A 55,391-nucleotide genomic window follows, 5' to 3' on the forward strand; every position below is an offset into this window, starting at 1 on the left:
CACAAATGAACAGGCACCTCCCTACGAGCAGGAGTCAAGTCAGCGTAGATACGATCCACCGCTACGCCGATGCTCTCGCCCAATCCCTCGACGAGGAGATGCGCAAGGCTTACAGGCCAAGCGAACGCAAGACCTTGCGCCGCTTCAGCCCTGGCGAGGTCTGTGAACTCACCGGGCTGACCCCGGGCAATCTTCGCGCGCGGCACAAGGATGCCTCCTTTCCGGATGTCGAAACGGACGCCCGCGGCTTCCGGACCTATTCGGCCGAGGACATCAATGCCATTCGGGACATCATGTACCGGACCGGCCGCGACGGCGACATGTATCGCCCGGGTCGCCGGGAGGACGACGAGATGCAGGTCATCAGTGTCGTGAACTTCAAGGGAGGCTCATCCAAGACGACGACGACGGCACACCTGGCTCAGCGCTTTGCCTTGCGCGGCTACCGGGTGCTCGCGATCGACCTGGATCCGCAGGGCTCCCTCAGCACGTTCTTTGGATTCCGCCCCGAGCTGGACTTCGAGAGCGAGGATGCGCTCACGATCTACGACGCCATTGCGTACGAAGACAAGGAGACCGGATCCCGGCGCGCGGCCTTGCGCGAGGTGATCCGGAAGACCTACTTCACGAACCTCGACATGTGCCCGGCGAGCCTGATGCTTTCCGAGTACGAGACAGAGACAGCAAACGCGCTGAGCCAGAATGCCGCCGGGCGCGCGCGCCACTCGATTTTTGCCGTTCGCCTGAGCGAAGCGCTCGAGACTGTCCGTGACGACTATGACCTGGTTCTCGTCGACTGCCCGCCCCAGCTCGGCTTCACCACGCTAACAGCGCTTGCTGCGTCCACGGGCCTCCTGGTCACCGTGGTGCCCGGCATGCTCGACATCGCCAGCATGAGCCAGTTCCTGAAGCTTGCGGCCGAGACCATGAACGCGATCAGCAAGTCGACGGGCCGCGATCAGGAGTGGGATTTCGTCAAGTTCCTGGTCACCCGGTTCGAACCGTCGGACGGGCCACAGATGCAGATGGCGAGCTACCTGCGTCACATTCTTGGAAAACAGGTCCTGATCAATCCGATGCTGAAATCGACAGCGATCAGTGACGCCGGGATGACGCACCAGACCATCTACGAGGTGGATCCCAAGCAGCTCGTGAAGTCTACGCTCGACCGAGCACTCGGAAGCATGAATGCAGTCGCCGACGAGATCGAAGGCGTTATCCAGGATGCATGGGGGAGAGAATGGCACGCAAACTCTTCGGCATGATTGAAGCCGGCGCCAAGGGCGTCGTCGACGAGGACGAAGTCCTGGATGCAGGGGATGCTGCCGAGGCGACATCCCCTGCCCCGCGCGTTGGCGGCAGAGCAAGACCAAGCCAGGATAGTGGCGCTACAAGCAACAGGATCCTCTCCGCCTCCCGGTTGAGCAAGGGCCTGATGGACCTTCAGTCGCACACCGTTCGCGACCTCGATCCTGACTCCATCATTTCAGGCGGAATGCTGGACCGGCTCAGTGCCGAGGACGACGGCATCGCGCGGCTCTCGGAGTCCATCCGCGAGCATGGGCAGCATGTCCCCGTGCTCGTGCGCCCCATGCCCGGGGAGGTGGACCGTTTCGAGATCATCTATGGCCGGCGGCGTCTCGCTGCCATTCGCCGTCTGGGCGGAGACATGACGGTCAAGGCCATCGTCCGAAACCTGCCGGACGAAGACGCGGTCATTGCCCAGGGCCAGGAGAACAACCAGCGCCTGGACCCATCGCATATCGAGAAGGCGCTCTTCGCGCAGGAGCTGCGGCGCAAGCAGTTCTCGAATGACGTGATCCGAGAGGCGTTGAATGTCGACAAGTTCGCTGTTTCGAAGCTGGTGAAACTGGCTGAAACGGTGCCTCCGGAGTTGATCGAGATGATCGGCCCCGCCCATGACATTGGACGTCGTCCCTGGACACAGCTCGCGGAGCTCATCACCGCCGGAAAGGCTGACGTCATCGCGATTGCCGCTGAAGCCCTCGAGAAATCCGAGGCCTCCGCGAGCTCGGATCGGTTCCGTGCTGTCATGGATGCCATGAAGCGCGCCTCTATTGCTGCATCGCAGCAAAATGTTGCAGCGCAACAGTTGGTCCATGGACCAACTGAGCGGGTCGTTGGCGATCCCGAGCAGGGCCCCCGCCTCCACTTCAAATCGAGTCGCTCGGCTGTAAGCCTGAGGTTCGATACCAAGGAAGATCCCGAATTCAGTCGCTGGTTGGAGGAAAACGTCGACGACGTCGTCTCAGACCTCCAGCAGCGCTGGAAGCGCGCGACCAAGGCTCAGTGAGCCCGGGATCGCCGCCAACTTTGTGAAAAACCGAGCAGCAGAAAGGAGCACGACAAGAAGGCCGAAAAAAGAAAGAGCCCCCCGAAGTATCCCCCGGAGAGCTCCTAGACAAAATAGTCTCGCAAACTCCGTCTAGCAGTTTTCCCAGTAAGCCGTCAAGCAGCCGATTCGGTTGCCCGGTATCCTGTTGCCTCAATGCGGGTCTCCCGCGGCAATGGGGGTAGCTTCTTGTGGCCAACGGTCCTCATCGTGAATGAACAGGATGGAACAATTCGCTTCACCCCGCGCCTCTCGCGCAGGGGTCAGGGCAGGTGTGCCTGCTCGAACCCCTGAAGAGTTCTGGAAGGTCTTCAGGAGCCTCGTTGAGGCCCGAGTACACTTCGGGGTCAGCTCCCAGGCCCTTGCAACTCTCCGCGCCCTGGTAAGCTTCCTGCGCGAGGGAGAGGGTCAGGTGGTCTATGCGTCCAACCGCACGATTTCCAGCCGCGCCGAAGGTCTCTCCGAGCGGACCATCCGCCGGCACGTCGGCAGCCTCGTAGCCGCGGGACTGGTGCAGCGGAACGATAGCGCCAACGGGAAGCGTTTCAGGATCGACTGCCCGGAAGGGCCTGCCGAAGCATTCGGAATCGACCTGTCTCCGCTCGTGAAGCGCGCAGGCGAAATTGCTGAGGCTGCAGCCAGCCTGGCACGTGAAAGGCAGCGGATCACCTTCTACCGAAAGCGGCTGTCTCGCCTCATCTACGACCTCGGTTGTGCCGCGGGCCAACTCGAGGAAGCTGAAGCCTACCGCCCTGCCCTTCGCAGGAAGCTTTCATCCACCCAGCTCGAGCAACTCTGCAATGAGCTCACCGCCAGGCTCGCCGAGCATCAGCAGGTATCGGATGAGCCCGAGATTTCCCCCCTGCCCTCCTCTTTCACATCACCGGTTCTGTCCGCCAATGACAGTCAATCTGTCCGCCACAAGATCAACTCAGAACACGAAATACCTGATTCTGAAGAAACGCGCGAAGACGGTTCTGAATCACACGATGCATCGGGATTGCTGAGAAAGATCCAGAGAGCCTGTCCGAATGCGATGGCGTATGCCTCCGCACCTCCATCAAGCTGGGCGGCTCTGGAGAGTCACGCATGGACGCTGGCAGGCTGGTGCGGGATCGGGCAAGACCTGATCGCCGGAGCCGTGAAGCGAAGAGGACGAGAACAGACTGCCCTCACCGTGCTGCTGGTCGCCGAACGCCTGGAGAAGATCAGGAACCTCCCGGCCTACTTCAACTCCGTAACCGTCGGGAAGAAGGCCGCTGACTTCAACCCCGTGAAGCTGCTCGAAGCCGCGGCGCCGTGAGCATTCTGGTGAAGTTGGTCCATGGACCAACCGGGCTCGATCCAATGCGCCGATGGACATGTGCGCCATTCATTGACTGGGAGGCATTCGTGTTGCCTGGATCACCGCTCCAGACCAGGCCGCCTTGTGGCCTGCGCCGACCTGAAGCCCGAACCGGGACCCCGAGTTGGTCCATGGACCAACCGTGGCACCCGATGCCCCGCACCGGCCGGCGCATGATCAACCGCGATACGAAGGATGCGACACAGTCCAGAAGGAACCAGCGTCGCGCCATGGCCCGACATCAGACGCCCTGCCTGGACGATCGCCCCGCGTCCAGGGTATGTCTGCCTGGTCAACGGCGCCAACGGCCAATGCATCGCCCTACTCGAATCTCCGGCATCGCACGATTTCAGAAAGTTGGTCCATGGACCAACCAGGCGCGACGGCCTCAGCAATTGCGTGCGCGTCGATAGCCGGCGGTGAGCGCCTCCGCTTCCGAGTCGAAAAGAGCGCGGTTCCTTTGGGATGTTCTGCTGTAGCCCGGGCAACCTTCGACATGGTAGATGCCCGAGTTCGAATTTCCGATCACCGCCGGCAAAGAGGGCTCGATCGAAACATCCGCCTGGTCCCTCGGGCCGGAGCCAAGCCATGGCTCGAACCTCACCGTCGCGACAGATTCGTCGAGCACCATGAAGACGGGCGCATGATCGGAAACTTCCGCACGCGCTTGCTCGTGAGTGATGCGCAGGAGTTCTGCGGGAAACTCGTCAATCCCGAACCCCGCGATCGGCAGATCCATTCCGCTCGGCGCCCAGATGTTGTCGTAGAGGTTCGCATAACTTCCGTTGCGCTTGCCAAGCGTCGTCGCTCCATCCCTGATCAGCGGAAAAGATTTGCGCCCAGGCTCACTCCACGCCGTATCTGACGGCTGCAGATTGAAGTCTCCCGCGATGAAGACCGGAAGGCCCGGAAAGGCCTCCTCGAGCCAGTCGCGATAGCCCGCAAGGGCAGCGGCTTCCCGCCGCCGGCGATCGACACTGTCACCGTAGATCAGGTGCGCGGAGGCAAGAACGAAGTCTCCTCCGTCAGCGCTACGAAACACCGCCGAGAAGGGCTCGCGCTCAAAGACGTCCCGATCATCGATGTAGACGACAGCCCCGTCGACCCATTCAATCCGGTCCGGCCGGAAAAGGAATGCATACATCTCCTTGTAGCTGCCGCGGCCGACACGGTGTGATTTCAGGGCCTGCCAGCGCACGCCAGTCGTGCGCTCCAACTCGACCAGCAGGTGCTCGAGACCTTCTTCGGTCATCACTTCCTGGACTGCAAGCAGGTCGTATCGACCCGCGACGGCCGCGACGGCCTCATGGTCCTTCTGATCGCCCCAGCCGAGATTGCGGATATTCCAGCTCCCCACGAACGTCTCCGCGATCGACACGCCCGGGGTCGCTGCTGCGCTCAGTGCAATCGCGGCCGCAAGTACTGTGCGGCCTAGCGCGCGACGGAAGGGCAGGGGGGTCATCAACACCTCATTCAGGAAAAAACAGGTTCGGAGTGCAGCTACATCCGGAGGTATGAAAAACAGGCTGAAAATCCATTTTTCACATACCGCTCTGACTCAGGCGGCGATGGCGCCGGGGGCGGTCGCGGGCTTGGGGACCGGCCTGGTCTTCGCCGGGTTCTTCGCTTCCGTTGCCTCGATCCTGCGCGGGGGTAGGGGAACCGCGAGAGGACGCCAGCCGGCAAACCAGGAGCCGGGGATGCGCGATGCTCCAACAGGAGCTGCCATGTCCCAGGCGTCCGTTTCCGGGATCTCTCCTTGCGCATGCACGATAACGATCTGCTGCCCGGCCCAGGCCGCGTACCGGTCGTCCTTCATCATGGAGCCCACGTCGTCTCTAACTTTCGCCAGGATGGCCCAGCCGTCGCGGTTTGCAGCCCACATCGGAAGCCAGAGCTCCGCATCGGCGCGCTGCGAGAGCTTCAACACTTCGCTGCGCGCGTCGCACTCGACGAACCGCCTGCACTCATCGATCGAGTACATCTTGCGGGAGCGCTCCTGTCCGCGACGCACCCGGTAGTAGCCGGGGAGGGCGCGGTGAATCCGGTAGACGCCGAGGTCAAGGAAGGCCGGCAGCTTGGCGCTCATGCCGTCCGGAGCCCATTGCGGGGCAAAGAGGTCCTGGCGGTCTACAAGCTTCATGGCGTTCTCCGTGGGTGCGACAGACGATCACAACTAACGTTTTTCGCATGGTATCTGAACGGCGGCCATGCAGGCAATTCGCGAGCGGGGCAGGGGGCTCCGTTCCTGTGGATAGTCCGCCGCCGGCAGCGTCGAGGATCAGTCGCCAAGCAGCCCGTGGTCGCGGGCCCTGTCGACGAGCATCTTGACCGAGGAAGGGCTCCAGCGGGTCTTGCCGCGCGGTGTGCGCTCCCGCATCTCGTGCAGGCGATCGGCGATCTGCTGAAGGGTAGGGCGCGGCTCCGTACCGGCGATTGCGGCCACGATGGCCATGAGTCGGTCGGAGGCGGGCTTCACGGGCGCGCGCTCGAGGACCCTGGCGTCCAGCATGCCTTCGCTCACGAAGCGCTTCACGGCGCGTTTCAGGCGCTCTGGGGTCCAGTCGCGGGCATCGCGGGGCAGGGCGGCGTTCACCATGTCCGTGACGGTCTGCCAGTCGCGCTGTGGGCGGTGTCGGCGCACGATGGGCAGCCATTGTTCGGAGTGGGCCATCAGGCCGTCCAGGAAGGCGCTATCGCGCGCCAGGGCGTTCTTGCGGATCGCCGCGGGGTCACGGGCCCTCAAGCCGGGATTGCCGCCTACACGGCCTTGTGCAGCCGCAGAGCGCAGGCCGGCCTGGGTGCGTTCCCGAATGAGCGCGCGCTCGAGCTCCGCGACCGAGCCCAGGATCTGCAGGGTGAAACGTCCTTGGGGCGATGCCGTGTCTACGGGGTCTCCGAGGGAGCGGAAGTGCGCCCCGCGGGCGTCCAGGGCCTCGATGACCGTCAAGAGGTGCGCCAGTGAGCGCGCGAGGCGGTCCAGGCGAACGATGACCAGCGTGTCTCCAGGCTGGATCCTGTTCAGGAGCCGGCCAAGAACCGGGCGCGATCGATCGCCGCCCGAGGCGAACTCCTCGTGGATCTTCGTGCAGCCGGCATCGCGGAGTTCCGCGATCTGCGGCTCGAGTGATTGCTCCCCGGTCGAGACCCGGGCGTATCCGATCAGCGCCATCCTGGTCGGATACTTTCAGCGCCCGGAACTGGTGTCCAGTCGGCTCGCATCATTGATGCCGGCGGCGAGAAGATTGCTTGCGAAGGATCGCAAGGCCGTAGAGCGCGATGCCGAGAGCGACGGTACCGGCAGCCTGCACCCGCCCCATGCCGAGAAGAGCGTACACCGAGACGCATGAAGCGAAGAAGGCCACGCGAAATGCCATCAGCGCGCCTCGCGTCGCCGGCGAGGCGATAGCACGAGCCAGTGCACGAGGTGCAGGGAGAGCCCGCCGGCGGCCACCAGGGCGACAAACAGGAGGCAGCTGGCGAGCGTGAGGAAGGTCCGCTCCGACATCCACTCGAGGGATTGGACGGTCATCCAGAGAAGCGCCGCGAGGGAGAAGGCCACGAAGGCCGCGGACACATGGTGGCTGAAGCGGCGTGTCGGATGTTCGGCAACTGGCATCGACGCCTGCTCCAAATGATGAAAATCAACGTTTTTCGCAAAATAGCCGATCAAGGAAGGGCGGTCAATCGAGCTGCGGCGGGCAAGCCCGCCCAGGATTGCGCCGAAGACGGTGGCTGCGGCGATCACGATGAGACCGGCGCCGTTGCCGGCGCTCAGGTCGTGCTGGAGGTCGGAGGAGGTATCGGGCATTCGGCGCTCCTCAGGTGTAGAAGGCTTCGGAACAGAAGTCGCAGGCGATGATGATCGAACCCGGTCCTTCGGCCTTGTGCCTCAGGCCGTCCTGGTTGCACTTGGGGCAGCGACCCGGACCGTTGACGTGATCGTTCCACGCCTTCTCGACCGCTTCCGGGGTGGGGCGGAGCGGTTGCTGGATCGGCTCACCGCCGACGATGAAGCGCTCGATGACTTGGAACACGCCCATCAGGCGGAGATACCCGGCTCGGGTTGCGTGGCCATGGAATAGACATGGGTACGTCCCAGCTTCTTCCGGGTCACCTCGCCGCTCGTGAGCATCTCTGCCAGCGCCCGGTGAGTGCTCGCATAGTTCGCGCCATCGGTGATGGCGAGGAGTTGCTGCACCGTGGTGCCGGGGAACTCCCCCAGCGCCTTCCGGATCTGTGTCTTGAGATCTTCTTCTCGCATTTTTCGCAAACCTCTGGGCGCGGGAAGTATTTCCGATGTTGCCTGGGGCCTTGCTGCAAACGCATTCCAGCGAAGCCTTGGCTTTATTTTTTCGCATTCTGACGAATTTCGGCGCCGGGCGCAAGAGATTTTCAAATACATAAGACAATATAAAACGGTCGATTGAAAACATCGACATAGGTCCGGAGCCTGCCGTCTCTCTCGTCGCGCTCAGCGTCCCATGGCCCGTTCGGCCTTGCTCAGCAGGGCCTGAGAGCCCTTGGGCGCAAGATCCTCGGCCTGGATCCATTCATTTCGGCGTTTTCCTGGGCTGATCTGGCAGAATGGGCCAATCTGGGTGCAACAATCCACAGAGGCACATTCAGATGAGTCGTGATAGACTATACTTGATACTGGAAATCAGCCTAAATTCAGTATGTAAACCTATCAGCAAACTGGTCCTGGAAAGAGCGATATGGCAGGAAGACACCTGATGTCGGGGCGAGCCTCGAACCCTGGGGTCCCGCGCATCCTGCGGGCGGAGATCGCCGCGGCGCGGATCGAGGGCATACTGCTCGCCGATCCCGCGCTGGCGCGGCACTGGCGCACGGGCCAGGCTTTCGTCGAGGCGGCGGCCTCGGTTGGCCTCGAGGACATTCGCCTGTCGGCGGCCGCGATCATGATGCGGCTCACGTCGAACCGCACCCAGGACATCGACGCGCGCGGCGCCGAGCAGGGCAGGCGGCTGATCGCCGTCATGGCGCGCCCGCCGCTTCTTGCCGCCGATCCCGACGCCGGCCTGCGCCGGATCGAGGCGGCGGCGTCCCCCGTCGGGCATCGCACCCCGTTCGAGGACCGGCTCGAGGGCGCGGAATACGCGGGCCTCGTCGCCCGGGCGCTCGAGGCGGACACCACCCCGATCATCGCAGCGCTGCGCGGGGCGGCGGAATATGCGCTGCGGTCGCGCCGGAGCGCACCGGCGGCGGAACGGCTTCTGTTCATGGCGCTTGAAAGCGAGGCCCGCGCCCGCTCGCGCGGGGATGCCGGCGCGGCCGGACGTTGGGACGGGCCGGACCTGCTGGCGCCGGCAGAGGCGCACTGGATAGCAGCACCCTCGGCGGCGCTTACCCACGGGCGCTACCAGGTCTGGTCGCCGATCAGCGGGATCAGCACGCTGGTCGATGCGCTCGAGGCGCAGGTTGCGCGCGAGCTCGGTCATCTGGGCACGCTGCGCCACGAGCTCGCGAAGCTCGATGCGGCGGCGGCCGCGGCGCGGGGCCGCTCGCGCATGGCGGATTTCGTGGGCTTCGTGAAGCGCCAGCCGATCCTGACTTCAGGCCAGGTGATGGAGGACCTGGGCGTGACGCGGGCGACCGCGCTGTCGCTGATCGGCACGCTGGAAGGGCAGGGGAGCCTGGTGGATTTCACCGCCCGCCGATCGGCCCGGTTCTGGGCAACACCGACCTTGGCCGCCCGCCTGCGACATGGGTCGGTTCGGGCGCGGCCACAGGCGGCAGGGCAGGGGCGGGAGGCTGGGAAGGTCCCGGAGCTCGATCAGCCGCGGACCCGCGAGGATGAAGAGGCCCGCCTCGAGGAACTGCTCGGGGAGCTCGATGACGCTTTGCGGGGCGTCGACGAGGTGATGCGGCGGGGGTGAAGGTAGCCTGTTTCGGTACCGCGCGACAGCGTCAACAGGACTCATCGCTGGCAACCGGCGCTGCCCGCCTGGTTAGATCATTCCAGCCGGTCGGGGGATCTCCCGCCGCAAGGCGCTTCTGGAAGATCCTGTAGGCGTCGGTCTTGCTGCCGTAGGCCCTCTTGGTGCTTTCGTCGTTCACCCAGCCATAGATGATGATCTTGGACTTGGTGTCGTAGCGGAAGAAGAGGCGGAACTGCTGCAGGAACTTCGCCCGTTTCCATGCCCGGTGTTCCGGCCCGACCGTGTTTCCCAGATCGAAGACAGTGGAGGTCGGATTCGCCGGAATGACCTCCTTGGTCAGCTTCTCGATGGCCGCCAGGATCTTCGTGGGGGCCTTCTTCCGGTAGGTCTCGGGATGCTTCTCCCTGAGCCGCTCTACGTTCGCGACAAGGTCTTCATACGATTCAGCGAAGGCTGGATCCTGCAGCAGGGTCCAACCATTGACGACCAGCGCGCCGGGAACCTGGCCTTCGCTCATTCGTCGTCGAGCGGCCCGTCCAGATCGACGTCCATGCCTTCGACCAGTTCAGCGGCGCGGCGGCTTGCTTCACCGCCGAAGGGCTTCAGGCGCTGCGGGTTGTTGACCATCTCGCGCTCGAGGAAGCCGAGATAGGCCTGAACCGCCGGATCGACCTGGTCGTCCTGAGGCTCGGCTTTTTCCAGGATCACCTGACCGCCCCGGATTACGTATGCGATCTTGTCTCGTTTGCCGAGATGCAAGGCCTTTCGGACTGCGGCCGGCACGGTGTTCTGATACTTGTCTGTCAGGGTCGCTTCGAAGCGGGGGGCTTGCACGTCGCTCATGTCGGTGCTCCTCGAGAAGGGTCACGCGGAAAGGTAATGCAGACCCATTACCTTTTCAAGGTTCCTGAAGAAGGCACCTCTTGGGAGGTGGCCGTTGGCAGCTGCCAACCGCAATCGGCTTGGATGCAGGAGTTTCCCGGCGCAGTCCGGCGTCGGGATCGGCGGCGGCGTCACCCGTCGGGCATCGCACGCCGTTCGAAGACCGGCTCGAGAGCGCGGAATACGCGGGCCTCGCCGACCTGGCGGCGCCTTGCCATTCATGTAAAAGGACCATATGTTCGTCAAAAGAGACCACATTCGGTCGAGATGCAAAATTCTCCGGCCGCAGACCCAAGGAGGCTCCATGATGACCAAACAAATGCAGCCTGACCCTGGCATGGACCAACACGCTCCACGGCGTGGGTCGGTCGCATCCCTCGTGGGGCACGGACTGCTCGCGCCCGCCCAGGCAGCCCGCATCGACGCTGCGCTTCAGGCATTGCAGACAGTCGGGGTAGCCGGAAGCGAAGCTTGGAGCATCACCAGGCTCAAGCGCAACCCGGGTGCCTTCATGGCGGAGGTGCTTGGCGAACGACCGCAGGTGATGGCGGACAGCAAGCGCAAGGACGCCGAACCGATCGTCGCCCTCTCGGCTGATGACCTGATGTCGCTCGTTGAGGCCGCAACCAGGGCCGCTGGTCCTGGGTTTGCGACCGGTCGCGAGATGCATGCCCGTCTGGCGCGGCGTGGTCCGCCGCTCGAGATCACGATGCGCGGCATGCCGCGCCGGAACCAGCCCCGGCTCTCCATGGACGACGCACTCGCCGCTCGCCCGATGGTGTCCGGTGGTGGAGCCGAGAACTGATCCGCCATGATCGTGCCAGGGCCTATCGAGACATTCCAGATCGTCGACCGATCGAATGAGCTCCCGGTGATGCGCCACCTCGCATCTCTTGACTCTGTCGTCGCTATTGCGGCGCCGGCCATCGCTGCGGTGGCGGATGCCTACGCTGACGCGCCGGAAGCGCAGCGTTTCGGTTTGATGAATCGTCTTGGAGAGTTTCTGCGCGATTGCGCGGACAGTTCGGCGCCCGGGCTCGGAGAGGCGGCGCCCTATTACCTGATGCTGCCGTTTTCCCTGGGCGCTGTGGAGTCATTCGCCAAAATCCGGCGGGTGCTCGGGGAAAGCGACCTCTTCTCAGCTCAAACCTACGCCGTCGCCCATGGCGAGGACGTGCCTCTGCTCCTGCTTCGAACCGAGGCCGCTCAGGCCGACATGGAAAGCCTGGCGGCCGCTGGGATCGACATCGGCGTGGAGTGGATCGACGCCACGGCGGAGGGTGCCTGAGATCCTGCTGCCTGCGCCCAATCCCGGCGCTGCCACCATCCTGGCGCTCCACGGCGGCGGGTATCTTGGCTATTTTTCCGCCTGCGTGGCTGCCGCGCTCCAGATGCGTCGAGAGACGCTTCGCGCGGCAGGCCCGCTCAGCCGAAGCTTCGATGCAATCTGTGGCACTTCCGTCGGCGCGATCCTCGCGGCCGGTATAGCCACCAACACATCGCCCCGCGATATTCTCGACCTGATGTCGGCGAAGGGCGGGGCGATTTTCCCGAGGCGGCGTTATTTCGCGAACTGGCCCGGGATCTTCACGTCCCGCTTCGACCCGCATCCTCTACATGGTCTGCTCACCGACATTCTCGGCCCCGTCCGGCTTGGAGAAGTCGACAGGGTCCTCGTCATTCCGGCCGTGAATGAAACCCTGGGGCGCCCGGTGATCTTCCGCAGCAGCGATCCGGAACATTGGGATATTCCGCTTGTCGATGTGGTGATGGCATCGGCCGCGGCGCCCCTCTACTTCCCGCTGCACCGTATCGGAGGAGAGCGGTATACTGATGGCGGGCTCGTCGCCAATGGGCCCGCTCTCATCGCGTCTGCTGACCTCTTCCGCAGGTTCGGTATTGGCACACGCCGGCAGCGTGTCGTCAGTATCGGCACGACCCGCACTGCGCCAAGGAGCATCGTGACGAAAGGAAAACATGACCGGTGGGGCGGTGTCCGGTGGATTTGGGGTGGCGGGCGCCTGCAGCAGCTCGTGATGGGTGGGCAGGAGGACCTCCAGTCCGAGCTCCTGGCTGTGTTGGGCCCTGCGGGGAGACTACATCTCGACATGGAGCTTTCGACGGCGGACGCAGAGAAAGTCCACATGGTGAAGGCCGACGCGGAGGCTCGGGAAGTTCTTGGCGCGGCCGCCGCGTCCTGCGTAGCAGAAATTTCTCCGGACGAGCGCGGGTTTCTCGACCGCATCCTGACGCGGCGGTCTCGCGACATGGCCTGGCGGCGCGGGCCAGGCGGGCGCCCCGTCGCAGTTCTGGTGTGACCGACCCGGTATCGCGAGGCGGGGGAGCCTGGTGGATCTCACCGCCCGCTTCCAGGTGATCCGGAGCCAGCGCGAATTCGGAAGCCAGCATCCGCGACGCTCTCGTGAAGCCGTGGCCTCTCGTTTGGCGTGTCACGCGCCAGTCCCAGACCCCGGGCCGCCGCGTTGCCCTCATTCGCGGGGGTCGGCATCCTTCCGCGGGGGAGCGGCCAGATCCTGAAGAAGGTCCCGGTTCTCGTCCATCACGATCTCCGCCGCGTTCAGCGCAGTTTCGACCGAAGGGTCGCGCGGAGTGATCTTGAGGAGCGGTAGAATCTCGCGAATAGGGGCAAGAGACGGCTTCGAACGCGCTGTGTCTCAGCTTTAGGGGGTCATCCTCAATCCGTGTGGCGCGACTATCCTGATACCCGAAAGATCCGCTGGGATAGGCGTGAGTTTCTAGAGAAACTGGTTCCTTGGGAGCGATGTCAGCTACGAAGCACAGAGCGAAGTGGTTGTGGTAGGTGCTTTAAACGGCACTTTGGCGCCGAGCGGGGTGTGCCCGGAATATCGGATGTCTTGGTGACGACCTCGTGGATGGCGGTAGTGGCGCCCGAGGGCCCTCAAGTGTGCGATGTACGGTCGAAACGGTCCTGAATTGCTCAGAGCTCGAGCGCTGCTCCTCCGCCACACAGATTGAGGTAGATGCGTTGCATCTCCTCTGGCGACGGCAGGGCATCGGCAAGCAGTACCCCGGCCGGATTGCCGCCAGATGGCCCGTTGGTGAAGGCTGCGTATCTCAGGATGTTCATTCTCAACCCTTTGCTGTGAGGCTGGTGTGGTTCGGGGCGCCGGATGGCGGCGCCCCGCGGTATTCAGAGCCTGTCGAGAGACGGCTCGCCTTCGCCCAGCCAGGCCCGCTCGAACGCACGACGCGCCGCGATGACGTTCCCTGCGTCGCCCTGGTCCACGGCGAGCGCCTCCTCGGCCTGCCAGACGCCCCAGAGCGCCCAGGCGTTGTTCGGGTGGGTTTCGAGCGCGGCCTCGAAGGCCTGCAGCGCGCCGATGGCGTCCCCGGCCTGAAGCCGGATGGCGCCGAGCGTCTGACGCACCGGGTAGGACCAGTAAGGCGGCTCCATGTAGCCGATCGTGTCCTCGATCCGCGCCGGAGAGCTGAAGCCACTGGGTGCCTTTTCGCCCGACCGGCTCGAGATTCTACCGGATGTGCCGACTTTCGAGGAGGTCGGTGTCGACGTGTTTCCCTATGGTCCGGTGGTCCAGATGGCCTATATCCAGGCCCCTGCAGGCCTGGATCCGGAAATCGAGAACGCGCTTGCCGACGCCTTTGAAGCGGCTTTGACCAGCGAGACTTTCCGCGATTTCGCGGCGAAGAACGGCTTCGTGATCGATCCGCTTCGCGGGGACGAACTGGATGCTGAAGTCGATGGCGTTGCCGACGCCATCGCAGAAGTGGCCGCGCAGGTTTTCGCGGACTGATCCGCCAAGCCCCCGCATTTCCATATCAGAGCACCACGCATCGGCGCCCTGTCGGTGCGTGGCTATCCGGAAGATTAGAGCCATGCCAATTCTCAATCTCGCCGCAAGCATCGCGGTGAGCGTGCTTCTCGTCGTACTGTCGCTGTTTCTTGCGGGCCCAGCGTTCGACTTGCCCGGACTTGGACCGAAAGGCGGGCTTCAGGCCGGGACATTGCCGCAGTTCGTCGTGGTTACGGTCATCGTGCTGGCGTCGCTTTCGGCAATCAATGACGTCCTGAGGTGGCGCGGCGCCCGGCGGACAGGGCGAGCGACCGAGCCCGCGATTGCGCCCGTGCGCCAGGTTCTGCTGGTCGGCGGCGGTATACTGGTACTGCTGGCAGCCTATGTCTTTGCCTGGCGGCCGCTGCCGTTTTCGCTGATCACCTTCGTATTCTTCACCTCTGTGAGCGCCATCCTTGCACCGCCATCCGTTCGAACGTTTCGCGGGTACGCGGTAATCGCGCTGACCGGGCTACTGTTCTCCATCGGAGTCTGGCTGCTCTTCACCCTTGTTCTGAAAGTGCCGTTGCGGTGACCTCATGGAAACGCTGAGCCATCTTGCCGTTGCTTTTGGCAACGAATTGTCGAGTCCGCTGTCGCTTGGCCTGATCCTCGTGGGGGTCATGGTGGGCTTCACCTTCGGGGCAACGCCCGGGCTGACAGCCACGATGGGGGTCGCTCTTTTCATACCGCTGACATTCCCGCTGCCTTCGGACATGGCGATCAGCATGATGATCGCACTTTATTGCGGCTCGATGGCGGGTGGCGCAATTCCGGCGATCCTGATCAATATCCCCGGAACGCCTTCCGCCGTGGTCACGACAATCGACGGCTATCCGATGACCAGGAACGGTCGCGCGGTCGAAGCTTACGGATGGGCCTTGGTAGCCTCTGTCGTCGGCGGAGCGGTGGCATGGTTGGCTTTGGTGAGCCTTGCGCCGGCCCTGGCGCGACTGGCGCTCAAGCTTGGGTCGGCCGAGTATGCGGCGGTCGCCTTCCTGGGCTTGGCAATCATCTCGTCGGTGGTTCCGGCACCGCTGGTGAAGGGCGTTCTGGCCACGGTCATTGGCCTTGGTCTGTCGGTCGTCGGCTTCGATCAGATCACGGGGCAGGGCCGTTGGACCTTCGATAGCCTTCAACTGACCCGCGGCATCGGCATCATGCCGGCCCTGATCGGCCTTTTGGTTATTCCCGAATTGATGTCGACGCTGTTTCAGCGCGGGGGGCATGCCGAGGCGCCGAAGACGTTGAAGGGGATGTTCCCCACCTTTGCCGGTTTTGCGCGGCAGTCCGTGAACATGATCCGCTCGTCCGTGATCGGCGTCGTGACCGGAATCATCCCCGCCCTGGGCGGCAGCGTCGGGGCGTTGATCGCCTATGATCAGGCCAAGCGTTTCTCAAGGAACCGGGCCAATTTCGGCAAGGGCGAACCGGCAGGCGTGGTTGCCTCGGAAAGCGCCAACAACGGCGTGACCGGCGGCGCGCTTATTCCGCTGCTCACGCTCGGCATTCCCGGCGACACGGTGACAGCGATGTTGCTGGGCGGGTTGATGATCCACGGCCTTCAGCCTGGCCCGCGCCTGTTCGAGACCAGCGGCGATATCGTCTGGAATATCCTCGCGTCTGTTCTGCTGGCGAACATGGCAATCATTGTCGTTGGGGCGATCGGCTTCCGCTTTTTCGTCCGGGTGCTCGACGTGCCGAAGCACCTGCTGGCACCGGCACTCTTCGTTCTGGCCGTGGTGGGGACCTATTCCCTTTCGAACAGCTGGTTCGACGTGGTGATCATGCTTTGTCTTGGCGTCTTCGGCTTTCTGGCAACTCTTGGTTCCATCCCGGTCTACCCGATGGTGATCGGCGTCATCCTCGGGCCGTTGCTGGAATCTGAAACCCGGCGTGCGCTGGTCATCAGCGGCGGCGACTGGACGACCTTCCTCACCCGGCCCGTGTCAGCGGTGCTGGTAACCCTTGCAATAGCAATCCTGATAGGCCCGTCGATCACAGGCCTGCTCCGAAAGCGGACACGGGCCCGGACCCCGGATGCATAATCAATTGAACCCAGGAGATATCATGAAGATCAAGAAGGTAACCTGCCACTGGCTCAGCGCGCCTGTCGAGCGTCCTTTCACGTCATCGCGCGGATGGCTCTACAACACGCGCAACACGTGCCTGGTTGAGATCGAGACCGACAGCGGCATCGTGGGGTGGGGGGAGTGTTACGGTCCCTCGGCCGTTGCCAAGGCCTTCATTGAGACCCAACTGGCCGGTCAGATCATTGGCATGGACCCATTCGATGTCGAGGTGATCTGGGAGCATCTATACAATCGGATCAAGGATTACGGGCAGGCTGGCATGGCCATTGCCGGGATCAGCGGCATTGATATCGCGCTTTGGGACATCATCGGAAAAGCCACCGGCAAGCCGGTGCACAAACTGATCGGCGGTGCCTTCCGGCAGGAAGTGCAAGCTTATGCGACCGGTCTTTATTTCATCGATATGGACCGTGTGGCCGAAGAAGCGGTCGAAGAGGCGCAAAAATTCGTTTCCGAGGGATTCCGGGCGATCAAGATGAAGATAGGCCTTGGGTCGCTGCAGAAAGACATCGACAGGGTCGCGGCCGTCCGCGAGGCTGTGGGGTCAGATGTGCGTCTGATGGTCGATGCAAACCACTGTTATTCGGTGCCGAATGCCATCCGTATCGGACGAAAGCTCGAACAGCTGGACATCGATTGGTTCGAGGAGCCGATTTCCCCTGAGGATGTAGATGGTTACGTCGAAGTCTCGCGCGCGCTCGACATGGCGGTGGCTGGGGGGGAGAACGACTTCACTCGTTTTGGCTTTCGCGACAAGATTACACGCAAGGCGATGGACATCGTGCAACCGGACGTGTGTGCCGCGGGCGGCCTGACCGAGTGCAAGAAGATCGCCGCACTGGCAAGCGCGCACGGTGTCGAATGCGTGCCACATGCCTGGGGATCAGCCGTCGGTCTCGCCGCAACCATCCACTTCCTTGCGTCGTTGCCCAGTCAGCCGCCGTGCCTTGTCCCGCAGCCGGTTCTGCTGGAATTCGAACAGGAGGAAAACCCGTTCCGTGATTTCCTGGCCGAGGAACCGATCGTGCAGAAGGCCGGCATGGTCGCCGTGCCGGGCGGTCCGGGCCTGGGGATCGAAGTCAACCGTGACGTCATTCAGAAGTACCGGGTGGCTTGATGCGCTTTGTAACTTTTGAAGAAAGCGGTAGCAGCCGGGCAGGTGTCCTGTTGGCGCACGCCGAGGTCGACAGGGTTGGCGCGGACAAGGTGTTGGACTTGTCCCACTCTGCCGTCGCGGACTGCCTTATGGGAGTTGCGCCCGATCTGCTCGCGATGGTCGAAGCCGGTCTGGGGTCGATAGCAGAACGCGTCGCGGAACTGGCTGCCCCCCCTGCGTCGGCGTGCCTGCCGGAGGGCGCCGTGCGCCTTTTGGCTCCGTTGCCCGTGCCGCCGCGCATCATCGGGGCAGCGCACAACTATACGTGTGCCTTGAGAGAACGCGGTGTCACCGCTCCCGAGGCGCCGGTGCTGTTCGAGAAAAACGCCTCGACCATCGTCGGGCCGGGTGCGGCCGTATTTCTGCCTGAAGGCGCCGGAGGCATCACCTACGAGGCGGAACTGGCGGTTATCATAGGTCGCCGGGCGGATGCGGTCACACCGCAGGCCGGCCTGGATTTCGTGGCGGGCTACACGCTCTTCAATGATATCAGCGCAAGCGAGATCATCCGCGCGGATGGCACTTTCGAACGCGGCAAGAACTTCCCGACTTTCGGGCCGATGGGCCCATGGCTTGCCACGCCGGATGAAGTCGACCCGGTCGCTGGCCATCGTGTGACCCTCACCGTCGATGGCACGCTCCGACAGGATGGCACCACGGCTGATCTGCTGTTCGGCGTGGCCGAACTGATTTCATATCTGTCACAAATCGCTCCGCTGGAGCCCGGCACCGTGATCGCCACTGGCACGCCTGCGGGCGTCGCGCCTCTGCAGTCGCCACCCACCTGGCTTGCACCCGGCACTGTCATGACCCTCGCCATCGAGGGGTTGGGGCAACTCACCAATCCGGTCGAAACCGGGAAGGTGGATTATAATGGATGACATCGTACTTCTCACCAACCCGATACATCCGGACGGGCAAAGGATCATCGAGCAATGTGCCAGGGTGGTTGTCGCGCCCGATACCCGGCCCGACACGCTGCGCCGGCTGGCTCAGGACGCCACGGGTATCATCGTGCGGGCGCAGTTACCCGACGACATAGCTGATCACGCACCGCGTCTTCGCGGCATGGTCCGACACGGGGTCGGCCTGGATTTCATTCCGGTCGCGCGCGCAACCGAACGCGGCATCGCGGTGGCGAACCTGCCTGGCAGCAACACCGATTCCGTCGCGGAGTTTGTCATCTCTGCACTTCTGAACCTTCGCCGGCCCCACGCCCGGTTCGATGCCAAGTTGCGTACTGACGGCTGGGACAAGGCGCGGGCCACCGCGGCCGACACAATCGAAATAGGGCGCGACACGCTGGGCATCGTCGGGGTGGGCGCGATCGGGTCGAAGGTGGCTCAGATCGCTGGCAAGGGGTTCGGCATGCGGGTGCTGGGCAAATCGCGGAGCAGCGCGATGCCCGAGGGCGTGGAACAGGCTTCGCTGGATCGGATCTTTGCCAAAGCCGACGCCGTGGTGCTTAGTTGCGCATTTTCCGACGAGACGCGCGGACTGGTGGATGCAAGGCGCCTGGGCCTCATGAAGCCCGGCGCGGTCCTGATCAATGTTTCGCGGGGGCAGGTTGTGGACACCAAAGCGCTTGTCGCGGCACTCAGGGATGGGCGGATCGGGGGAGCTGCACTCGACGTGCACGACACCCACCCGCTACCTGCAGATTCCGAGGTTTTCTCCTGCCCGAACCTGCTGCTGTCACCCCATGTCGCCGCAATAACCGCCACCAGTATGCAGGCAATGAGCGTCGGAGCGGCCGAGGAGATGCGCCGCATCCTGTCCGGTGAGGCGCCTGCCAATTTTGTCAATCCGGAAATCCGCGGCGAGTAGCGCCGCACAAGCTCTGAGGAGGCTCGTGTTCATATGCGCATAACCGAGATCAAGGCGGTTCCCATCTCGTTCAGGGTTCCCGAAGGACAGAATGTCCGGCTGGGCATTGGAACGGCCGTGAAACGTGATGCGGTTCTGGTAAGGGTTGCGACGGATGAAGGGATCGTCGGCTGGGGCGAGGCACATCACGGCCGTTGTCCCGGCGCGATCGCCAAGCTGATCGACACTACGATGCAGGAACTCGTGTTAGGTGCGGACCCTCTGGATTCCAACGGAGTCTGGGCCAAGGTTCACAAGATGCAGCTTGCCAGCCACGGCATGGGCGCAGCCGCGGCCATGGCGCTTTCCGGCATCGACATCGCCCTCTGGGATATTCGCGGCAAGGCGGCGGGGTTGCCTATCTACCGGATGCTCGGCGGCGGCTCACGTCCGACGCCCGCCTATGCGGGTGGAATCTCGCTTGGCTGGCAGCCGTCCGAGAAGCTTGCTGAGGAAGCGCAGAACTACGTGGAATGGGGGTATCGCGCCCTCAAGCTCCGCGTGGGCGACAGGCCTGCAATCGATGTGGCGCGGGTCCGCGCGGTGCGGCAAGCGGTGGGGAATGAAATCGAAATCCTCGTGGATGCCAATACCGGGTATTCCCTCGATGACGTGCGCCGTGTCATGCCCGCTTACGAAGAACTGGGCATCGGCTGGCTTGAAGAGCCCTTCTCGCCGCAGGACTACCGGGACTACCAGCATGCGGCGGGCTACGGCACGGTGCCACTTGCGGCGGGCGAGAACCACTTCACCCGATTTGAGTTCACTCGCATGATCGAAGATGGTGTGGTCCGCTTTGCCCAGCCGGACCTTTCCAAGGCCGGTGGCGTGACTGAATGCGCGCGCATCGCGACGTTGTGCTCGGCCTGGAAAATGAGCTTCAATCCGCACACCTCTGCGACCGGCATCAACATGGTGGCCTCTATCCACATGTTGTCGGCGGTGGATAACCCCGGCTACTTCGAAGCAGACCTTGCCCGGCACAACCCGTTCCGGGACGAGGTTTGCGGCCAGCCATACGAAATTGATGGCGATGGTTGCGTTCTGCCCAAAGATCGACCGGGGCTGGGGGTTGAGGTTGACGAGGCATTCGTCGCGGCGCATCCGCTGATCGACGGTCCCTGCTACGTCTGAAGGGGACAGTTTTCCCGGCGTGGCCTTGCTGGAATTTCAGATCAGCTTGAAAAGCAGATCCCTCTTGGCTTGCTGCCGCGATACCGATGCCGAGTAGCCGTGTGTCAGGCGACCTGCACTGTCTGCGGCTTGGGCCGGGTAAAGTCCCGTAGCCGTCAAGGTCGCGAAGCGCAGGCGGTATGCCCTGATGCGCAAGAGCGCCGCATCGATTTCCCCGGCTGTCGCCTATTCGGCTGTAGCCGGGGCGCGTCGGTTCTGTCGGCGTCGGCGAATTCCGGAAACAACCGTCAAGACGACAACCAGAGCCGCGATGCCGAGAAAGACTGCGCTGACCGGAGAGGTCAGGAACACCGTGAAGTCCCCCCGGCTGATCAGCAAGGCTCGACGCAGGTTCTCTTCCATCATCGGCCCCAGGATCAAGCCGAGCAACAGGGGGGAGGCAGGGCAGTCGAGCTTGGATAGCAGGTAGCCGACGGCTCCCAGCCCGCCCAGGACCATCACGTGAAATGGACTGTTCGCGACGCTGAAGACGCCCACGCACAGAAAGATCATGATTGCCGGGTAAAGGATCCTGTAGGGAATGGACAGGATCCTGACCCAAACCCCGATGAAGGGAATGTTGACGACGAGCAGCAGCAGGTTCGCGATCAACATGCTTGCGAGCAGCCCCCAGAACAGCTCTGGATGCTGGGATATGACGCGCGGGCCGGGTGCGATGCCATGCATGATCAAGGTTCCCAGGATCAACGCCCCCACCGCATCGCCTGGGATGCCAAGCGTCAAGGTTGGGACATAACCGGTCTGCGCGGCTGCATTGTTCGCGGCCTCGGGCGCGACGATGCCCTCCATCGCGCCTTTGCCAAATCGCTCCGGGTTCCGGGACAGGCGGACTTCCACCATGTAGGCAATGAAAGACGATATCGTAGGACCGGCGCCGGGTAGCGCCCCGAGCGCGCCACCGACGCCACTTCCGCGCAGGGCCGAGCCAATGGACTGCCGTGCTTCTGTCCGGTTCGGAAGCATCCCGCGCCAGTTGATATTCGGCTTGAGAGGAGGGCTTTCGTTCTTCGTTTCCAGGTTGCGGATCACCTCTGTCAGACCGAAGAATGCCATGGCGACGACGATGAAGCTCAGGCCTTCGGACAAGATCGGCATGCCGAAGATAAAACGTCTGGCCCCGGACACGATGTCCATGCCGATCAACCCCATCAAGAGACCAAGCAGGACCATTCCGATGGAGCGGAAAAGATCGCCGCTAGCCGCTGCCGCTGCCGCCACCAGACCGAGGAACATCATGCTGAAGTATTCCGGCGCACCGAAACTCAGCGCGAAACTGACGATCCATGGCGCAGCGACAAAAACAGCGAGAAGCGCGGTGCAGCCGCCCACGAAGGATGCAATCGCGGTCATGAAGAGCGCGACACCCGCGCGTCCCTGTTGGGCCATCGGATAGCCGTCAAGAGCAACCACGGCAGACGCGGGCGTGCCGGGCATGTTCAGCAAGATCGAAGAGGTCGATCCGCCATAAAGCGCACCATAGAGGATACCGGTCAGCATTATCAGCGCACCGACCGGTTCAAGGCCGAAGGTGAACGGCAACAGCATCGAGATCGCCGTCACCGCACCCAAGCCCGGCAGGACGCCCACGAAAGTGCCGAAGACGACGCCGATAAGGCAGTAGAGCAGGTTATTCCAGGTCAGCGCGACGCCGAAACCCAAGGCAGCATTTTCCAGTAGGCCCATCTCGCTACCTCCACAGTCGCATGGGCAGTCCAAGAAACTCCACGAAAACCAGGGCAGAGAAGGCGGTCATCACCAACGCAACGATCACGGTTTCCTTCCAGCGCGTGGCGCTGCCGGCGGCACCGGCCAGAAGGACGCACGCGCTGCAGGCAACAGCCAGGCCAAACCGGTTGATCGTTAATCCGAATGCCACCACCGACGCCGTCAGGAAGAATAGGGGCCACACGTGCAACCTGGGCGTGGGATCCCGAGGCAGCCGGGTCAGGCTCGTTCTCAGGATCAGCCCCAAACCGACAAGACAGAGCGCACCGCCGATCACAACGGGGAAATAGCCCGGACCCATGCGGCGGGCCGAGCCAATCCCGTAATCGGCGCCGGTGAAGGCGAACCAGAATCCGACAGCGGCGAAGAGGACACCGGTCACGAAGTCCTTGCTGCGGAAAAGCCCGACCCGCAGACCGACGTCCTCAGACATAGCACGGCCCTTCGATCAGCGCGTGCGCGCGCACAAACTCTTCGTCTACCTCTACCCCGAGCCCCGCGCCTTCGGGTGCATATACAAAGCCCTGATCGTCCACCGTGAAATCCGGCCCCGCAAACTCGGTCCGGAACAAATTGTACACTGAGACATCCGCTTCAAAATAGCCCGGGTTGTCCACCGCCGACAGCAGGTGCAGCGAGGCGGCCATGTTGAGTGCAGTCATGGAACTGTGCGGGTTTACGCTCATGTTCCTTGCCGACGCCATCGCGGCAATCCTCATCACCTCCGTGATACCGCCGGACTTGGAGATGTCGGGCTGGATCACCTGAACGGCACGTTCGTCGAGGAGCCGGTCGAATTCGAAACGCGTGTAGTGGTTCTCTCCCGCCGCGATCGGCACCTCGCAGATCTGGGCCGCACGCGCGTATGCATGGTGGTCGTAAGGTGAGAACGGCTCTTCCAGCCAGCCTATGTTCGCGCTTTTCAGGACGGGCGAGATCGTGCGGACATCATCTATGGTGTAGGCGGTGTTGGCATCGCTCAAGAGCGCGACGTGCTTGCCAAGTCCTTCGCGAACGGCTTCGATGCGTGCAATGTCACGGTCGACACGGTCGCCGATCCGGAGCTTCAGCGCCTTGTAGCCTCCGTCGGACAATTTCCGTGCCTCTTCGAGGAGAGAGGCAGGTTCCTGGTAACCGAGGCTGAGGCCTCCTCCATACGCCTTGATCGGCCGACGACCGCCGCCAAGTAGCTTGTATAGGGGCCAGCCTGCCGCTTTCCCCCGGAGGTCCCATACCGCCATGTCGATCCCGCTCATCGCGATCGCAGTACCTGCGCCAAATCCGTGTGAGGCCAGATGCCCGCGGTGCAGCCGGGACCAAACGCCAACCGCATCAAGCGCGTCATGTCCGATCAGCATCGGCGCGAGTGTCGTCTCGATCAGTTTCGCGATTGCCCCGGGGGAGCGTCCGTGGTGTGCCTCGCCCCATCCTGAAATGCCCTCGTTGGAAGTAACCTTGACCAGCACGGCATCGCGTTTGACCATCCTGCCAACCCCTATCCGGATCTCGGGCTTGTCCGGCATCCGGTGCGATACGGGAAAAACCTCCACTCTCTCGATCTTCACGCCCTATCTCCTCCCCTGTGGTGAGTGCGGAACTTCCGCCGCTCCCCTTGGACAACTGTTCTTGCCAAAATCTGTAATGTTCAATAACAGGTTTGGCAAGAAGCATAGGAGGCGCCCGTGGCGACGCATACTCTCATTGACGGGGATCCCCTTTGGGTCCCTCTTCTCACCCATTATCGAGCGGATGGCGCGCTCGACCGGGAGCGTATGCGGGCACATCTGGGCAGCATCATGCCTCACGTCTCACAAATCATGCTGGCCGGATCCACAGGCGATGGCTGGGACCTCGATGACCGCGCCTTCGATGATATCCTCGATTTCGCCGCGACTGAGATTAAGGCCCCGGTGCGCGTGATTTTCGGCGCCCTGGCCCGGAGTACGGATGGGGTCATCGCACGTGTGCGCGGTATAGAGGCGGCGGTGACGCGAAGCCATCGGCTTCGAGAGCGGTTTGCAGGCATAACCATCTGCCCGCCGGTTGATCCTGATGCCAGTCAGGAGGCGATCCTCGCGCACTACGGCAAGGTGCTGGAGCAGTCCGAAAGCCTGATTTCGCTCTACCAGTTGCCGCAGGTTACAGGGTGCCGCTTGCGTGCAGAGACCGTTTCCCTGCTTGCGGAAAATCCGCGCGTCTTCATGTTCAAGGACAGTAGTGGCGAGGACCGGGTCGCCGGCGCAGGAAATAACCTTCCCGCGGTGATGATGGTCCGAGGAGCCGAGGGAGGCTATGCCGAAGCCGTTACAGGCGGTGGATACAATGGTTGGCTGCTGAGTACTGCGAATGCATTCGGGCGGGAACTGCGCGCTATCGAAAACGAGTTGCGCGCGGGCAGGGCCAGCGGGGCGACCAGCCTGTCCGACAGGTTGGGGGCCATGGTAGCAACGCTGTTTGCTGCCGCGGCCAGCGAACCGGGTGTAAATGCCTTCTCCAACGCCAACAGGGCGGCTGACCACCTTCTTGCCTTCGGGGCTGATTGGGGTAACGTGCCGGCCCCGTTGAAGCTCGACGGCACACCCCTCTCGCGGGACTTGCTGAACAACGCTGCTAAAATATGCAAGGATGTCATCGATCTCGAAGGGGCGGGGTATCTGCGAAGTTAAGGTGTAGAGAGGCGACTGTGACCTGGACGAACATCAGGCCTGCACAGCAGCGACGGCTCGGGGACGAGGTGTTCGAGGCGCTTGAACGCCTGATCCGCAGCGGCGAATTGCGGCCCGGTGAGAAGCTCGCATCGGAAGGCGAACTCTCGGCGCGCTTCGAGGTGTCCCGGCCCGTCGTGCGATCGGCGCTGAAGCGACTCCGCGAAGAGGGGCTGGTGATCTCCCGCAAGGGATCCGGGTCATTCGTGGCGCAAGAGTTGCGTCAGGAGGATCAGCAGAAAGCGGCGGCAAGCCAGTTGCAGTCGATGCTTTATGCGCTCGAGTTTAGGAAAAGTCTCGAACCCGACGCTGCACGCTATGCGGCGCTTCGTAGAGGGGATGATGAGCTTCTGGCCCTTGAGGCTGCGCTCGAGGCATTCAAGGCCGCCGGTGGCAGCCCCGCCCACTCACATGTCGACTTCCTGTTTCACAAGGCTGTCGCGGCAGCATCGCTCAACGATCACTACATCAAGGGTCTCGACCTGATCAGCTACGATATCGATCTGGGGGTTACCCTGGCCGAACATCTCAGCAAGATCGGTGTTGCGGACCGTCGCCGAGCCATTTTCGGCGAACACGAGGCTATCGTGGATGCGATCCGCGATCAGGATCCGGATGCTGCGGCTGACGCGATGATGCGCCACCTCGCTTACGCTCAGGCGCGCGTGATTGCGCGGGGGCAGGCTGTAGGCGCCGGGGGCTGAGGGCACCTTTCCCATTTCGTACGGTTTCTGTTGACGTGAAAGTTGTCATGTCAGATAACAGATTAGAGCTGCGGGGAAACTGCAGCCCCAAAACCATAATCTGGGAGGAAACTGGCATGCTACGGAAGACGATCTATTTCGCCTTGCTCGCGGGGGGCGCCATGCTCGCGGGGTCTGCTGCACACGCGCAGGATTACCCGAGCGAAACAATCACCATCGTGGTCGCCTACCCGCCGGGCGGGTTCAACGATACCGTCGCGCGGCTGATTGCAGAGGATCTGAGCGACTCCCTCGATGCTACCGTCGTCGTGGACAACCGTCCTGGCGGGGGCACTGTGGTCGGGACTGACGTGGTGGCCAAGGCCGATCCCGACGGCTACACGATCGGAATCTCGCCGTTCGCATTCGCCGTGAACCCAGGCCTTTTCGATGATCTGCCTTACGATACCGAGGCGGACTTCGACCACCTGGTTGTCCTCGGGGATTCCTTCAACGTGCTTGGCGCAAGGACCGACTTTCCGGCCGAGACTACGGCAGACCTTATCAAGTATGCGCGCGAACACCCGGGTGAGATCAACTATGCTTCCGCGGGCAACGGGTCTTCCAACCATCTATCGGCCGAACTGTTCAACTACATGGCCGAAACGGACATGGTCCATATTCCCTACGGCGGAAGTGCCCCTGCACGGACCGACCTGATCGCTGGCCGCGTGGACGTGATGTTCGACAATTACACCAACTTCGCCGAGCTGGTGGCGAATGGCGACATCAAGGCGCTTGGAATCACTTTGCAAGAAGAGAATGAGCTGATGCCCGGCATCATGCCGGTCTCGAACGAGCTTGAGGGCTATGAAGTCACCACTTGGTGGGGTGTCATCGCGCCGGCCGGGATCCCCGATGACGTAATGGCCGTACTGAACACCGCGCTGAATGACTTTCTGGAAAAGGACGCAACGGTTGAGGTCTTCGCACGAGAAGGGGCTCGGATCATTGGAGGAACACCCGAAGAGGCCGAAGCCTATGTTCAGCGGCAGGTCGACCAGTGGCGTCCGATCGCCGAAGAAGTCGAAATGACCGTCGATTGACGGCCCGCCGGCAGGGGAAACGGATCGGGGTTCCAACTGGTATCATGCAAGACATGGACACTACTTCAGGGCTGCCGATCGTTCTCCTGACCGACCCGATCGACGCTGACGCTCTCGTCCCGCTCGAGGGTGTGGCGTCGATCGTCCAGCTTGGTGATCCGGGGTGGGAAGACATCGTGCCTGCTGTGCGGCGGGCCACCATCGTGGTTGTCCGCCGTCAGATCCCGGCGGAGGCCTTGGCGGATGCACAGCACCTCAGGGCCCTTATCCGGAATGGTGTCGGACTGGACTTCATTCCGGTAGATGCCGCTTGCGGGATGGGTGTTGCCGTCGTGAATACGCCCGGGGCAAATGCACGGGCCGTCGCAGAGGCGGTCATGGGGATGATCCTTGCAGGCGCGCGGCGCCTGTCGGTGAAAGACAGGCGGATACGGGAGGGGCAGTGGGCCGAACTGCGCGAAGCCGCATTCGGCGAGCAGGAAATCCGTGGGAAGACCCTCGGCCTTGTGGGGTTCGGTGCGATCGCCAGGGAGGTTGCCCGAATTGCCCACTTCGGTTTCGACATGTCCGTTATCGCGGCCAGCAGGTCCGGGAAGGATGGTCTGCCCCATGTCGAATTGGCTGCGCTGCCCACAGTGCTTAGCCTCGCGGACATCCTTGTTCTGGCCTGTCCCCTTACCGACGAGACCCGCGGTATGATAGGTCCGCATGAGCTGGCGCAGATGAAGGTCGGAGCCGGCATCGTCAATATCGCGCGCGGCGCCGTCATCGACGAGATCGCCTTGGCTGCCGCACTGTCAAGCGGCCACTTGAGCTTTGCGTCACTCGACGTGTTTTGCGAACAGCCTCTTCCGGCCGATCATCCGTTCCGCGAGCTCGACACTTGCGTGCTTACCCCTCACACTGCGGGTATTACCGCGCAGGCGATGGCGCAGATGAGCGTCATGGCGGTCGAGGAGGCGTGTCGTGTTCTCAACGGCGAGCGGCCCCGGAACCTGGTCAACCGCGACAGCTGGCGCACCATAAAGGATCGTTGGCGTATCCTGCACGACTGTCGGTAGGAATGTGTGAGCAACCCCCTCCGAAATTCGGACACTGACGTAGGTGTCGAGTAGTCCTTAATCGGGCTCTGCCTCAATCTGTGTGGCGTAGGAGCAGCGCTTGAGCTCTGAGCAACTCGGGCCGGTCTCGACCTTACATCACACGCTCGAGGGTCCTCAGCCATGAATACCGCCATCCATGACGTCTTAGCGAAGACACCCCACGGTCCGGGAACACGCCGCTTGGCGCCAGATTGCCGGGTACAATCCACCCGCCGGATTCGCTTCGCTCGACGCTTTGAACCGAAACATCGCTCCCGAGCGACCAGTGGTGCTTCGAAATCATGCCTACTGGGACGTGGACCACGCACAGTTCGGTCCCGTCACCTCCGAACCGCTCAGCCGGTTCGCGCAGGTCGCGTCCGCAAATCTGGCGGCGGCCAATGCGATGATCCCGCAGGTCACGCATCACGACAGGGCGGACGTATCGCGGGTCGAGGCATTTCGGTCCGAGGTGAAACCCGAGGCGCAGGCGCGCGGGATCAAGCTGACGGCGCTTGCGTTCCAGGTGAAGGCGCTTGCGTGCACCCTGCGGGAGTTCCCCCGGTTCAACGCGTCGCTCAGCCCCGATGGCAAGCAACTGGTGCTGAAAAGCTTCGTCCACATCGGCATCGCGGTGGATACGCCACACGGCCTTATGGTCCCCGTCGTCCGCGATGCGGATCGCAAGGGCCTGTGGCAGATCGCGACTGAGATATCAGACCTCGCGGCACGGGCGCAGGCGCGCAAGGTCGGACCGGACGAGATGGGCGGGGCCTCGATGTCGATCAGCAATCTCGGCGGGATCGGCGGAAGCGCCTTCACGCCGATCGTCAATCCACCCGAAGTCGCCATACTCGGGCTTACGCGAACCGAGTTGGCACCTGTCTGGGACGGCGCCGCCTTCCGCCCGGTTCCGATGCTGCCGCTCGACCTGAGCTATGACCACCGCGTCATCAACGGGGCCGAGGCCGCCCGCTTCACCCGTACCTTCGCGGAAATGCTTGGAGAGCCGCGCAGGATGATGTTGTAAGGCGACGCACCCGCTTTGGGTGACACCGTTGACGTCTTCGGAAGGATGAATGGCACCACCACTCATTCCGGCAAGGAGATCGGTGAGTTCACCTTCGCCCTGCGTGCCAAGGTCCGCGACGGCAAGATCGTGCTGTGGCACTGGTTCGAGGACAGCTTTGCCGTGAGCCAAGCCTACCACGGTTGATACCGACCATCTGAGAAAAGGACGAGACCCATGAAGCTCCGCCGATACTCCGCGTTCTTGCTGGCCGCCGCCCTTCCCGTGGTGGCGCTGGCCGACGCACTGCCTCAGCGCTCCACCCCGGCACCGCGCACAACCAACAGCGTGCCACATGTGCAGTTGGGGGTGGAGCCGGTGCCGGCCCTGTCGGCGGAGCTTTTGAAGAGGGTTGCGTTACTGCCGGGTGTGAAGATCGGACCGACTATGGTCTCGCTCCCCGGTGCCGCGGGGTTCCAGATCGAGGACGATATGCCGTTGGCTCGCCCAGAGGTCATTACCGGTGGGCGCGAGTTTGCGCACCTGCACCCCGACGGCAGCCTGCATGCCTCGTTGCCGCCGGACCTTGCGCAAGAGGCGGTAAGGGCGGGTTGGGCTGTCAGTCATCCGTGGTCGACCCAGCGCGATGGCTGGGACGGATACGTGATGATCTTTACGCCGACATCGGATCAGGAACTGGTGGTTGTTCAGGAACTGGTCACGGCTTCATTTGAATTCGTGACCGGACGCGACGCTGGCTCCAAGTGAGTTGTGGGCTCGGGGATCTGGCCTTCATCTGCCGACGCTTGATGGTCGTTGTCGCGTTGCCCTTAATTGGGTTCTGCCTCAATCTGTGTGGCGCCACTATCCTGAAACTGAAAAATTCAGAAGGGATTGAGCTGCTCCCTGATCATTGGACAGGATCTGGCGTAATTTAGTCTGTCGCAGCAGATCATTGGCGACCTCCTGGTTTCCGAGTTCAGTGAGAAGCAGGCGCGCGCAATCATATACCAGCTGAATTCGCCAAGCGGCCGTTCGCCGAGAAGGTCACGAGTTCGTCTTCGAAGCAGCCGATGTCAGCGAGACCCTGACCAGTGACCTCGCCACCGGGGACTTCCGATCATCAGCGCACTCTCGTGCTGATCGGCGGCGCGGGAACAGGCAAGAGCAATCTCGCGGCCGGCATCGCGCGTGCCTGTATCCGTAACGGCCGCCGCCCCGGCTCCTAAATGTCGTCCGCAGCGGGCCTCTGCTCAAACACGCTCTTTGGGTTGAGCAACATCGGAGCAATTGACAAAGGAGCTTCCTAAGTCGCCGGCCAATATATCCCGCCGCAAACAGTCAGAAACTGATAATAATGAAAATGCAACAGACTCCGGAACCGGCTGAACGGATACAAATATCCTCGATAAATCCGGTCAAATATAAACACCAAATCTCTTCGACTCACTATTTGGGCGAACGGCCACCATAAATTCCTCTACGCCAGTCAGCCGAAATATTATACTCTTTAATTCTTCCACAATGGCGTTGGAGTGCAGCCAGGCAGCTTCGGGTAAGGGCAAAGGTCTTGTTTCGCCGGCACCTATATCTGCGCGAAGCTGGCGGAAACAGTAATCTCTCGGCTCTACTAAATCTGCGCCTCATAGTCGCCTATGGCTGGTAGATGGCGGCCCAAAAATGTATCAATACTCTGAAAACACGCCGAGACCACGGCAATGCCCTCATCCCAATAGCCCTCCGCCATAGAACTCATTCATATCCTCTCATTTATTGTTGTTTATAACGCTCCGTCGAGCTTCGTATTCAGGAATTCTGATACGTCCGCTGCGTTAGCAAATCATGAATGTCGTGCTCGCAATGCCGACCTCGGGCGCTGTCAGAAGGAATCTGGTTGAGACGGGCAGGGCGGTCTCGTAGCCTCCTGCCATGACGAAACGCGACCCCTTCAAGTATTTCCACAGAGAATGGCGGTGAGAAAGTCGTCCACGGTAGCGGCGGGATGACCCTGCTGCGTGCGGCGTGAAAGTCGTCCACTTTTGCCACTGTTTTCTTAGCGGAGGGGGGCGGGAGGATCTTCACCGTGGATTTGTATCGCAAGGTTCGTCTGGCCTGTGCCGAAGGCATGAGCCAGCGTGAAGCGGCCCGGCATTTCGGGATATCTCGTGACAGCGTTCGCAAGATCTTGGCGTTTTCGATCCCACCTGGGTATCGGCGGTCGGCACCGATCCGGCGTCCGAAGTTGGATGGATTCACCGATATCATAGACTAGTGGCTGTCGGAGGATCGGGAGCGACCGCGCAAGCAGCGGCATACGGCCAAGAGGATTTTCGAACGGCTCCGGGATGAGCGAGGGTTTGAGGGCGGCTACACCATCATCAAGGACCATGTTCGGGAGCACGGTCGGCGGCATCGCGAGATGTTCGTGCTGCTCGATCATGCGCCCGGCCATGCCCAGGCCGATTTCGGCGAAGCCGTCGTGGTGATTGGGGGGATCGAGCAGAAGGCCCATATCTTTGCCCTGGATCTGCCGCACAGCGATGCCTGCTATGTCCGCGCGTACCCGGCGGCGACGGCGGAAGCCTGGATGGATGGCCACGTCCATGCCTTTGGGTTCTTCGGGGCTGTGCCGCTGTCGATCCTCTACGACAACGACCGGTGCCTTGTGGCGAAGATTGAACCTGACGGAACCCGCAGACGCGCGAAGCTCTTCAGCGAGATGCTGTCCCACTTCGTGATCCGGGACCGCTACGGTCGGCCCGGCAAGGGCAATGACAAGAGAGGCGTGGAGGGCCTGGTCGGTTATTGATCTTCCCCCACTGAAGTGGTCCTCCGCTATGTTTAGGAAAACGGAGGACCACTTCAGTGGGGGAAGACCAGCTCCGAAATGTCGAGGATCTGCTCCACGAGCGCGGGATCGACATAAGCCATGAAGTCGATCTCGTCAGCGACGCCGATCTGACTGTTTTCAAACTGTCCTTTTCTGATAGTGCGAAAGGCCTCGATCCCGGCAAGAGCGGCCTTGGCCTTGGTCCTGGCCACGGTCCGAAGGCCGGGTATGGGCCGCAATCGTTGCTTCCTACGGTGTGATCGCGTTCGATCCGGATATTCAGGTATTTGCGATCGATGTGCCGGATCGCACCTTCTGGCCCCAGATTGTTGTTGATCTCACCGATCACCTTGGCAACGCTGTGCGCCTTGTCGGTGATGATCGTCATTGGCAGGTACAAGCGCACGGTTTCGCGTGCTTGCCGCAGGAAAGCTCTTGCCGCTGTGGCATTACGCCGAGCCGTCAGACGGAAGTCGATCAGTTGCCCGAACTGGTCGACGGCACGCCACAGGTAATACCAGCCTGTTCCAACGCGTACATAGGTTTCGTAGACATGCCACTGCAGCCTGCGCCAAGAACGATGGGTACCGTAGGCCCGTTTGCGGATCTCGGGGCCGAACTTGCGAACCCGGCGATTAATGGTCGACGCATCCACCGTAACTCCGCGCTCTGCGAGCATGTCGCGCGCATCTCAACATGACAGTGGGTAGCGACAGAACCAGCGCACCGCTATCAGGATGATAACACGAGGAAACCGGTGCCGTTTGAACGGATTCTTACGCTGCCCCATCAATTCCTCCGACACTGCAAACAAGCGGACTCTGAGACTTCGGCCCAGTCAATGCTACGAGCCCAGGAAAACTGTGTCGTCGCAAATCTGATCCTGCGCTCACCCCTTGCTAGCTGGGCATTGGAGAGCGCAATTACCGCGGCGTGCGAAGGTCAGGTGGAAACCGCGCGTTCGCTGGCAGCCGTTACAGCAGAGCACGAAGAGCGTCATTCCGGTTGAGGATGGCTCTGGCCAAGCTGGCCAGCATGGCGCCAGACTCAGGGCAATTCCCGATCCTGGGCGGCGACGAGGCAAAGCACGCTGCACGACCGGCCTGTCAAGCCAACTAGCGGCTCGAAGACCAGACCTTGCGGCCGTCGTCGTCTTCCCCGCGGCTGAGGCTCATCTCGAGCTGGTACATGTCCGGGCGGTACAGCACCTCGATGAACTGGATCGGCTTGCCGTCGGCATCGCGCACCAATCGGCTGATCTTCAGCAGTGGTGCGCCGGGAGGCAATTTCAGCGCTTGGGCGACGATCGGGTCGGCGGGTTCGGCCGAGATGGTTTGCAGTGCCGAGCTGATCTCGTGGCCGGATTGCTCGATCAGTTGCAGGATAGGGTGAGCGGCCAGTTCGCCTTCGCCGAAGTTGCGGCCGATGGCTTCGGGCAGGTAGCTGGTGATGTAGGAGAACGGCTCGCCATCGCGGGAGCGTCGGCGCTCGGCCCGTTGCACCAGCGCGCCCACTGGCAGTTCCAGAAGCTCGGCCACGGGGGAGGGTGCGGCGGCATAGGTCAGCGTCAGCACATCGACCGTCGTGGTCGCGGCGATGTTGACGAGGTTTTCCAGGAGACCCGAGAAACCGTCGCCCCGTGGGCGCTCCGGCGCGACATAGGACACGGTTGTGCCTCGACCCCGGTTGCGCGTGACCAGGCCTTCCTCGGCCAGTTCGTTCATTGCTCGCTTGGCGGTGATCCGCGAGACCGAGAAGGCGGTAGCGATATCCTCTTCGCTGGGCAGGCGCTCGCCGTTCTTCAGCACGCCCGACAGGATCCGGTGCCGGTAGTGCAGGTAGATCTGGTGGTAGAGCGGCGTCGGGTTGTTCGGGTCCAGCTCGGGCAGGGTGGCGTCGGTCATTGCGCGGCCCTTTCCGGCGGGGTGTAATGCAGCGGCAGCCCGGCGTCGGCCAGAAAGCCGTAGACCGGCGCGTCGGAACGAGCCGCGGTCAACGCCTCGGCCAGGTCCTTGCGGGCCGCGATCAGGGAGGGCAGGTCGATCCCGGTGCTGTGTCCCATCGCCTCGAGCATGTAAACAAGATCCTCGGTCACGATATTGCCGCTGGCGCCGGGTGCAAAGGGGCAGCCGCCAAGCCCGCCGAGAGAGGCGTCGAGCGTGGTGATCCCGCACTCCAGCGCCGCCAGCGCGTTGGCAAGGCCCAGGCCCCGGGTGTTGTGCAGATGGACGCCGGTGATGTGCCGCGCGCCGATGGCGGTCTGCACCGCGCGTACGCGATCGCGGATCATCTTCGGGTCGGCATAGCCGGTGGTGTCCGACAAGCCGACCTCGTCGGCCCCGGCCTCCATAAGGCGCTCGGCCAGGTCGGTGACTGTGGATTGCGGCACATGGCCTTCGATGGTGCAGCCGAAGGCGGTGGCGATGCCGACCTCGATCGAGGGGCGGGCCTCCGTGGGCAGATCGTCGACCAGCGCGCGGATCGCCGCGACCTCGTCGATCATCTGGGCGTGGCTGCGGTTCACGTTACGCAGCGAGTGGGTCTCGCTGGCAGAAACCGGGATCGAGAGCTTGTGCGCGCGGGCCTCCACAGCGGCTTGTGCTCCGCGCAGGTTCGGCACCAGAACCGCGACCGCGAGGCCTGGCAGCGTGAGGGCGTGTTTCACCAGCGCCGTGGTGTCCTGCATCTGCGGCAGACGCTTGTAGTTGACGAAGGACCCGACCTCGATCTCAGGGACGCCGGCGGCAGCTTCGGCCGTGATCCAGCGCTTTTTCACCTCGATATCGACAATGAAATCAAGGCTTTGAACGCCATCACGGGGGCCGACTTCGCTGATCGTGATCACGGGTCTTCCATTTCTCTTTGATCTATTGGTATGCTATTATATCATTTGATCGCGAATGGCAATCGGAGCAGGCATCGCATGGCACATCTGGAGGGCGTCCGCGTCCTGGAATTTTCGCACATGGTGATGGGTCCGACAGTCGGCATGATCCTGGCGGATCTAGGCGCCGAGGTCATCAAGGTCGAACCGTCGGGCGGTGACAAGACGCGGACGCTGCCGGGGTCCGGTGCAGGCTATTTCGCGATGTACAACCGAAACAAGCGCAGCGTCGTGCTGGACCTGAAATCCCCCGAGGGGATGGGGGCGGTGCGGGAACTGCTGAAACGCTCCGACGTGATGGTCGAAAACTTCCGGGGCGGAGCGCTGGACAAGCTTGGCCTTGGCTATGAGGACGTGAAGGCGATCAATCCGGGCATCGTCTACCAGTCATGCAAAGGGTTCCTGTCGGGACCCTACGAGAACCGCACCGCGCTGGACGAGGTCGCGCAGATGATGGGCGGGCTGGCCTACATGACAGGGCCCAGCGGGCGACCGCTCCGTGCGGGGGCGAGCGTTATCGATGTGACCGGTGCAATGTTCGGGGTGATCGGCATCCTGTCGGCGCTGCTGGCGCGCAAGGACACAGGGCAGGGGGCCGAGGTGCGGGCGTCGCTCTTCGAGACGACGGCCTTCCTGGTCGGGCAGCACATCGCGCAGGGGGCCGTCACCGGCACTCCCGCGCCTCCAATGCCCGAGCGGATCTCGGCCTGGGCGGTCTATGACGTGTTCAACACCGCTGACGGGCATATGTTCGTGGGCGTGGTCAGCGACAGCCAGTGGAAGGCGCTGTGCGGTGCCTTTGGGCTGGACGACTGGGCGGGCGATCCGGACATGGCCGACAACCGGGGCCGCGTGACGCGGCGTGAGGTCATCATGCCCCGGCTGCGTGGCATCTTCGGCGCGCTGAGCACCGAGGCACTGAGCGCCAGGCTGGAAGAGGTCGGTCTGCCTTTCGCGCCGATCCGCAAGCCCGACGACTTGTTGGACGATCCACAACTGGCAGCGGGTGGGTTGCTCGAGATGGACCTGCCTGACGGCAAGCGCGTGCGCTTGCCCGCGCTCCCGCTGGAAATCGATGGGGCGCGGCTTGGACTGCGGGCGTCCCCTCCTTCGGTCGGAGCGGACACTGCGGATGTTCTAGCGGAGCTGGAGAGAGACTGAGAATGGGCCTGACGCTCTATCAGAAGATGCGCGACGCACACGAAGTGCGTCGGTTCAAGGACGGCTCGTCGTTGATATACATTGATCGGATCATGCTGCACGAGCGGACAGGATCGATTGCCCTTTCGAACATGATCGACGAGGGGCGCGGGATCATGGCGCCCGAGATGGTGTTCTCGACCATCGATCATATCGTGGATACGCGACCCGGCCGGCCCGGCGGTACGCGGATGCCTGGTGGTCAGGTTTTCATCGACGAGATGCGGCGCACGACGGGAGAGTTGGGCCTGCGTCTGTTCGGAACCGACGACGCGCGGCAGGGCATCGTGCATGTCATCGCCCCGGAGCAGGGGATTGCATTGCCCGGCATCACCATGGTCTGCCCGGACAGCCATACCTGTACGCTCGGCGGAGTTGGAGCCTTGGCCTGGGGGATCGGTTCGACCGATTGCGAACATGCGCTGGCGACGCGGACTCTCCGGATTGCGTCGCACCGGCAGATGCGTATCCGGCTGGAGGGTGTGCGCCCCGGCTGGCTGACCGCGAAGGACATCATCATCCACCTGATCTGTCGCTTCGGTGCTGGATTTGGCGCCGGGCACGTGATCGAATTCGCCGGGCCCGTGGTCGAGGGGATGGAGGTCGAGGAACGTCTGACGCTCTGCAACATGGGCGTGGAGTTCGCCGCGTTCACGGCGCTGGTGGCGCCGGACCGCAAGACGCTGGACTACGTGCGCGGTCGGGCATTCGCGCCTCGCGCCGAGGATGTGCCCGAGGCCGAGGTGCAGTGGATGGCGCTGGCCAGCGACGCGGATGCGGTGTTCGACCGTGATATCGCGGTGGACGTCTCGGGGATCGCGCCGACGGTTAGCTGGGGGACCAGTCCTGAGCACGCAACCCCGGTGGATGGGCTGCTGCCCGGTGAGCCGGGGCTGGAGGCCGCCTATCGCTATGTCGGGCTTGAGCCGGGCACGCCGATCCTGGGCCAGCCGATCGACGGTGCCTTCATCGGGTCGTGCACCAACAGCCGGCTCAGTGATCTACGGCGTGCTGCCGATCTGCTGCGTGGACGAATGGTGCCGGCCAGCGTGCGGGCGGTTTGTGCGCCCGGTTCGACAGCGGTGAAACGCGCCGCCGAGGCGGAAGGGTTGGACGCGATCTTTCGGGATGCGGGTTTCGAGTGGCACGAGGCAGGCTGTGCCTTTTGCTTTTACGCTGGGGGTGAAACATTCGCTCCCGGCGCACGGGTCGTTTCCTCGACCAATCGCAACTTCGAAGGCCGGCAGGGGCCGGGGGTAAGGACCCATATCGCCAGCCCGGAAACCGTAGCGTGGAGCGCGGTCAACGGTCGGATCAGCGACGTGCGAGAGGTGCTGTTGTGAAGTCGTTCACCACCCATGATGGCGTCGCACTCCCATTGATGACGGACAACATGAACACCGATGTGATCATCCCATCGCGCGAGATGAAGCGGGTCTCCAAGGCGGGGCTGGCGGACGGGTTGTTCGCCAATTTCCGCTATGCGGACGGGAAACGTGAGCCTGCCCCCGGATTCCTTTTGAACCAGCCGGACTACGCGAAGGCCTCTGTGCTGATGCTGGGGCGAAACGCAGGTTGCGGCTCGTCTCGGGAGCATGCGGTCTGGGCGCTTGCGGACTATGGTTTTCGAGTGGTGATAGCCGAGACCATTGCCTCGATCTTCCACGATAATTGCGTGGCAAACGGAATCCTGCCCGTTGCGCTGCCGCGAGCGGCGCTGGACCGGATCGCGGCTTGGACTTCAGACGATCCGCAAGGTCGGCGTGTGCGGACCGATCTCAAGACTTGCCGGGTCGAGGCCGCGGGCGCCGCATACGACTTCGAAATTGCGCCGCTGGCTCGACGAATGTTGTTGAAGGGGCTGTCGCCCATAGATCTGACGTTGCAGGACATCAGTCTGATCGAAACATTTTCCAAAACCGACAGACAATGCCGGGGCTGGCTTTATCGTGCCGGCGAGAGCTGAGGGATCAGCCCGCCGCGGCGGGAAACAGCGCACGGAACCGGGATTTCCATTCCACGCCATCCACCCACTCCTTTAGCGTTGGTGCATCAAGTGCCCGTCCGCGCTGTGGTTCGACGCATGCCCACGCGAGGGCGAGGTTGCATGAGATCGGGACCGGGCCATCGCCACGCTCTCCGGCGACCAGCGGCAGCAGCGTGGGCATTCCAGTACCGAGCATGGCGATGGCGTCGCAGTCGAGCTTCTGCAATTCCCGCATTGAGTCCAATGTCGCCGCTCCGGTCATCGCGTAGATCGGATGGAACTTCTCGGTCACCAACTTGGGACCGGTACAGGCGACGACTTCGTAACCGAAGCTTTCCCAGTAGGGCACGCATTTGGCGTTCAGCGTGTCGGGGTAGGGCGAGAGGAGGGCGATCTTCTTTGCGCCGATTGCGTCGAGCGCCTTCACTGTCGCCGCGGCGGCGGTCCAGCAGGGTATTCCGTGAGCCTGCGAGATCTCGGCCATGAGTCGTTGTTCGGTCTCGCGTCCGATGAGGTAGGAGGCGCCGGTGCAGCCGATGCCGATCACATCGATCGGGGCGTTGGCGAACTGCTGCGCCGTTTCGACGAATCGTGTGGTGTAATCGACCAGTCGTTCCTCGATGGTGCCCTTGTCGCTGGTCAGCCGCGCATTGATCATCGACCAATCTGCGGGCAGCAGGGACCAGAACTCAGGCTCGACAGTGGTGTTCGCTTGCGGGGTCAGCATCCCGATGATGCCACCTTCGCCATAATCGGACTGGCTCATGCGGATCCCTTCAGTAGTTCGAGCGCCTCGGCGCATGTCAGGCAGGTCGCGACGGTCGAGAGGTCCGCGATGGCGGTTTCGTGAACCTGTTCCGAGAACGCGCCGCAGCCATCGGTCAGCACGTGGGTATGAAAATCGCGCAGATGGGCGTCGCGCACGGTCGAGGCGACGCCGCCGTTGGTGACAATGCCGCAGACGAAGAGCGCATCGATCCCGGCCTTGCGCAGCACCCATTCAAGGCGCGTCATGTAGAAGGCTGAATAGGCCACCTTCTCGATGGTGAAATCCGCAGGTCGTAGCATGTCGACAAGCTGATGGCCCCATTCGCCGGGCGTGAAGTCGCCCTTGCCGAGGAATGGGCGCAGGGATTTCAGATGCGGCGATATCAGCGGCTCGCCGCCCTTTCCGGGAACCAGCGTGAACTGGGTTGAAATGATGAATCCACCTGCGTCGCGCATCGCTTTCACCACCGGGGCGACCCGTTCAGGCAATGCCGCAATTTGATGCGCAGTTTGCCCCGACCGCCCGTAAGCACCTGCAGGATCTAGGAAATCATTCTGAAGGTCGACGATCAGAACAGCGCTTGTCGTAGGGTCTGGGAAGGTGATGCTCATAGGTCCAATCAAGTGGCTTGACAGCTTCTCAAAAGATATAAGAGTATATCCTTATGTCAATTCCAATCGGCCTCCGCTCGCCAGGAACCCGCTCATGAACTCATCCGTCATCATTGTCGGCGCCGGCCCCGTTGGTTTGACGATGGCATGGCTGCTGCACGGGCAGGGTGTGCCGGTGAAAGTGTTTGAGTCTGAACCCGCGGTGCCAGACCAGTTACGTGCGTCCACATTCCATCCGCCGACGCTGGACATGCTGGATGCCAGCGGGATCAGCGCCGAACTGATCGGCGCGGGCAGGATCACCCCGACCTGGCAGATTCGCCAGCACGAAAACGGGAACAGCGCGGAATTCGATCTTGGCGTATTGAAGGCCGACACTGCACATCCCTATCGCCTGCAATGTCGTCAGGCCCGACTATGTGATGCGCTGCTTCGACGATTGCCTGCGGAAATGGTCGAGTTTTCGACAGAAGTCCAAGCTGTAGGCCAGGATGACACCGGGGCCTGGGTTGAAGCGGGCGGCGAGCGGCAAGGCGCGGCCTATGTCATCGGTTGCGATGGCGCGCGCAGCATCGTGCGGGGTGCCATGGGCGTGCATCTTGAGGGGCAGACCTACCCCGAAAGCACCGTGCTTGCCACGTCACGCCTGCCGTTCGAGGAGCATATTCCCGGCTTGTCCGGCGTGAACTACATCTGGTTCGCACAAGGTACATACTCTCTGCTGCGTTTGCCGGATGTCTGGCGGATTTCGCTGCATCCCGCCGAAGACGAGACACCCGAAGATGCGCTGACCGATGCATCGATCCGGCAGAAAACGCGCGCTATCGTCCCCCATGCACCCGAGATCGAGGTTGTCGAGAAACGAATATACCGCGTGCACCAACGGATCGCCGACCGCTATCTCAAGGGACGGCTGCTGCTGGCGGGCGATGCCGCCCATCTCAACAGCCCCAAGGGCGGTATGGGCATGAACGGCGGCATTCACGACGCTTTCAACCTGGCCGAAAAGCTTGTGCAGGTGCTGAATGGCGGGGACGCCGGACTGCTGGATAAATATGAGCGTCAGCGCCGTCCGATCGCCGCCGAGGAGATCCTGGCCCAGGCCGATACCAACCGGAAGCGGATGAACACGATCGACCCGGAGAAACGCAGGGCGCATCTGCAGGAGCTCAAATCCATCGCCGCCGATCCGGACCGGACGCGGAACTTCCTGCTGCGGTCTTCGATGATCGCTGGATTGCGCCGCGCGGCTGAGATCCAATGACCGGGCGGATGCTGATCCTTGGTGGCGCGGGCGGCATCGGGCGGTGCCTGGTGGAAATGGCCCGTGATCGGGGATGGCAAGTGGCTATAGCGGATCTGGAAACTTCACTTGAGCGGCATCCGGTGCCAGAGGGTGTAACGGCCTGTGGCTTCGCACTTGCTGACCCCAAGGGATTGGACAATGCGCTGGAGTCGGCCGGTGCCGGGCTGGATGCTTTCGTGAACCTTGCTGGATACGCGGCGCCCTCTGCGCCGTTGGCTGCTATAGATGACCAAGGTTGGGACGAGGTGATCTCGGGCAATCTGGGCACCGCATTCCGGGCTGCGCGCGCCGTTGCGCCGCGGCTGCGGGAGGGCGGGGCGATCGTCAATACCGGTTCGGGACTGGGTAGCCACGCGCGCCCCGGCTATGGCGCATATGCGGTAGCCAAAGCGGGGATCGCGGCGCTGACCCGTCAGTTGGCAACCGAGATGTCCCCCCACATCCGCGTCAACTGCGTGGCCCCGGCCGCCGTGGACACTGCCTTCTTAAGGGGAGGCACTGGCCACGGAGACGAAACCGCCCCGCCCAGACTTGACTTCGAGGCCTATGCTGCCGGAAACCCGATGCGCCGACTGGCCGTGCCCAAGGATGTGGCTGGCCCGATCCTGTTCCTGACTTCACCAGATTCCGCGTACATCACGGGCCAGACGTTGCACGTCAACGGTGGCGCGTACATGACCTAAGGACGACCACACGTGAATTATAAACACCCGATCACCGCACCCGAACGTCTCGGCGGCCTTGTCGCGGGGGCGCCGTCGTCTGGGGGCGGGATCGACATTCCGGTGTGGTATCCGGCAACGGGAGCACAGGTTTCGACACTGACCGAGGATGACGCCTCGGCAGTGGACAAGGCGGTGAACGCCGCGCGGCGGGCGTTCGATGGGGGGCCGTGGCCTCGACTGGGCGTCGAGGCGCGGATGCAGGTATTGCGCCGCTGCCAGGCGATCATCCTGGCACATGCCGACGAACTGGCGCGGCTGGAATGTTTGAACACCGGCCTGCTGCTGCGCGAACTGAAGGCGCGGCACATGGTGCGGGCAGCTTACAATTTCAGTTTCTTTGCGGATTACATCGGGCAGGCGACCGGGCAGCGCTATGACCAGGCGACGGACTACGTGACCACCGTGGCCCGCGACCCGGTGGGCGTCGCCGCACTGATCGCGCCCTGGAACGCGCCAGTCGCGCTGGCCTCAATGAAGATCGCCGCCGCGCTTGCCTTCGGGAACACCTGCGTCGTCAAGCCGTCTGAGCAGACCCCGCTGGCAGTCGCCCGGCTGGTCGAGCTGTTGCAGGAAACCTTGCCCGAAGGCGTGCTGAACCTGGTCAACGGACGTGGCACCGTCACCGGCGCCGCGCTGGTGGCACACAAGGGCGTGGACCTGGTCAGCTTCACCGGCGGAACCGAGACCGGGCGCGCGATCATGTCCGCTGCCGGGCAGAACCTGGTGCCCTGCACGATGGAACTGGGCGGCAAGTCGGCAAATATCATCACTGAAAGCGCGGACTTGGACCGGGCGCTGGACGGTGCGCTGCTGGGGATATTCTCGAACAACGGGCAGCAGTGTCTGGCGGGCTCACGGATCCTTGTGCACCGCTCGATCATGGACGAGTTTATGGGCCGGTTCGTGGAGCGTGCCGAGCATCTCCGGGTTGGCGACCCCACCGCGGACGACACGGAATTGGGGCCGCTGGCCTCGGCCCCCCATCGGGACCGGGTTCTGGGGTTCGCGGACATCGCACGCGCCGATGGCGGTTCGGTCATGACGGGTGCAGCCCGGCGCGAGGACCTGGGTAGGGGCTATTTCGTGGCGCCGACGGCTGTGCGGGCCTGTTCGAACGCCGACCGGGTGGCGCAGAACGAGATATTCGGTCCATTCGCGACCTTCCTGCCGTTCGATACCAACGACGAAGCTGTCGCCATCGCCAATGATACCGCCTTCGGGCTGGTGGCTTATGTCTGGTCCGACGATCTGCCCACGGTGATGCAGATTACTGACGGGCTGCGTGCAGGCGTTCTGTGGGTCAACACACCGATGATGCGTGAGTTGCGCGCGCCCTTCGGTGGCTATGGCGCCTCCGGCGTGGGACGCGAAGGCGGCGCGGCCTGCGAGAATTTCTATACCGAACAAAAGACGATAACGATCCCTCGGCGTCCGGTTCCGCTGCGCGCCTTGGGACAAAACAACTGACGGCGGATCCCAACAGGAGATGAAAAGATGAAAATGACCAGGATCATGGCGGCAGCGACTGCCATTCTTGTCGGAAGCCTAGCCGTAGCAGCGGCTCAGGAGCAGGTGAAAGTCGCAACCTTTGTGCCGGAACAGTCTACCGGTGTCGCGGGTGTCATCAAGCCATGGATGGACGCGGTTCAAGCCGACGTTGGTGGCGCTGTAAAGATGCAAGGCTTCTGGGGCGGCACATTGGGCAAGAGCCCGGTAAAGCAGTTCGAGCTGGTGCAGAACGGCGTCGCGGACATCACCTGGGTGCTGCCCTCTTATACCGCGGGCCAGTTCCCGGAAATGAGCCTCTTCGAACTCCCATTCCTGTTTCGCACGGCTGACGAGGCATCGATCGTAGGTTGGAAACTGCACGAGGCGGGTCTGCTGACCGGATTCGACGGTGTGCATGTGATTGGAATCTTCGCGACCGAGCCGAATGCACTTTTCATGGAAGAGCCGATTGCCGGACTGGAGGATCTGGATGGCAAGAAGATCCGTTCCGCCGGGGCGATCCAGGCAAAATGGCTTGAGGCGTTCGGTGCATCTCCGCAGGCGCTCAGTTCGGCCGAGTACAACGAGGCGCTGAACCGGGGCACCATTGACGGCGTGATCCAGGGCTGGACCGGGATGAATACGTTCAAGTCCTTCCCGCTGGTGAGCCAGGCAGTCGATGTTCCCGCGGGTACCATTCCGTTCCTGCTGCTGATGAACGAAGCCAAGTGGGACAGTCTGCCGCCGGAAGTTCAGGAATCGATGATGACACATGGCGGGCTGGCAATGGCGGAGTCCGGAGCGGCTGCCTACACCGCTGCCGGCGAAAAGGTCGTCGAGGAGCAGAAGGCCGAGGGCCGACTGGAGATCCTGATCCCGGACGCAGACAAGTTGGCTGCTCATGAGGAAACCACGCAGGCCGTACACCAGTGGTGGATTGAACGGACCGACAATGGCCAAGAGATCTTTGACCAGACCCAAGCCATCCTGGCTGGACTACGGGGCGAGAGCTGATGGCGGGGAGCGCCTCGGCACTCGGTGCCGCGCCAGGTCTGGCGCGGCGGATCGACAGGCTGACGCAGACCGTCGCGCTGACCGGATTTGCCGGGCTGGTGGTCGTGGCGCTCCTGACCTTCTATGACGGCTCGGCACGCTACATCGGTGTGCCGCGCATTTCGGGCTTTCACGACTACGGAGAGCTTGTCTATCCCATCGTCATCGCCAGTTGCTTCCCCGCCGGCCTGCTTCGGCAAAGCAACGTGACAGTGCGCATACTGGGCAAGCTGATCGGTCCTCGCGGGTCGATGGCGTTGGAGGCGTTCGCCGGTTTGCTTACTCTGGCGTTCTTTGCGGTGCTGGCCTGGCAGTTCGTTGCGCTGACGTCGAATTATGCCGAGGCCGGGCGCACTACCCGCACCGTTGAAATTCCGCTGGCGATCTGGTGGTGGATCGCAACGGCGATCATGGCGCTGTGCGTGCCGGTGCAAGCCTATGTCACCTGGGCCTGGGCCCGCGCCGCGTGGACAGGTGAGCCGCCAGCACTGGCGGATCTGAAATCCGGCGATACCGCCGAAGTTGCATAAGGTAACGCCGTGACCGATCCTTTCCTCGTGGGCTCTCTGGGCCTGCTGGCCATGTTTGCGCTGATCATTCTGCAAGTGCCTGTCGGCGTCGCCATGGGTATCGTTGGCGTCATCGGCACCGGGCTGATCATCGGTTTCGGCCCGGCGCTGTCTTTGCTGGGCACGGAACCCTCGGCCGCGATGGCATCCGAGGGACTGGCGGTGGTCGCCATGTTCCTGCTTATGGGAAATCTCGCCAATGTGGGTGGGTTGTCGTCCGAACTCTACAAGCTCGCGCAGGTCTATCTGGGTCACCTCAGGGGCGGCCTGATCTTCGCCACTATCGGCGCCTGTGCGGGTTTCGGCGCGGTCTGCGGTAGTTCAGTTGCCACAGCGGCCACGATGGTGAAGATCGCCATGCCCGAGATGGTCCAGCGCGGGTATTCCCGCTCACTTGCCGCCGGGTCCATCGCCTCGGGCGGGACACTGGGCATGATCATTCCGCCAAGCGTGGTAATGATCCTTTATGCGATCCTGACCGAGAACTCGATCATCACTCTGTTTCTGGCCGCGATCATTCCCGGTCTTCTGGCTGTGGTGTTCTACTTTTTCGCGGTCGCAATTACCGTGCGCCTGTACCCCGAGACAGCCCCAGTCGGGCCGCGCAGCACCTGGACCGAGCGGCGTCAGGTCACCAAGCAGAATTGGGCAGTTTTGCTACTGGCGGTCGCCGTTTCAGGCGGCATCTACAGTGGCATCTTCACCGTAACTGAGGCCGCGTCTGTCGGCGCGACTATCGCATTGGGGCTGGCGCTGCTGCGCCGCCGTCTGACGGTCGGCAGCTTCCTGTCCTGCCTGGGCGATACCGCCGCCAACACCGGACTGATCTTCGTCATCATCATCGGTGCGTCGGTATTCTCGTATTTCGCAACTCTATCTGGGCTACCAATGGCTGCCGTCGCGTGGATCGAGGGACTAGGCCTGCCTGACCTTCTGGTGATTTTCTGCCTCCTTGGTTTCTACCTGGTGCTGGGCTCGATATTCGACACGATTGCCGCGATGGTGTTGACGCTGCCCTTCGTTTATCCACTGGTGGTCGGCATGGGCTACGATCCGGTTTGGTGGGGCGTGGTCAACGTGGTTGTGATCGAACTTGGCATGATCACCCCGCCCATCGGCATCAACGTCTTCGTGCTGCACGCGATGGCGGACGACCTGCCGCTAGGCAAGATCTTCCGCGGCGTGATTCCGTTCATCTTCGCAGACCTCGCCCGGCTGATTCTGCTAGTCTTTATACCGGGGCTGAGCCTCTGGCTGCCCGGCGCACTGGGTTGGCTGTAGCGGCTTTCCGCATTGCGTCAGACAAACAAGAGCAGCAGCGCTTCCGGTTCGGGGGCGCCGCACTGTTTCTGCCGGGCGCATCGATGGCCGGGACTGACGTCCGAGGCAAACCTTGCCATTCCCCAATCTCCTCGTTCACCTTGCTGGTAGCTCTTGACGTGTCCACATGTGGACCATATGTTCATATATGGACAAGGAGCATAGCGATGCGTATTGCCAGCGTTTCAGGTGTCGACGCCCCCTCCAAGGGCATCGGGTACCACACGATTTCCAAAGAAGACCGTGAACGGACAAGCGCTCCCGGCCTGCGCGCTTTTCGCGAGATCGCGGATCGATTTGGCTTGAGCGAAGCGGAGCGCATTTCCCTCCTCGGGGATCCCGGCCGATCAACCTATCATCAGTGGATGAAGAAGGCGCGCGAACAGCGGTCTCTCACCCTGCCGCTTGATACGCTCTTGCGGATCTCGGCGGTGCTCGGGATTTACAAGGCGCTGAGCATCCTGTTCGAGAGCGAGAGTGAGGCGCTGGTCTGGCTGAAGGGACCTCATCGGGGCACGCTCTTCGCGGGGGCCTCGCCTATGGTCTACATGCTGGAAGGCGGGCACGACGGACTCATGTCGGTGCGCCGCTACCTCGATGCCTGGCGAGGCGGCAACATGGGCGCTGGCGCACCGGAGGGGAGTTTCGAGGCGGTCACCGAGGGCGACCTCGTGTTCGCATGAGGATCATCGATTACGATGTGACGTCCGCGCCGGCGGGAACGTCACGCCTCATCCCCTCGCGGTTTCCGCCGGTATCGGCCTTTGAAGCGGTCGCTGCCGCAGATGATCTGGATGCCGTGATGTACTTGGAGGGCTGGACGAATGACCGCCTGGTGGCTCCGCGGCTCGAGCGCCTGCCCCGGGCGGAGTGGGTGTATGGACGCCCGAACGCGAGTGTGGTCATGGCGGCTTTTCTGCACGGATCGCCTGGCGGGCTCAGGTTCACGGATTCGAGCCTGGGGGCGTGGTATTGCTCTACCAGCATCAACACGGCGCTTCTGGAGGTGGCCAACGGGTTGCGCGAGGAGATCGCCTTGAGTGCCCTGACACAGAAAGCCGAGACCTATCGGCAATACAGATCGGATCTGGCGGGCGACTACGTCGACATCTTTGGAGCACACCCGGAAAATCACGATCCCGACGATGCATGCCATCCCGAGACCCAGGCCTTCGGTCGGCGGGTTCGGGAAGAAGGCGCACGCGCCGGCATTCGATATGAAAGCGTGCGCCACCCCGGCCATGAGAACTGGGTCTGCTTTCGTCCATCGCTGGTCCTGAACGTGACACAAGCAAGCCATTTCAGGATCGAAGTGCCCCGGTCGGGCCGTGTCGTCGTGCGCCAGCTCTCCTGATGTGGCCGCGACAGTCTGTGAGGTCGTCATGCAATTTGAAAAGATCAGCCACACGCCCTCCCGGCCCGAGATCCCTGTCATCTTACGTTGCCGCCGATCTGGCCAACTATCTTGAGGGCAAGGGAATGGATCATGTTCGAGGCGCACCGCATCACCCGCAAACCCAAGGCAAGATCGAGCGCTGGCATCAGACCATGAAGAACCGGGTCCTCTTGGAAAACTACTTCCTGCCCGGCGACCTGGAACGGCAGATCGCCGCCTTCATCGACCACTACAACAACCATCGCTACCACGAGAGCCTGGCCAACCTGACACCGGCCGATGTCTATCACGGCCGCGGCGCAAGGATCCTGAAGATGAGAGAGGAGGCGACGGGAGAAACGGGCCCCGGAATGATCGACGACGACCATCCGGGGGTGTCGATCGGTGACATGGCCAACGGCCTTGAGCCGGATCGGACGATCCTGTCCGAGTACCACGCCATGGGCTCGACCACGGGTGCGTTCATGATCCGCCACGGAAAGTACAAGTACGTGCACTACGTGGCGCATCCCTCACAGCTGTTCGATCGCGAGACGGATCCGCAGGAGCTGAACGACCTTGGTACGGATCCCGACTACGGCGAGGTCATCGCCGCGTGCGAGGCGCGGCTGCGCGATCTGCTTGACCCGGAAGAGGTCGACCGCCGTGCCAAGACCCGCCAGCGCGACCTGGTGGAGCTGAACGGAGGACGCGAGGCGGTGATCGCGCGCGGCGACCTGGGGTTCTCGCCGCCGCCGGGTCACCAGCCCGATCTAGGCTGACTGGCGACGTCAGCTTTGCAGGTGGGCTTGGCCGGGACCCGTACTGGTCTCGGCTGAGCCGAAGCGTTGTTTTCTAAGGCTAAGTGTGAACGGCGGATTGTCTGGCGTGAAGGTTTGGGCCTGGCGCGTCCGCCCGGGCTACTGAGAACCAGCTCGTATCCCAGTCAGACGCCGAGGCGATCAAAGACCGTATTGGATCTGAGTCTGTGAAGTCAGATGTCGCGTAGCTCTTAATCGAGGTCATCTGTGAACCGGCATGGAAAAGTGGCTCTGACTCAGAGTTGATGCACCTTTTCGACTATGATGCCGCGACAAGCCGAGCCTTGAGCAGGTCGATATTCGCGCGCCCATACATCTGGCGTTTCAGCGTCTTCAGGCGATTGATCTGGCCCTCGGTCTGCCCGTTCGACCAGGGCTCCCGCAATGCGGCGGCAACTGCGGCCTGGTCGCTACGAAGGCCACGGGCGAAGGATGAGAGCAAGCTGTCGTCGGCTTCGTCGAGCCAGGCGCCCAGGGCACTCTCACGGGCGTTTCGCACCATTTCAGTGAACCGGTCGGTCAGTTCCCGGGCGGTTGCCAGCGCTGGTAGCGCCGCTTCGATCCGCACGACCTGGATTGCATCGGCACGAGTCAGATGATCCCGTCCCATGGTCAGGAGCCGCGCAATCCTTCGGGCAGGTGGCGATTTTCCGGTTCCGGACGGTACCGCTTGCTCGGCCCGGCGCTGGCGTGTCGCCCACTCGCCGACGACCCGGAGACTGCCTTGAAACCCATCAGCCCGTAACCGGCGCCAGAGTTCTGCGCCGTTGCGGCATCCGCCGCTCCACTCCCGTTCCAGCCGAGGCAACCAAGCGGTCAAGCTGCTCTCACGGATGCGGAAAACATCTTCGCGCTCACCGCGGACGATCTGGCGGACCAAGCCGCGACTCAGCCCGGTCAGACGCACGATCCGTTTGATGGGAACACCCTCGTCTGCCATTCGGCGGACCATGTGGTTGGTCTGCTGGCGCCTTTGAAAACCCTCGAATTGCAGCCTTTCCGCTGCCGTCAGAAGCCTCGGATCGAGGGTCTCTACCCCGATTGCCTTGCGAATGGCTGGCATGTTCCGCTGCACGGCGGCCAGGAAGGCGGCACTTGCATTCTCTAGCAGATGCCAACGATCCGCGACTTGAACTGCGTCTGGCAGGGCGCGAGCGGCAGCACCGCCATAGCCACCGTTGCGATCGCGGGCGACAACCTCGATCCCGGGACGCGCGCGGAGCCACGCTTCCACAGTGGCGGGCTCTCGGTCGGGCAGCAGATCGATGACCTTCCGCCGTTCGAGATCGCAGATCAGCGTGCCATATCGCTGTCCCTTGCGCCACGCCCAGTCGTCGATACCCACCACACGAGGTTCCGCGGCAGCCTCCTCGGCCTTCGGCCGAACGCGGCGCAGGCGAGTGTCTTTGCTGACCGGCAGCAGAAGCCGTACAGCAAGCGCCTGCGCGGGGCGCCCACCAAGAGCAATGCCGATGTGACGCACCAGTTCTTGCAAGCGTGATGTCCTACGCGAATGTGGCCGGGTGACATCAGGCGGGAACCGTTCTGAAAAAATCTTCGCCGGGCAACCTGCAGCGCAGCAACGAAACCGGCGAACCAGTAGCACCAGTTCAACTTCTCGGCCATGCGCGGGGAGATCGGCTGGCCGACGCCAATACTTGCTGTGGACATGGCGGGAGACCGTGCCACAGCGTGGGCATGCTGCCGACGCATCCAAGGAATGGGCGTGGACCCGGATCCTGTTGCCATCAAGCTCCACTTGGTCGGCCTTCAACCCTGCCGGTAGAAAATCTCGTCGCGAAAGCCATGAACCCATCGGCAACCTCCATCAAGCTTGCCAAGATATAGCGCTCTGGCAACTCAACTGCACCAAATGCGCGACAGAGCCGAAAAGTGACCCCGTAGCGGGGGTGATCGGCGTCCAAGAATGGCTCTGACTCAGAGTTGATGCACCTTTTCGACTATGATGCCGCGACAAGCCGAGCCTTGAGCAGGTCGATATTCGCGCGCCCATACATCTGGCGTTTCAGCGTCTTCAGGCGATTGATCTGGCCCTCGGTCTGCCCGTTCGACCAGGGCTCCCGCAATGCGGCGGCAACTGCGGCCTGGTCGCTACGAAGGCCACGGGCGAAGGATGAGAGCAAGCTGTCGTCGGCTTCGTCGAGCCAGGCGCCCAGGGCACTCTCACGGGCGTTTCGCACCATTTCAGTGAACCGGTCGGTCAGTTCCCGGGCGGTTGCCAGCGCTGGTAGCGCCGCTTCGATCCGCACGACCTGGATTGCATCGGCACGAGTCAGATGATCCCGTCCCATGGTCAGGAGCCGCGCAATCCTTCGGGCAGGTGGCGATTTTCCGGTTCCGGACGGTACCGCTTGCTCGGCCCGGCGCTGGCGTGTCGCCCACTCGCCGACGACCCGGAGACTGCCTTGAAACCCATCAGCCCGTAACCGGCGCCAGAGTTCTGCGCCGTTGCGGCATCCGCCGCTCCACTCCCGTTCCAGCCGAGGCAACCAAGCGGTCAAGCTGCTCTCACGGATGCGGAAAACATCTTCGCGCTCACCGCGGACGATCTGGCGGACCAAGCCGCGACTCAGCCCGGTCAGACGCACGATCCGTTTGATGGGAACACCCTCGTCTGCCATTCGGCGGACCATGTGGTTGGTCTGCTGGCGCCTTTGAAAACCCTCGAATTGCAGCCTTTCCGCTGCCGTCAGAAGCCTCGGATCGAGGGTCTCTACCCCGATTGCCTTGCGAATGGCTGGCATGTTCCGCTGCACGGCGGCCAGGAAGGCGGCACTTGCATTCTCTAGCAGATGCCAACGATCCGCGACTTGAACTGCGTCTGGCAGGGCGCGAGCGGCAGCACCGCCATAGCCACCGTTGCGATCGCGGGCGACAACCTCGATCCCGGGACGCGCGCGGAGCCACGCTTCCACAGTGGCGGGCTCTCGGTCGGGCAGCAGATCGATGACCTTCCGCCGTTCGAGATCGCAGATCAGCGTGCCATATCGCTGTCCCTTGCGCCACGCCCAGTCGTCGATACCCACCACACGAGGTTCCGCGGCAGCCTCCTCGGTCTTCGCCCGAACGCTGCGCAGGAAAGTGTCTTTGCTCACCGGCAGCAGAAGCCGTACAGCAAGCGCCTGCGCGGGGCGCCCACCAAGAGCAATGCCGATGTGACGCACCAGTTCTTGCAAGCGTGATGTCCTACGCGAATGTGGCCGGGTGACATCAGGCGGGAACCGTTCTGAAAAAATCTTCGCCGGGCAACCTGCAGCGCAGCAACGAAACCGGCGAACCAGTAGCACCAGTTCAACTTCTCGGCCATGCGCGGGGAGATCGGCTGGCCGACGCCAATACTTGCTGTGGACATGGCGGGAGACCGTGCCACAGCGTGGGCATGCTGCCGACGCATCCAAGGAATGGGCGTGGACCCGGATCCTGTTGCCATCAAGCTCCACTTGGTCGGCCTTCAACCCTGCCGGTAGAAAATCTCGTCGCGAAAGCCATGAACCCATCGGCAACCTCCATCAAGCTTGCCAAGATATAGCGCTCTGGCAACTCAACTGCACCAAATGCGCGACAGAGCCAAAGTTCGGCGCCGATTGACAGCCGGAGTCTGAATTCAGCTAGTTATGTGGCAATGTCCTCAGTTTTCAGAGCGGCGTAGAAGTTCGCCGTTGCTTCTGCCGGTGGGATGTTCCCGATAGGCTCGAGCAGACGGCGGTTGTTGAACCAGTCCACCCATTCGAGTGTCGCGTATGTGAAGAAGCTGGATATAGGTGAGGTAATGCAGGTCCGATGACGCGACCTGATGAGAACGGGGTGCGTAAGGCCAAGTGCCGTCTCATGCATACACAAATACCTATAATAGACCGAGGACAAAGACATTGCCTGTGTCATACCTTACCCCCCGCCGCCAAACGGGCGATCCGAAAGCTCGGGTCCGATATCCGTGACGCGCGTTTGCGCCGCGGCTTGCCGGCGTCAGTTGTCGCCGAACGGGCAGGTATTGCGCGCTCGACCTACCGATAACTTCATCTGCTAGATTGTTATGCAGTTCCCCAATTCGGGGAAATATAAGTATCTCAATAACTTATCCTGAAATTTGGCGCGACTAGCCAGATTCTCATGCACCGTCGGGCGCGATCCAGAAAAATTTCTTTGAAAATTACTGAGCGCTCAGTAACGTCGGGAATCATCGGCCAAAGAAGGTGACAATGACGCTGACGCTCGATCATATCCTCCTTGGTGCGCCCGACCTCGACGCAGCAACAACTGCTTTCTCGGCGCTTTCGGGGGTGACTCCGTCGGGCGGTGGCTCGCATCCCGGCTTCGGAACGCGCAACAAGCTGGTCTCGCTCGGCGAGGCACTCTTTTTCGAAGTGATAGCGCCCGACCCAGAGCAGTTAGCCAAAGGTCGGCGCGCCGATGGCCTGAGCGATCTCGCCGCGCCGAAGATGATGGCATTCTGCCTGCGCTCGTCGGACCTCTTGGCACTCTCAGAACGCGCTACCGCGGCGGGGCTTTCTCCTCAGACCCCGGTCCCCATGAGCCGTACGCGTCCGGACGGTGTGACGCTGAACTGGGAGATCCTCTACCTCGATACCGAAGGTTGGGGCGATGCGGTCCCGTTCGTGATCGACTGGAAGGGGTCTCCGCACCCTGCCGAAACGTCACCAGAGGGATGTGCGCTCACCGACTTCGCCGTTCTGCATCCTGACGCGGCAAAGCTGCGCGCAGTCTACGAAGCGATGGGGATCGATGTGCCCGTCAAATCGGCGCTCGCGCCCGGGTTCCTGCTTAAGCTCGATACTCCCAACGGTGAGGTCGTGCTCACATGACGGCAGTTGATTCAGACTTTCAGGTCTCGGAGATCGTTGGCCGTGCTCCTTACCACAGATTGCTCGGGCTTGATTTCGTCTCGCAGGATGCCGATGCTGGAGAGGTTCGACTGGGCTTGGATCTTTGCCCGGAGCTGATGCGGACCAATGACGGGGACGGAATGCATGGCGGGGCGATCGCGTCGCTGATCGATGTCGCAGCCTACTACGCGGTCCGGCTTGCTGCCGGGCGGGGTGGAGCGACTGTTGCGCTTTCAGTCGATTATTTGCGGCCCCTGACCGGCAAGAGGGCAGAGGCAGCTGCCCGCGCTGTCCGGGTGGGGCGCACACAGGCGCTTGCGGATATCGAAGTGTTCGGCGACGGCAGGCTGGTTGCCGTCGGTCGCGCGCGCTTTGCTCTTTCGGAGAAATCATGATGCGCGCAGTCGTCTTCGATCATCACGGACCAATTGAAAACCTCGTGATGCGTGATCTGCCGATACCTGAGATCGGACCCGATCAATGCCTCATCAAGGTGCGGGCCGTGTCGCTCAACGGGTTCGATCCCATGGTCCTGAGGGGTATCCCTGGTCTCAAGACACCGCTTCCGATGATCCCGGGCGCCGACATCATGGGGGTTATCGAGAAGATCGGCGCAGACGTACCCGAAGAACGTTTCTCGATCGGGCAGCGCGTCGGCATCGACCCATCGACCGAGACAGGCATGATGGGTGAGACCCGGCGCGGGGGCATGTGCGAATACCTTGCCGTCGAGGAGCGATTTCTCGTCCCTATCCCAGATGGTGTCACGGATCATCAGGCAGCGTGCCTCCCGACGGCCTACGCGACGGCGCATCGCATGCTCTTCACACGCGGCCAGCTCCAGGCCGGGGAGAAGGTGCTCATCCTCGGCGCGTCCGGCGGCGTTGGCACATCCTGCATTCAACTCGCAGTATCGGCCGGCGCCGAAGTCGTGGCCGTCAGCTCGTCGGCCGCGAAACTGGCCGCCCTGAAAGACCTCGGTGCCCAACATGTCATCGATGGCAGCCAGGAGGACTTCGTCGATGCCGTCTGGCGCATCTATGGAAAACCGCGCACGCGCGGCGGGGAGGGCGGCGTCGATGTCTGCGTGAATTATTCCGGCGGCGACAGCTGGGCGAAGAGTTTCCGGACCGTGTGCAAGGGCGGGCGAATCCTAACCTGCGGTGCAACGGGCGGATACGATCCGAAGACCGACATCCGCTACATCTGGTCGTTCGAGCACAAAATCCTTGGTTGCAACGGATGGGAACGGGTAGACCATCTCCAGATTCTCCAAATGATCGCCGATGGCCGCTTCTCTCCTGTAATCGACAGGGTGGTCGACATGGGCGATATTCAGGAAGCCATGCGCGACCTGGCCGAACGCCGGGTCACCGGGAAAGTCGTTCTCGAGGTCGGGCCATGATGCGCTCGAGAAACCTTGGGGCCTGCTTTTGCCGTGAAACCGCCGGGGAAAAGATCGCGCTGATCGAGCCTGGCCCGCCGGTCAGGCAAACGACCTACGCCGAGCTGCAGACGGAGGCCGATGCCGTTGCGCGGGGGCTGGTCGCACACGGCCTGACTCGGGGCGACCGGGTCGGTCTCATGGCAATGAACAGCCGAGAGTATCTCGCGGCCTATTTCGGCGTGATGCGCGCCGGGATGGTCGCAGTTCCGTTCAGCTACAAGCTTGCGCCGCCGGTCATCGAGCACATCTGCAGGGACGCCGAGTTGAAGCTGCTCTTTATTGACGAGGGGCAAGAGCCGAAGGCACCGGGCTTCGTGGAAACAATACGCCTGGATGCTCCGGCATTCGAGGATCTGAAGGATCCGGGGCCGTTCGCCGTGGTCGAGCCGGACCCTGGCGAGGTTGGCATGATCCTCTACACGTCCGGCTCGACAGGGGTCCCCAAGGGCGTCCTGTTGAGCCACGACTCCCAGCGGTGGTCGTTGGAGCGAGGGTCGAAGGCCGCCGGCGATCGCTGCGATGCAATCTACATCGTCGCGGCGCCCATGTTCCATATGAACGCCACGATCTCGACGAAGGGCGCGTTCTGGAACGGCGCAACGGTCGTGATGCTGCCGGCGTTCGATGCCCGGGCCTACGCCGCTGCCATCCCCCAGTTTGGCGTAACGACATTGACGTCGGTCCCGACGATGCTGGCGCTCGTCGCGAGAGAAGGTGACGCACTCGGCGGTCTCGATTTTTCCTCCGTGCGGGATGTGACGATGGGATCGGCCCCTTTGACGCAAGCGCTTATCGACAAGGTGCAAGCGCTCTTCCCGGGCGCGAAGATCAGCAACTCTTACGGAACTACGGAAGGCGGGCCGTCTCCGTTCGGGCCGCATCCGGACGGAGTTCCGCGTCCGGCGCTCTCCCTGGGCTATCCCCATCCGGGAACGGGCGCGGAACTCCTCGAAGGCAGCGGGCCAGACGAGGGCGTACTCTATCTCAAGAACCCGATGCAGATGAATGGCTACAACAACCTGCCAGAAAAGACGGTCGAGGTGGTCCGCGACGGTTGGTACCGGACTGGCGACATCATGCGCCGAGACGAGAACGGGTTCTTCTACTTCATCGGCCGCGCCGATGACATGTTCAACGTGGGCGGCGAGAATGTCTGGCCAGGAGAGGTCGAGAAGCTGCTGGAGACGATGCCAGGCGTGCACCAGG

Annotated in this window: 57 protein-coding genes and 5 pseudogenes (1 of these 62 only partly in view); 39 read left to right on the forward strand and 23 right to left on the reverse strand. The window is 62.6% G+C overall.

Annotated features, from left to right (window positions below; genetic code table 11):
* The first annotated feature begins 5 nt into the window (after positions 1-5).
* The 3 genes from repA (at position 6) to repC (ending at position 3,656) form a co-directional block, all read left to right on the forward strand.
* Complete coding sequence (gene repA, locus GE300_RS14895; protein ID WP_154447576.1) at positions 6-1,265, forward strand: plasmid partitioning protein RepA; 1,260 nt, start codon at positions 6-8, stop codon at positions 1,263-1,265.
* Positions 1,241-2,314 carry a plasmid partitioning protein RepB gene (gene repB, locus GE300_RS14900; protein ID WP_233417054.1) on the forward strand — a complete coding sequence of 358 codons (1,074 nt, stop codon included), beginning with the start codon at positions 1,241-1,243 and terminating at the stop codon, positions 2,312-2,314. Before repA ends, repB begins: the two co-directional genes overlap by 25 nt.
* A 262-nt stretch (positions 2,315-2,576) precedes the next feature.
* On the forward strand, positions 2,577-3,656 hold the full coding sequence (gene repC, locus GE300_RS14905) for a plasmid replication protein RepC (RefSeq protein ID WP_233417070.1): 1,080 nt from the start codon (positions 2,577-2,579) through the stop codon (positions 3,654-3,656).
* A gap of 430 nt (positions 3,657-4,086) precedes the next feature.
* Here repC and GE300_RS14910 read toward each other — a convergent pair whose 3' ends face one another.
* The 7 genes from GE300_RS14910 to GE300_RS14940 form a co-directional block, all read right to left on the reverse strand.
* The gene (locus tag GE300_RS14910) at positions 4,087-5,160 is read right to left on the reverse strand and encodes an endonuclease/exonuclease/phosphatase family protein (RefSeq protein WP_154447469.1); all 1,074 of its coding nucleotides are present in this window, start codon (positions 5,158-5,160) and stop codon (positions 4,087-4,089) included.
* A gap of 96 nt (positions 5,161-5,256) precedes the next feature.
* Positions 5,257-5,841 carry a hypothetical protein gene (locus GE300_RS14915; RefSeq protein ID WP_154447471.1) on the reverse strand — a complete coding sequence of 195 codons (585 nt, stop codon included), beginning with the start codon at positions 5,839-5,841 and terminating at the stop codon, positions 5,257-5,259.
* 138 nt (positions 5,842-5,979) lie between these two features.
* Positions 5,980-6,870 (reverse strand): recombinase family protein, encoded by an 891-nt coding sequence (locus GE300_RS14920; protein ID WP_154447473.1) that lies wholly within the window; start codon positions 6,868-6,870, stop codon positions 5,980-5,982.
* 49 nt (positions 6,871-6,919) lie between these two features.
* Positions 6,920-7,075, reverse strand: coding sequence for a hypothetical protein (locus GE300_RS14925; RefSeq protein ID WP_154447475.1), 156 nt, complete (start codon positions 7,073-7,075; stop codon positions 6,920-6,922).
* On the reverse strand, positions 7,075-7,509 hold the full coding sequence (locus tag GE300_RS14930) for a hypothetical protein (RefSeq protein ID WP_154447477.1): 435 nt from the start codon (positions 7,507-7,509) through the stop codon (positions 7,075-7,077). The genes GE300_RS14925 and GE300_RS14930 overlap by 1 nt, the downstream gene beginning before the upstream one ends.
* A gap of 10 nt (positions 7,510-7,519) precedes the next feature.
* Positions 7,520-7,741: a hypothetical protein gene (locus GE300_RS14935; RefSeq protein WP_154447479.1), complete on the reverse strand. Its 222-nt coding sequence runs from the start codon at positions 7,739-7,741 to the stop codon at positions 7,520-7,522.
* Entirely contained in the window at positions 7,741-7,962 is a 222-nt protein-coding gene (locus GE300_RS14940) for a hypothetical protein (protein ID WP_154447481.1), read from the reverse strand. The genes GE300_RS14935 and GE300_RS14940 overlap by 1 nt, the downstream gene beginning before the upstream one ends.
* Positions 7,963-8,434: 472 nt before the next feature.
* Between GE300_RS14940 and GE300_RS14945 the strand changes: the two genes are divergently transcribed.
* Positions 8,435-9,598: a hypothetical protein gene (locus tag GE300_RS14945; protein ID WP_154447483.1), complete on the forward strand. Its 1,164-nt coding sequence runs from the start codon at positions 8,435-8,437 to the stop codon at positions 9,596-9,598.
* A 31-nt stretch (positions 9,599-9,629) separates the two neighbouring features.
* Here GE300_RS14945 and GE300_RS14950 read toward each other — a convergent pair whose 3' ends face one another.
* Both GE300_RS14950 and GE300_RS14955 read right to left on the reverse strand, forming a co-directional pair.
* Positions 9,630-10,118, reverse strand: coding sequence for a type II toxin-antitoxin system YhaV family toxin (locus GE300_RS14950; RefSeq protein ID WP_154447485.1), 489 nt, complete (start codon positions 10,116-10,118; stop codon positions 9,630-9,632).
* On the reverse strand, positions 10,115-10,444 hold the full coding sequence (locus GE300_RS14955; protein WP_154447487.1) for a type II toxin-antitoxin system PrlF family antitoxin: 330 nt from the start codon (positions 10,442-10,444) through the stop codon (positions 10,115-10,117). The genes GE300_RS14950 and GE300_RS14955 overlap by 4 nt, the downstream gene beginning before the upstream one ends.
* A 343-nt stretch (positions 10,445-10,787) precedes the next feature.
* Between GE300_RS14955 and GE300_RS14960 the strand changes: the two genes are divergently transcribed.
* The 3 genes from GE300_RS14960 to GE300_RS14965 are packed head-to-tail and all read left to right on the forward strand — an operon-like array spanning position 10,788 to position 12,801.
* Positions 10,788-11,288, forward strand: coding sequence for a hypothetical protein (locus GE300_RS14960; protein WP_154447489.1), 501 nt, complete (start codon positions 10,788-10,790; stop codon positions 11,286-11,288).
* A 6-nt stretch (positions 11,289-11,294) separates the two neighbouring features.
* Positions 11,295-11,771 (forward strand): hypothetical protein, encoded by a 477-nt coding sequence (locus tag GE300_RS23105; RefSeq protein WP_233417055.1) that lies wholly within the window; start codon positions 11,295-11,297, stop codon positions 11,769-11,771.
* The gene (locus GE300_RS14965) at positions 11,764-12,801 is read left to right on the forward strand and encodes a CBASS cGAMP-activated phospholipase (protein WP_325063255.1); all 1,038 of its coding nucleotides are present in this window, start codon (positions 11,764-11,766) and stop codon (positions 12,799-12,801) included. Before GE300_RS23105 ends, GE300_RS14965 begins: the two co-directional genes overlap by 8 nt.
* Before the next feature lie 641 nt (positions 12,802-13,442).
* Here the strand turns inward: GE300_RS14965 and GE300_RS14970 are convergent.
* Entirely contained in the window at positions 13,443-13,592 is a 150-nt protein-coding gene (locus tag GE300_RS14970) for a PhzF family phenazine biosynthesis protein (protein WP_154447493.1), read from the reverse strand.
* 63 nt (positions 13,593-13,655) lie between these two features.
* Positions 13,656-13,919, reverse strand: a complete 264-nt coding sequence (locus GE300_RS14975) for a hypothetical protein (protein ID WP_233417056.1) — start codon at positions 13,917-13,919, stop codon at positions 13,656-13,658.
* Positions 13,920-13,929: 10 nt separating this feature from the next.
* Between GE300_RS14975 and GE300_RS14980 the strand changes: the two genes are divergently transcribed.
* From GE300_RS14980 to GE300_RS15010, 7 genes are all read left to right on the forward strand, one after another.
* The gene (locus tag GE300_RS14980) at positions 13,930-14,277 is read left to right on the forward strand and encodes a tripartite tricarboxylate transporter substrate-binding protein (protein ID WP_154447494.1); all 348 of its coding nucleotides are present in this window, start codon (positions 13,930-13,932) and stop codon (positions 14,275-14,277) included.
* 82 nt (positions 14,278-14,359) lie between these two features.
* A complete protein-coding gene (locus GE300_RS14985) occupies positions 14,360-14,851 on the forward strand; it encodes a tripartite tricarboxylate transporter TctB family protein (RefSeq protein WP_233417057.1) in 492 nt (163 codons plus the stop codon).
* 4 nt (positions 14,852-14,855) lie between these two features.
* On the forward strand, positions 14,856-16,364 hold the full coding sequence (locus GE300_RS14990) for a tripartite tricarboxylate transporter permease (RefSeq protein WP_154447496.1): 1,509 nt from the start codon (positions 14,856-14,858) through the stop codon (positions 16,362-16,364).
* Positions 16,365-16,386: 22 nt separating this feature from the next.
* Positions 16,387-17,526 (forward strand): mandelate racemase/muconate lactonizing enzyme family protein, encoded by a 1,140-nt coding sequence (locus GE300_RS14995; RefSeq protein ID WP_154447497.1) that lies wholly within the window; start codon positions 16,387-16,389, stop codon positions 17,524-17,526.
* Positions 17,526-18,446, forward strand: coding sequence for a fumarylacetoacetate hydrolase family protein (locus GE300_RS15000; protein WP_154447498.1), 921 nt, complete (start codon positions 17,526-17,528; stop codon positions 18,444-18,446). Before GE300_RS14995 ends, GE300_RS15000 begins: the two co-directional genes overlap by 1 nt.
* On the forward strand, positions 18,439-19,392 hold the full coding sequence (locus GE300_RS15005; protein WP_154447500.1) for an NAD(P)-dependent oxidoreductase: 954 nt from the start codon (positions 18,439-18,441) through the stop codon (positions 19,390-19,392). Before GE300_RS15000 ends, GE300_RS15005 begins: the two co-directional genes overlap by 8 nt.
* A 33-nt stretch (positions 19,393-19,425) precedes the next feature.
* Entirely contained in the window at positions 19,426-20,565 is a 1,140-nt protein-coding gene (locus GE300_RS15010; RefSeq protein WP_154447502.1) for a mandelate racemase/muconate lactonizing enzyme family protein, read from the forward strand.
* 225 nt (positions 20,566-20,790) lie between these two features.
* On the opposite strand, the gene GE300_RS15015 is transcribed toward GE300_RS15010, so the two are convergent.
* The 3 genes from GE300_RS15015 to GE300_RS15025 are packed head-to-tail and all read right to left on the reverse strand — an operon-like array spanning position 20,791 to position 23,915.
* Positions 20,791-22,308: a tripartite tricarboxylate transporter permease gene (locus tag GE300_RS15015; RefSeq protein ID WP_154447504.1), complete on the reverse strand. Its 1,518-nt coding sequence runs from the start codon at positions 22,306-22,308 to the stop codon at positions 20,791-20,793.
* A gap of 4 nt (positions 22,309-22,312) precedes the next feature.
* The gene (locus GE300_RS15020; protein WP_154447506.1) at positions 22,313-22,783 is read right to left on the reverse strand and encodes a tripartite tricarboxylate transporter TctB family protein; all 471 of its coding nucleotides are present in this window, start codon (positions 22,781-22,783) and stop codon (positions 22,313-22,315) included.
* A complete protein-coding gene (locus GE300_RS15025) occupies positions 22,776-23,915 on the reverse strand; it encodes a mandelate racemase/muconate lactonizing enzyme family protein (RefSeq protein WP_325063256.1) in 1,140 nt (379 codons plus the stop codon). The genes GE300_RS15020 and GE300_RS15025 overlap by 8 nt, the downstream gene beginning before the upstream one ends.
* Before the next feature lie 117 nt (positions 23,916-24,032).
* Between GE300_RS15025 and GE300_RS15030 the strand changes: the two genes are divergently transcribed.
* The 9 genes and pseudogenes from GE300_RS15030 to istA form a co-directional block, all read left to right on the forward strand.
* On the forward strand, positions 24,033-25,016 hold the full coding sequence (locus GE300_RS15030; RefSeq protein ID WP_154447508.1) for a dihydrodipicolinate synthase family protein: 984 nt from the start codon (positions 24,033-24,035) through the stop codon (positions 25,014-25,016).
* 17 nt (positions 25,017-25,033) lie between these two features.
* Positions 25,034-25,759: a FadR/GntR family transcriptional regulator gene (locus GE300_RS15035; protein ID WP_325063257.1), complete on the forward strand. Its 726-nt coding sequence runs from the start codon at positions 25,034-25,036 to the stop codon at positions 25,757-25,759.
* A gap of 116 nt (positions 25,760-25,875) precedes the next feature.
* Positions 25,876-26,844, forward strand: a complete 969-nt coding sequence (locus GE300_RS15040) for a Bug family tripartite tricarboxylate transporter substrate binding protein (protein ID WP_233417058.1) — start codon at positions 25,876-25,878, stop codon at positions 26,842-26,844.
* A gap of 44 nt (positions 26,845-26,888) precedes the next feature.
* Complete coding sequence (locus GE300_RS15045) at positions 26,889-27,905, forward strand: NAD(P)-dependent oxidoreductase (protein ID WP_154447514.1); 1,017 nt, start codon at positions 26,889-26,891, stop codon at positions 27,903-27,905.
* A 337-nt stretch (positions 27,906-28,242) separates the two neighbouring features.
* Positions 28,243-28,956 (forward strand): 2-oxo acid dehydrogenase subunit E2, encoded by a 714-nt coding sequence (locus GE300_RS15050; RefSeq protein ID WP_325063258.1) that lies wholly within the window; start codon positions 28,243-28,245, stop codon positions 28,954-28,956.
* Between the two features lie 45 nt (positions 28,957-29,001).
* Entirely contained in the window at positions 29,002-29,142 is a 141-nt protein-coding gene (locus GE300_RS15055) for a nuclear transport factor 2-like protein (protein ID WP_233417059.1), read from the forward strand.
* A 30-nt stretch (positions 29,143-29,172) separates the two neighbouring features.
* A complete protein-coding gene (locus tag GE300_RS15060; protein WP_154447518.1) occupies positions 29,173-29,703 on the forward strand; it encodes a luciferase domain-containing protein in 531 nt (176 codons plus the stop codon).
* 319 nt (positions 29,704-30,022) lie between these two features.
* Positions 30,023-30,152 (forward strand): annotated as a pseudogene (locus GE300_RS23900) (ATP-binding protein); the annotation flags it as partial.
* A gap of 866 nt (positions 30,153-31,018) precedes the next feature.
* A pseudogene (gene istA, locus GE300_RS15065) lies at positions 31,019-31,741 on the forward strand (IS21 family transposase); the annotation flags it as partial.
* 56 nt (positions 31,742-31,797) lie between these two features.
* On the opposite strand, the gene GE300_RS23110 reads toward istA, so the two are convergent.
* The 4 genes and pseudogenes from GE300_RS23110 to GE300_RS15080 all read right to left on the reverse strand — a co-directional run bounded on the left by GE300_RS23110 (position 31,798) and on the right by GE300_RS15080 (position 34,610).
* Positions 31,798-31,977, reverse strand: a complete 180-nt coding sequence (locus GE300_RS23110) for a hypothetical protein (protein WP_233417060.1) — start codon at positions 31,975-31,977, stop codon at positions 31,798-31,800.
* 101 nt (positions 31,978-32,078) lie between these two features.
* A pseudogene (locus GE300_RS23905) lies at positions 32,079-32,444 on the reverse strand (DDE-type integrase/transposase/recombinase); the annotation flags it as partial.
* A 436-nt stretch (positions 32,445-32,880) separates the two neighbouring features.
* Positions 32,881-33,669 carry a GntR family transcriptional regulator gene (locus GE300_RS15075; protein ID WP_154447522.1) on the reverse strand — a complete coding sequence of 263 codons (789 nt, stop codon included), beginning with the start codon at positions 33,667-33,669 and terminating at the stop codon, positions 32,881-32,883.
* On the reverse strand, positions 33,666-34,610 hold the full coding sequence (locus GE300_RS15080) for a hydroxymethylglutaryl-CoA lyase (protein ID WP_325063259.1): 945 nt from the start codon (positions 34,608-34,610) through the stop codon (positions 33,666-33,668). Before GE300_RS15080 ends, GE300_RS15075 begins: the two co-directional genes overlap by 4 nt.
* A gap of 78 nt (positions 34,611-34,688) precedes the next feature.
* Between GE300_RS15080 and GE300_RS15085 the strand changes: the two genes are divergently transcribed.
* Genes GE300_RS15085 through leuD form a run of 3 tightly spaced genes read left to right on the forward strand, consistent with a single transcriptional unit; the run spans position 34,689 to position 37,815 of the window.
* Positions 34,689-35,810, forward strand: a complete 1,122-nt coding sequence (locus tag GE300_RS15085) for a CaiB/BaiF CoA transferase family protein (protein ID WP_154447524.1) — start codon at positions 34,689-34,691, stop codon at positions 35,808-35,810.
* Positions 35,811-35,812: 2 nt separating this feature from the next.
* Positions 35,813-37,192, forward strand: a complete 1,380-nt coding sequence (locus GE300_RS15090) for a 3-isopropylmalate dehydratase large subunit (protein WP_154447526.1) — start codon at positions 35,813-35,815, stop codon at positions 37,190-37,192.
* The gene (leuD, locus tag GE300_RS15095) at positions 37,189-37,815 is read left to right on the forward strand and encodes a 3-isopropylmalate dehydratase small subunit (RefSeq protein ID WP_325063260.1); all 627 of its coding nucleotides are present in this window, start codon (positions 37,189-37,191) and stop codon (positions 37,813-37,815) included. The genes GE300_RS15090 and leuD overlap by 4 nt, the downstream gene beginning before the upstream one ends.
* A gap of 4 nt (positions 37,816-37,819) precedes the next feature.
* On the opposite strand, the gene GE300_RS15100 is transcribed toward leuD, so the two are convergent.
* The gene (locus tag GE300_RS15100; protein ID WP_233417063.1) at positions 37,820-38,602 is read right to left on the reverse strand and encodes a maleate cis-trans isomerase family protein; all 783 of its coding nucleotides are present in this window, start codon (positions 38,600-38,602) and stop codon (positions 37,820-37,822) included.
* Positions 38,599-39,216 (reverse strand): cysteine hydrolase family protein, encoded by a 618-nt coding sequence (locus tag GE300_RS15105; protein WP_154447530.1) that lies wholly within the window; start codon positions 39,214-39,216, stop codon positions 38,599-38,601. The genes GE300_RS15100 and GE300_RS15105 overlap by 4 nt, the downstream gene beginning before the upstream one ends.
* Positions 39,217-39,310: 94 nt before the next feature.
* On the opposite strand from GE300_RS15105, the gene GE300_RS15110 reads away from it, so the two are divergent.
* From GE300_RS15110 to GE300_RS15150, 9 genes and pseudogenes are all read left to right on the forward strand, one after another.
* Positions 39,311-40,480 carry an FAD-dependent oxidoreductase gene (locus tag GE300_RS15110; protein ID WP_154447532.1) on the forward strand — a complete coding sequence of 390 codons (1,170 nt, stop codon included), beginning with the start codon at positions 39,311-39,313 and terminating at the stop codon, positions 40,478-40,480.
* An 8-nt stretch (positions 40,481-40,488) separates the two neighbouring features.
* Positions 40,489-41,205: an SDR family NAD(P)-dependent oxidoreductase gene (locus GE300_RS15115; RefSeq protein WP_233417064.1), complete on the forward strand. Its 717-nt coding sequence runs from the start codon at positions 40,489-40,491 to the stop codon at positions 41,203-41,205.
* Positions 41,206-41,217: 12 nt separating this feature from the next.
* Positions 41,218-42,714, forward strand: coding sequence for an aldehyde dehydrogenase (locus GE300_RS15120; protein ID WP_325063261.1), 1,497 nt, complete (start codon positions 41,218-41,220; stop codon positions 42,712-42,714).
* A gap of 27 nt (positions 42,715-42,741) precedes the next feature.
* Positions 42,742-43,749, forward strand: a complete 1,008-nt coding sequence (locus GE300_RS15125) for a TRAP transporter substrate-binding protein (protein WP_154447536.1) — start codon at positions 42,742-42,744, stop codon at positions 43,747-43,749.
* Positions 43,749-44,318 (forward strand): TRAP transporter small permease, encoded by a 570-nt coding sequence (locus tag GE300_RS15130; RefSeq protein ID WP_154447538.1) that lies wholly within the window; start codon positions 43,749-43,751, stop codon positions 44,316-44,318. The genes GE300_RS15125 and GE300_RS15130 overlap by 1 nt, the downstream gene beginning before the upstream one ends.
* Positions 44,319-44,327: 9 nt before the next feature.
* The gene (locus tag GE300_RS15135) at positions 44,328-45,638 is read left to right on the forward strand and encodes a TRAP transporter large permease (RefSeq protein WP_325063262.1); all 1,311 of its coding nucleotides are present in this window, start codon (positions 44,328-44,330) and stop codon (positions 45,636-45,638) included.
* Between the two features lie 206 nt (positions 45,639-45,844).
* Positions 45,845-46,360, forward strand: a complete 516-nt coding sequence (locus tag GE300_RS15140; protein ID WP_154447540.1) for an antitoxin Xre/MbcA/ParS toxin-binding domain-containing protein — start codon at positions 45,845-45,847, stop codon at positions 46,358-46,360.
* Positions 46,357-47,031 (forward strand): RES family NAD+ phosphorylase, encoded by a 675-nt coding sequence (locus GE300_RS15145; RefSeq protein ID WP_154447542.1) that lies wholly within the window; start codon positions 46,357-46,359, stop codon positions 47,029-47,031. The genes GE300_RS15140 and GE300_RS15145 overlap by 4 nt, the downstream gene beginning before the upstream one ends.
* A 65-nt stretch (positions 47,032-47,096) precedes the next feature.
* Positions 47,097-47,414: pseudogene (locus tag GE300_RS15150) on the forward strand (integrase core domain-containing protein); the annotation flags it as partial.
* Between the two features lie 718 nt (positions 47,415-48,132).
* On the opposite strand, the gene GE300_RS15155 reads toward GE300_RS15150, so the two are convergent.
* From GE300_RS15155 to GE300_RS15165, 3 genes and pseudogenes are all read right to left on the reverse strand, one after another.
* Positions 48,133-49,689, reverse strand: a complete 1,557-nt coding sequence (locus tag GE300_RS15155; RefSeq protein WP_154447544.1) for an ISL3 family transposase — start codon at positions 49,687-49,689, stop codon at positions 48,133-48,135.
* A gap of 145 nt (positions 49,690-49,834) precedes the next feature.
* Positions 49,835-51,391 carry an ISL3 family transposase gene (locus GE300_RS15160; RefSeq protein ID WP_154447546.1) on the reverse strand — a complete coding sequence of 519 codons (1,557 nt, stop codon included), beginning with the start codon at positions 51,389-51,391 and terminating at the stop codon, positions 49,835-49,837.
* Between the two features lie 115 nt (positions 51,392-51,506).
* A pseudogene (locus GE300_RS15165) lies at positions 51,507-51,635 on the reverse strand (IS3 family transposase); the annotation flags it as partial.
* Positions 51,636-52,093: 458 nt separating this feature from the next.
* Here GE300_RS15165 and GE300_RS15170 point away from each other — a divergent pair.
* The 4 genes in view from GE300_RS15170 to GE300_RS15185 are tightly spaced (each overlapping or abutting the next) and all read left to right on the forward strand, a layout consistent with a single transcriptional unit that may run on beyond the window.
* Positions 52,094-52,717, forward strand: a complete 624-nt coding sequence (locus tag GE300_RS15170) for a VOC family protein (RefSeq protein ID WP_154447548.1) — start codon at positions 52,094-52,096, stop codon at positions 52,715-52,717.
* A complete protein-coding gene (locus GE300_RS15175; protein WP_154447550.1) occupies positions 52,714-53,133 on the forward strand; it encodes a PaaI family thioesterase in 420 nt (139 codons plus the stop codon). Before GE300_RS15170 ends, GE300_RS15175 begins: the two co-directional genes overlap by 4 nt.
* On the forward strand, positions 53,130-54,143 hold the full coding sequence (locus GE300_RS15180; RefSeq protein ID WP_233417065.1) for a quinone oxidoreductase family protein: 1,014 nt from the start codon (positions 53,130-53,132) through the stop codon (positions 54,141-54,143). Before GE300_RS15175 ends, GE300_RS15180 begins: the two co-directional genes overlap by 4 nt.
* Positions 54,140-55,391, forward strand: partial view of a class I adenylate-forming enzyme family protein gene (locus GE300_RS15185; protein ID WP_233417066.1) — the 5' portion only. It continues 242 nt past the right edge of the window; only the first 1,252 of its 1,494 coding nucleotides appear in the window; it begins with the start codon at positions 54,140-54,142; its stop codon lies beyond the right edge, outside the window. The genes GE300_RS15180 and GE300_RS15185 overlap by 4 nt, the downstream gene beginning before the upstream one ends.

The sequence above is a fragment of the Halovulum marinum genome, from assembly GCF_009697225.1.
Classification (GTDB): domain Bacteria; phylum Pseudomonadota; class Alphaproteobacteria; order Rhodobacterales; family Rhodobacteraceae; genus Halovulum; species Halovulum marinum.

Bases quoted from the DNA above. Each gene is read 5' to 3' on its own strand.
- GE300_RS15055 (WP_233417059.1), top strand. From the start codon at position 29,002: ATGAATGGCACCACCACTCATTCCGGCAAGGAGATCGGTGAGTTCACC.
- GE300_RS14970 (WP_154447493.1), bottom strand. From the start codon at position 13,592: ATGAACATCCTGAGATACGCAGCCTTCACCAACGGGCCATCTGGCGGC.
- GE300_RS14945 (WP_154447483.1), top strand. From the start codon at position 8,435: ATGTCGGGGCGAGCCTCGAACCCTGGGGTCCCGCGCATCCTGCGGGCG.
- GE300_RS15145 (WP_154447542.1), top strand. From the start codon at position 46,357: ATGAGGATCATCGATTACGATGTGACGTCCGCGCCGGCGGGAACGTCA.
- GE300_RS15075 (WP_154447522.1), bottom strand. From the start codon at position 33,669: ATGACCGACGCCACCCTGCCCGAGCTGGACCCGAACAACCCGACGCCG.
- GE300_RS15010 (WP_154447502.1), top strand. From the start codon at position 19,426: ATGCGCATAACCGAGATCAAGGCGGTTCCCATCTCGTTCAGGGTTCCC.
- GE300_RS14940 (WP_154447481.1), bottom strand. From the start codon at position 7,962: ATGCGAGAAGAAGATCTCAAGACACAGATCCGGAAGGCGCTGGGGGAG.
- GE300_RS15020 (WP_154447506.1), bottom strand. From the start codon at position 22,783: ATGTCTGAGGACGTCGGTCTGCGGGTCGGGCTTTTCCGCAGCAAGGAC.
- repA (WP_154447576.1), top strand. From the start codon at position 6: ATGAACAGGCACCTCCCTACGAGCAGGAGTCAAGTCAGCGTAGATACG.
- GE300_RS14915 (WP_154447471.1), bottom strand. From the start codon at position 5,841: ATGAAGCTTGTAGACCGCCAGGACCTCTTTGCCCCGCAATGGGCTCCG.
- GE300_RS14985 (WP_233417057.1), top strand. From the start codon at position 14,360: ATGCCAATTCTCAATCTCGCCGCAAGCATCGCGGTGAGCGTGCTTCTC.
- GE300_RS15105 (WP_154447530.1), bottom strand. From the start codon at position 39,216: ATGAGCATCACCTTCCCAGACCCTACGACAAGCGCTGTTCTGATCGTC.
- GE300_RS15100 (WP_233417063.1), bottom strand. From the start codon at position 38,602: ATGAGCCAGTCCGATTATGGCGAAGGTGGCATCATCGGGATGCTGACC.
- GE300_RS14955 (WP_154447487.1), bottom strand. From the start codon at position 10,444: ATGAGCGACGTGCAAGCCCCCCGCTTCGAAGCGACCCTGACAGACAAG.
- GE300_RS14960 (WP_154447489.1), top strand. From the start codon at position 10,788: ATGATGACCAAACAAATGCAGCCTGACCCTGGCATGGACCAACACGCT.
- GE300_RS14975 (WP_233417056.1), bottom strand. From the start codon at position 13,919: ATGGAGCCGCCTTACTGGTCCTACCCGGTGCGTCAGACGCTCGGCGCC.
- GE300_RS15015 (WP_154447504.1), bottom strand. From the start codon at position 22,308: ATGGGCCTACTGGAAAATGCTGCCTTGGGTTTCGGCGTCGCGCTGACC.
- GE300_RS14990 (WP_154447496.1), top strand. From the start codon at position 14,856: ATGGAAACGCTGAGCCATCTTGCCGTTGCTTTTGGCAACGAATTGTCG.
- repB (WP_233417054.1), top strand. From the start codon at position 1,241: ATGGCACGCAAACTCTTCGGCATGATTGAAGCCGGCGCCAAGGGCGTC.
- GE300_RS15160 (WP_154447546.1), bottom strand. From the start codon at position 51,391: ATGGGTTCATGGCTTTCGCGACGAGATTTTCTACCGGCAGGGTTGAAG.
- GE300_RS14925 (WP_154447475.1), bottom strand. From the start codon at position 7,075: ATGGCATTTCGCGTGGCCTTCTTCGCTTCATGCGTCTCGGTGTACGCT.
- GE300_RS15045 (WP_154447514.1), top strand. From the start codon at position 26,889: ATGCAAGACATGGACACTACTTCAGGGCTGCCGATCGTTCTCCTGACC.
- GE300_RS14935 (WP_154447479.1), bottom strand. From the start codon at position 7,741: ATGGGCGTGTTCCAAGTCATCGAGCGCTTCATCGTCGGCGGTGAGCCG.
- GE300_RS14920 (WP_154447473.1), bottom strand. From the start codon at position 6,870: ATGGCGCTGATCGGATACGCCCGGGTCTCGACCGGGGAGCAATCACTC.
- repC (WP_233417070.1), top strand. From the start codon at position 2,577: ATGGAACAATTCGCTTCACCCCGCGCCTCTCGCGCAGGGGTCAGGGCA.
- GE300_RS15000 (WP_154447498.1), top strand. From the start codon at position 17,526: ATGCGCTTTGTAACTTTTGAAGAAAGCGGTAGCAGCCGGGCAGGTGTC.
- GE300_RS15125 (WP_154447536.1), top strand. From the start codon at position 42,742: ATGAAAATGACCAGGATCATGGCGGCAGCGACTGCCATTCTTGTCGGA.
- GE300_RS15170 (WP_154447548.1), top strand. From the start codon at position 52,094: ATGACGCTGACGCTCGATCATATCCTCCTTGGTGCGCCCGACCTCGAC.
- GE300_RS15115 (WP_233417064.1), top strand. From the start codon at position 40,489: ATGCTGATCCTTGGTGGCGCGGGCGGCATCGGGCGGTGCCTGGTGGAA.
- GE300_RS15040 (WP_233417058.1), top strand. From the start codon at position 25,876: ATGCTACGGAAGACGATCTATTTCGCCTTGCTCGCGGGGGGCGCCATG.
- GE300_RS15005 (WP_154447500.1), top strand. From the start codon at position 18,439: ATGGATGACATCGTACTTCTCACCAACCCGATACATCCGGACGGGCAA.
- GE300_RS15175 (WP_154447550.1), top strand. From the start codon at position 52,714: ATGACGGCAGTTGATTCAGACTTTCAGGTCTCGGAGATCGTTGGCCGT.
- GE300_RS15155 (WP_154447544.1), bottom strand. From the start codon at position 49,689: ATGGGTTCATGGCTTTCGCGACGAGATTTTCTACCGGCAGGGTTGAAG.
- GE300_RS14930 (WP_154447477.1), bottom strand. From the start codon at position 7,509: ATGCCCGATACCTCCTCCGACCTCCAGCACGACCTGAGCGCCGGCAAC.
- GE300_RS15140 (WP_154447540.1), top strand. From the start codon at position 45,845: ATGCGTATTGCCAGCGTTTCAGGTGTCGACGCCCCCTCCAAGGGCATC.
- GE300_RS15180 (WP_233417065.1), top strand. From the start codon at position 53,130: ATGATGCGCGCAGTCGTCTTCGATCATCACGGACCAATTGAAAACCTC.
- GE300_RS14995 (WP_154447497.1), top strand. From the start codon at position 16,387: ATGAAGATCAAGAAGGTAACCTGCCACTGGCTCAGCGCGCCTGTCGAG.
- GE300_RS15130 (WP_154447538.1), top strand. From the start codon at position 43,749: ATGGCGGGGAGCGCCTCGGCACTCGGTGCCGCGCCAGGTCTGGCGCGG.
- GE300_RS15060 (WP_154447518.1), top strand. From the start codon at position 29,173: ATGAAGCTCCGCCGATACTCCGCGTTCTTGCTGGCCGCCGCCCTTCCC.
- GE300_RS14910 (WP_154447469.1), bottom strand. From the start codon at position 5,160: ATGACCCCCCTGCCCTTCCGTCGCGCGCTAGGCCGCACAGTACTTGCG.
- GE300_RS14950 (WP_154447485.1), bottom strand. From the start codon at position 10,118: ATGAGCGAAGGCCAGGTTCCCGGCGCGCTGGTCGTCAATGGTTGGACC.
- GE300_RS15110 (WP_154447532.1), top strand. From the start codon at position 39,311: ATGAACTCATCCGTCATCATTGTCGGCGCCGGCCCCGTTGGTTTGACG.
- GE300_RS15085 (WP_154447524.1), top strand. From the start codon at position 34,689: ATGGCACATCTGGAGGGCGTCCGCGTCCTGGAATTTTCGCACATGGTG.
- GE300_RS15090 (WP_154447526.1), top strand. From the start codon at position 35,813: ATGGGCCTGACGCTCTATCAGAAGATGCGCGACGCACACGAAGTGCGT.
- GE300_RS23105 (WP_233417055.1), top strand. From the start codon at position 11,295: ATGATCGTGCCAGGGCCTATCGAGACATTCCAGATCGTCGACCGATCG.